At 60.6% G+C, this 57,671-nt stretch carries 46 protein-coding genes, 1 other RNA gene and 2 pseudogenes (1 of these 49 only partly in view); 29 read left to right on the top strand and 20 right to left on the bottom strand.

All coding sequences use genetic code 11. The features are described from left to right. Window positions 1-92: 92 nt before the first annotated feature. Window positions 93-293 (bottom strand): DUF7455 domain-containing protein, encoded by a 201-nt coding sequence (locus HMPREF3175_RS02285; protein ID WP_035754512.1) that lies wholly within the window; start codon window positions 291-293, stop codon window positions 93-95. A gap of 263 nt (window positions 294-556) precedes the next feature. Between HMPREF3175_RS02285 and HMPREF3175_RS02280 the strand changes: the two genes are divergently transcribed. Together HMPREF3175_RS02280 and HMPREF3175_RS02275 are read left to right on the top strand one after the other, a co-directional pair. Then, window positions 557-2,665 carry a DNA gyrase/topoisomerase IV subunit B gene (locus HMPREF3175_RS02280; protein ID WP_070490492.1) on the top strand — a complete coding sequence of 703 codons (2,109 nt, stop codon included), beginning with the start codon at window positions 557-559 and terminating at the stop codon, window positions 2,663-2,665. Beyond that, window positions 2,662-4,605 (top strand): glycosyltransferase, encoded by a 1,944-nt coding sequence (locus HMPREF3175_RS02275; RefSeq protein ID WP_070490490.1) that lies wholly within the window; start codon window positions 2,662-2,664, stop codon window positions 4,603-4,605. The genes HMPREF3175_RS02280 and HMPREF3175_RS02275 overlap by 4 nt, the downstream gene beginning before the upstream one ends. A 64-nt stretch (window positions 4,606-4,669) precedes the next feature. Here the strand turns inward: HMPREF3175_RS02275 and HMPREF3175_RS02270 are convergent, their stop codons facing one another. Continuing rightward, entirely contained in the window at window positions 4,670-5,860 is a 1,191-nt protein-coding gene (locus HMPREF3175_RS02270; protein WP_070490488.1) for a glycosyltransferase family 4 protein, read from the bottom strand. Between the two features lie 384 nt (window positions 5,861-6,244). Here HMPREF3175_RS02270 and HMPREF3175_RS02265 point away from each other — a divergent pair, with 384 nt between their 5' ends. Genes HMPREF3175_RS02265 through cydC form a run of 3 tightly spaced genes read left to right on the top strand, consistent with a single transcriptional unit; the run spans window position 6,245 to window position 12,632 of the window. Next, complete coding sequence (locus HMPREF3175_RS02265) at window positions 6,245-7,861, top strand: cytochrome ubiquinol oxidase subunit I (protein WP_070490486.1); 1,617 nt, start codon at window positions 6,245-6,247, stop codon at window positions 7,859-7,861. Between the two features lie 43 nt (window positions 7,862-7,904). Next, window positions 7,905-8,927: a cytochrome d ubiquinol oxidase subunit II gene (cydB, locus tag HMPREF3175_RS02260; RefSeq protein WP_070490484.1), complete on the top strand. Its 1,023-nt coding sequence runs from the start codon at window positions 7,905-7,907 to the stop codon at window positions 8,925-8,927. A 3-nt stretch (window positions 8,928-8,930) separates the two neighbouring features. After that, window positions 8,931-12,632: a thiol reductant ABC exporter subunit CydC gene (gene cydC / locus HMPREF3175_RS02255; protein ID WP_070490483.1), complete on the top strand. Its 3,702-nt coding sequence runs from the start codon at window positions 8,931-8,933 to the stop codon at window positions 12,630-12,632. A 16-nt stretch (window positions 12,633-12,648) separates the two neighbouring features. On the opposite strand, the gene HMPREF3175_RS02250 is transcribed toward cydC, so the two are convergent. Then, complete coding sequence (locus HMPREF3175_RS02250) at window positions 12,649-15,456, bottom strand: DNA gyrase/topoisomerase IV subunit A (protein WP_070490481.1); 2,808 nt, start codon at window positions 15,454-15,456, stop codon at window positions 12,649-12,651. A gap of 126 nt (window positions 15,457-15,582) precedes the next feature. Between HMPREF3175_RS02250 and HMPREF3175_RS02245 the strand changes: the two genes are divergently transcribed. From HMPREF3175_RS02245 to HMPREF3175_RS02235, 3 genes are read left to right on the top strand one after another with little or no spacing between them, the layout of a single operon-like run. Next, window positions 15,583-18,321, top strand: a complete 2,739-nt coding sequence (locus HMPREF3175_RS02245; protein ID WP_070490479.1) for a bifunctional acetate--CoA ligase family protein/GNAT family N-acetyltransferase — start codon at window positions 15,583-15,585, stop codon at window positions 18,319-18,321. Between the two features lie 41 nt (window positions 18,322-18,362). Beyond that, the gene (locus HMPREF3175_RS02240; RefSeq protein ID WP_070490477.1) at window positions 18,363-18,968 is read left to right on the top strand and encodes a DUF5998 family protein; all 606 of its coding nucleotides are present in this window, start codon (window positions 18,363-18,365) and stop codon (window positions 18,966-18,968) included. Window positions 18,969-18,973: 5 nt separating this feature from the next. Continuing rightward, a complete protein-coding gene (locus HMPREF3175_RS02235; protein WP_083285386.1) occupies window positions 18,974-20,263 on the top strand; it encodes an alkaline phosphatase family protein in 1,290 nt (429 codons plus the stop codon). 42 nt (window positions 20,264-20,305) lie between these two features. Here HMPREF3175_RS02235 and sepH read toward each other — a convergent pair whose 3' ends face one another. Next, complete coding sequence (gene sepH, locus HMPREF3175_RS02230) at window positions 20,306-21,871, bottom strand: septation protein SepH (RefSeq protein WP_070490475.1); 1,566 nt, start codon at window positions 21,869-21,871, stop codon at window positions 20,306-20,308. Between the two features lie 308 nt (window positions 21,872-22,179). Here sepH and HMPREF3175_RS02225 point away from each other — a divergent pair, with 308 nt between their 5' ends. Beyond that, complete coding sequence (locus HMPREF3175_RS02225) at window positions 22,180-22,479, top strand: DUF4193 domain-containing protein (RefSeq protein ID WP_035754525.1); 300 nt, start codon at window positions 22,180-22,182, stop codon at window positions 22,477-22,479. 129 nt (window positions 22,480-22,608) lie between these two features. Here HMPREF3175_RS02225 and HMPREF3175_RS02220 read toward each other — a convergent pair whose 3' ends face one another. After that, window positions 22,609-23,184: a DUF3093 domain-containing protein gene (locus HMPREF3175_RS02220; RefSeq protein ID WP_083285384.1), complete on the bottom strand. Its 576-nt coding sequence runs from the start codon at window positions 23,182-23,184 to the stop codon at window positions 22,609-22,611. Window positions 23,185-23,340: 156 nt separating this feature from the next. Here HMPREF3175_RS02220 and dut point away from each other — a divergent pair, with 156 nt between their 5' ends. From dut to HMPREF3175_RS02200, 4 genes are all read left to right on the top strand, one after another. Next, window positions 23,341-23,820, top strand: coding sequence for a dUTP diphosphatase (gene dut, locus HMPREF3175_RS02215; protein WP_052048229.1), 480 nt, complete (start codon window positions 23,341-23,343; stop codon window positions 23,818-23,820). A 289-nt stretch (window positions 23,821-24,109) separates the two neighbouring features. Next, window positions 24,110-24,847, top strand: a complete 738-nt coding sequence (locus HMPREF3175_RS02210) for a DUF3710 domain-containing protein (RefSeq protein ID WP_070490473.1) — start codon at window positions 24,110-24,112, stop codon at window positions 24,845-24,847. A 2-nt stretch (window positions 24,848-24,849) separates the two neighbouring features. Continuing rightward, window positions 24,850-25,206 (top strand): single stranded DNA-binding domain-containing protein, encoded by a 357-nt coding sequence (locus tag HMPREF3175_RS02205; RefSeq protein ID WP_070490471.1) that lies wholly within the window; start codon window positions 24,850-24,852, stop codon window positions 25,204-25,206. A gap of 140 nt (window positions 25,207-25,346) precedes the next feature. Beyond that, window positions 25,347-26,150, top strand: coding sequence for a DUF3159 domain-containing protein (locus tag HMPREF3175_RS02200; protein ID WP_083285404.1), 804 nt, complete (start codon window positions 25,347-25,349; stop codon window positions 26,148-26,150). Here the strand turns inward: HMPREF3175_RS02200 and HMPREF3175_RS02195 are convergent. Together HMPREF3175_RS02195 and HMPREF3175_RS02190 are read right to left on the bottom strand one after the other, a co-directional pair. Further along, a complete protein-coding gene (locus HMPREF3175_RS02195) occupies window positions 26,129-26,821 on the bottom strand; it encodes a potassium channel family protein (protein WP_035754532.1) in 693 nt (230 codons plus the stop codon). The genes HMPREF3175_RS02200 and HMPREF3175_RS02195 overlap by 22 nt on opposite strands. Next, window positions 26,818-27,537: a potassium channel family protein gene (locus tag HMPREF3175_RS02190; protein WP_052048230.1), complete on the bottom strand. Its 720-nt coding sequence runs from the start codon at window positions 27,535-27,537 to the stop codon at window positions 26,818-26,820. The genes HMPREF3175_RS02195 and HMPREF3175_RS02190 overlap by 4 nt, the downstream gene beginning before the upstream one ends. A gap of 62 nt (window positions 27,538-27,599) precedes the next feature. On the opposite strand from HMPREF3175_RS02190, the gene HMPREF3175_RS02185 reads away from it, so the two are divergent. The 11 genes from HMPREF3175_RS02185 to ssrA all read left to right on the top strand — a co-directional run bounded on the left by HMPREF3175_RS02185 (window position 27,600) and on the right by ssrA (window position 41,988). Next, on the top strand, window positions 27,600-29,627 hold the full coding sequence (locus tag HMPREF3175_RS02185; protein ID WP_070490467.1) for an APC family permease: 2,028 nt from the start codon (window positions 27,600-27,602) through the stop codon (window positions 29,625-29,627). Continuing rightward, window positions 29,624-31,120, top strand: a complete 1,497-nt coding sequence (locus HMPREF3175_RS02180) for a class I SAM-dependent RNA methyltransferase (protein WP_070490466.1) — start codon at window positions 29,624-29,626, stop codon at window positions 31,118-31,120. Before HMPREF3175_RS02185 ends, HMPREF3175_RS02180 begins: the two co-directional genes overlap by 4 nt. A gap of 155 nt (window positions 31,121-31,275) precedes the next feature. Next, window positions 31,276-33,981 carry an aconitate hydratase AcnA gene (gene acnA / locus HMPREF3175_RS02175; protein ID WP_070490464.1) on the top strand — a complete coding sequence of 902 codons (2,706 nt, stop codon included), beginning with the start codon at window positions 31,276-31,278 and terminating at the stop codon, window positions 33,979-33,981. A gap of 293 nt (window positions 33,982-34,274) precedes the next feature. Then, window positions 34,275-36,275 carry a 1-deoxy-D-xylulose-5-phosphate synthase gene (gene dxs, locus HMPREF3175_RS02170; protein ID WP_070490461.1) on the top strand — a complete coding sequence of 667 codons (2,001 nt, stop codon included), beginning with the start codon at window positions 34,275-34,277 and terminating at the stop codon, window positions 36,273-36,275. Continuing rightward, on the top strand, window positions 36,272-36,856 hold the full coding sequence (locus HMPREF3175_RS02165; RefSeq protein WP_083289352.1) for a DUF402 domain-containing protein: 585 nt from the start codon (window positions 36,272-36,274) through the stop codon (window positions 36,854-36,856). Before dxs ends, HMPREF3175_RS02165 begins: the two co-directional genes overlap by 4 nt. A 16-nt stretch (window positions 36,857-36,872) precedes the next feature. After that, window positions 36,873-37,409, top strand: coding sequence for a hypothetical protein (locus tag HMPREF3175_RS02160; RefSeq protein WP_070490459.1), 537 nt, complete (start codon window positions 36,873-36,875; stop codon window positions 37,407-37,409). 238 nt (window positions 37,410-37,647) lie between these two features. Further along, complete coding sequence (gene ftsE / locus HMPREF3175_RS02155; RefSeq protein ID WP_070490585.1) at window positions 37,648-38,409, top strand: cell division ATP-binding protein FtsE; 762 nt, start codon at window positions 37,648-37,650, stop codon at window positions 38,407-38,409. Beyond that, complete coding sequence (gene ftsX / locus HMPREF3175_RS02150; protein ID WP_035754542.1) at window positions 38,406-39,338, top strand: permease-like cell division protein FtsX; 933 nt, start codon at window positions 38,406-38,408, stop codon at window positions 39,336-39,338. The genes ftsE and ftsX overlap by 4 nt, the downstream gene beginning before the upstream one ends. Window positions 39,339-39,434: 96 nt before the next feature. Continuing rightward, window positions 39,435-40,880 (top strand): M23 family metallopeptidase, encoded by a 1,446-nt coding sequence (locus tag HMPREF3175_RS02145; RefSeq protein ID WP_070490457.1) that lies wholly within the window; start codon window positions 39,435-39,437, stop codon window positions 40,878-40,880. Window positions 40,881-40,976: 96 nt separating this feature from the next. Beyond that, window positions 40,977-41,474: an SsrA-binding protein SmpB gene (smpB, locus tag HMPREF3175_RS02140; RefSeq protein WP_035754546.1), complete on the top strand. Its 498-nt coding sequence runs from the start codon at window positions 40,977-40,979 to the stop codon at window positions 41,472-41,474. A gap of 126 nt (window positions 41,475-41,600) precedes the next feature. Further along, window positions 41,601-41,988, top strand: a transfer-messenger RNA (tmRNA) gene (gene ssrA, locus HMPREF3175_RS02135). A gap of 111 nt (window positions 41,989-42,099) precedes the next feature. Here ssrA and HMPREF3175_RS02130 read toward each other — a convergent pair. The 4 genes and pseudogenes from HMPREF3175_RS02130 to HMPREF3175_RS02115 form a co-directional block, all read right to left on the bottom strand. Beyond that, window positions 42,100-42,588, bottom strand: a complete 489-nt coding sequence (locus HMPREF3175_RS02130; protein WP_035754547.1) for a GNAT family N-acetyltransferase — start codon at window positions 42,586-42,588, stop codon at window positions 42,100-42,102. Then, window positions 42,569-42,760 (bottom strand): type II toxin-antitoxin system RelB family antitoxin, encoded by a 192-nt coding sequence (relB, locus tag HMPREF3175_RS10430; RefSeq protein WP_035754725.1) that lies wholly within the window; start codon window positions 42,758-42,760, stop codon window positions 42,569-42,571. The genes HMPREF3175_RS02130 and relB overlap by 20 nt, the downstream gene beginning before the upstream one ends. 180 nt (window positions 42,761-42,940) lie before the next feature. After that, window positions 42,941-43,294, bottom strand: a pseudogene (locus HMPREF3175_RS10425) (chromate transporter); the annotation flags it as partial. 140 nt (window positions 43,295-43,434) lie between these two features. Further along, window positions 43,435-44,433 (bottom strand): annotated as a pseudogene (locus HMPREF3175_RS02115) (IS256 family transposase); the annotation flags it as partial. Window positions 44,434-45,245: 812 nt separating this feature from the next. Here HMPREF3175_RS02115 and putP point away from each other — a divergent pair. Both putP and HMPREF3175_RS02105 read left to right on the top strand, forming a co-directional pair. Next, a complete protein-coding gene (gene putP, locus HMPREF3175_RS02110; RefSeq protein WP_070490454.1) occupies window positions 45,246-46,850 on the top strand; it encodes a sodium/proline symporter PutP in 1,605 nt (534 codons plus the stop codon). Window positions 46,851-46,855: 5 nt separating this feature from the next. After that, on the top strand, window positions 46,856-47,176 hold the full coding sequence (locus HMPREF3175_RS02105) for a putative quinol monooxygenase (RefSeq protein WP_035754549.1): 321 nt from the start codon (window positions 46,856-46,858) through the stop codon (window positions 47,174-47,176). Between the two features lie 104 nt (window positions 47,177-47,280). On the opposite strand, the gene HMPREF3175_RS02100 is transcribed toward HMPREF3175_RS02105, so the two are convergent. Then, a complete protein-coding gene (locus tag HMPREF3175_RS02100; RefSeq protein WP_070490452.1) occupies window positions 47,281-47,670 on the bottom strand; it encodes a CrcB family protein in 390 nt (129 codons plus the stop codon). After that, a complete protein-coding gene (locus HMPREF3175_RS02095) occupies window positions 47,667-48,125 on the bottom strand; it encodes a fluoride efflux transporter FluC (protein WP_141742440.1) in 459 nt (152 codons plus the stop codon). Before HMPREF3175_RS02095 ends, HMPREF3175_RS02100 begins: the two co-directional genes overlap by 4 nt. 18 nt (window positions 48,126-48,143) lie before the next feature. On the opposite strand from HMPREF3175_RS02095, the gene HMPREF3175_RS10245 reads away from it, so the two are divergent. Beyond that, entirely contained in the window at window positions 48,144-48,290 is a 147-nt protein-coding gene (locus tag HMPREF3175_RS10245; RefSeq protein ID WP_176745111.1) for a hypothetical protein, read from the top strand. On the opposite strand, the gene hisN is transcribed toward HMPREF3175_RS10245, so the two are convergent. The 4 genes from hisN to HMPREF3175_RS02075 form a co-directional block, all read right to left on the bottom strand. Continuing rightward, window positions 48,272-49,180 (bottom strand): histidinol-phosphatase, encoded by a 909-nt coding sequence (gene hisN / locus HMPREF3175_RS02090; RefSeq protein WP_083289350.1) that lies wholly within the window; start codon window positions 49,178-49,180, stop codon window positions 48,272-48,274. The two genes, HMPREF3175_RS10245 and hisN, sit on opposite strands and share 19 nt — an antisense overlap. 9 nt (window positions 49,181-49,189) lie before the next feature. Further along, on the bottom strand, window positions 49,190-50,344 hold the full coding sequence (gene rsgA / locus HMPREF3175_RS02085) for a ribosome small subunit-dependent GTPase A (protein WP_070490449.1): 1,155 nt from the start codon (window positions 50,342-50,344) through the stop codon (window positions 49,190-49,192). Beyond that, the gene (gene aroA / locus HMPREF3175_RS02080) at window positions 50,344-51,723 is read right to left on the bottom strand and encodes a 3-phosphoshikimate 1-carboxyvinyltransferase (protein WP_070490447.1); all 1,380 of its coding nucleotides are present in this window, start codon (window positions 51,721-51,723) and stop codon (window positions 50,344-50,346) included. The genes rsgA and aroA overlap by 1 nt, the downstream gene beginning before the upstream one ends. Before the next feature lie 75 nt (window positions 51,724-51,798). After that, window positions 51,799-52,293, bottom strand: coding sequence for a DoxX family protein (locus HMPREF3175_RS02075; RefSeq protein WP_035754556.1), 495 nt, complete (start codon window positions 52,291-52,293; stop codon window positions 51,799-51,801). A 357-nt stretch (window positions 52,294-52,650) separates the two neighbouring features. On the opposite strand from HMPREF3175_RS02075, the gene HMPREF3175_RS02070 reads away from it, so the two are divergent. After that, complete coding sequence (locus tag HMPREF3175_RS02070) at window positions 52,651-53,460, top strand: sigma-70 family RNA polymerase sigma factor (protein WP_083289358.1); 810 nt, start codon at window positions 52,651-52,653, stop codon at window positions 53,458-53,460. Continuing rightward, window positions 53,457-53,744, top strand: a complete 288-nt coding sequence (gene rsrA / locus HMPREF3175_RS02065) for a mycothiol system anti-sigma-R factor (RefSeq protein ID WP_035754558.1) — start codon at window positions 53,457-53,459, stop codon at window positions 53,742-53,744. Before HMPREF3175_RS02070 ends, rsrA begins: the two co-directional genes overlap by 4 nt. Window positions 53,745-53,868: 124 nt before the next feature. Here the strand turns inward: rsrA and HMPREF3175_RS10605 are convergent, their stop codons facing one another. The 3 genes from HMPREF3175_RS10605 to HMPREF3175_RS02055 form a co-directional block, all read right to left on the bottom strand. After that, window positions 53,869-53,946: a 50S ribosomal protein bL37 gene (locus HMPREF3175_RS10605; protein WP_370977432.1), complete on the bottom strand. Its 78-nt coding sequence runs from the start codon at window positions 53,944-53,946 to the stop codon at window positions 53,869-53,871. Window positions 53,947-54,098: 152 nt separating this feature from the next. Beyond that, complete coding sequence (locus HMPREF3175_RS02060) at window positions 54,099-54,701, bottom strand: GDSL-type esterase/lipase family protein (RefSeq protein WP_176744689.1); 603 nt, start codon at window positions 54,699-54,701, stop codon at window positions 54,099-54,101. Window positions 54,702-55,084: 383 nt separating this feature from the next. Next, window positions 55,085-57,671, bottom strand: the 3' portion of a protein-coding gene (locus HMPREF3175_RS02055) for a multifunctional oxoglutarate decarboxylase/oxoglutarate dehydrogenase thiamine pyrophosphate-binding subunit/dihydrolipoyllysine-residue succinyltransferase subunit (protein WP_070490446.1). 1,157 nt of this gene lie beyond the right edge of the window; 2,587 of the gene's 3,744 nt are visible here — the last part of the coding sequence; its start codon lies beyond the right edge, outside the window; the stop codon is at window positions 55,085-55,087.

The following is a 57,671-nucleotide window of genomic DNA, read 5'->3' as shown; positions in this document are numbered from 1 at the left end:
GGTTCACCTCAATGGGATAGGAGTCTTGCTGGGATAAGACTGGGTACGGAAGCTCGCCGCTGGCACTGCTTATGCCTGCGTTGAGGCATTAACTAGGCGTTGACGGTCAGCTGATCCGATTCATCCAGCCATTCGCTGGTTTGTGGGCGCAGGGATTCCTCAACCGCGCGGGCGTGGTGCGCGCAGAACAACAGCTGCCCGCCGGAAGCCAATGTGGCGCGGATGTAGGCTTGAGCGCCGCACTTATCGCAACGATCAGCGGTAGTGAGCTCTCGAGTTGCTGTCGCGTTCATAAGATCCTCCTATAGCTAACGCAGAATCTGTAGCTACTTACTGTAACCATGCGAGCCCGGAACACAGTCCCGCGGCGTGCCGAATTTCACCACTGGCGTATCCAGGCCTGTAGTGCGACTCGGCTATGCGACTTTAGTTGCACTTCCTTGACGCTACCGAACCTTATTCTTGAAGTGTAGGTTCCTTAGGGTAGAGGGCCTCACAAGAGGCTACATAGAAGTTCTCACCAGATTCAGTACAGTTCCCTGCGAAAGGCATTATCGTGTCCCAGCGATCCGAGTATTCGGCCCGCCATTTGTCAGTCCTTGAAGGGCTTGAGGCGGTTCGTAAACGCCCGGGCATGTATATCGGCTCAACCGATTCGCGCGGCCTCATGCATTGCCTGTGGGAGATTATCGATAACTCGGTCGATGAGGCTCTGGCTGACTTCGCCTCGACAATCACCATCACGATGCACGCGGACGGTTCAGTCGAAGTGTCCGATGATGGCCGCGGCATCCCTGTCGATGTCGAGCCTCGTACCGGGCTCTCTGGCCTGGAGGTGGTCTTCACCAAGTTGCACGCCGGCGGTAAGTTCGGTGGCGGTTCCTACACCGCATCAGGTGGTTTGCACGGTGTTGGTGCATCCGTTGTCAACGCGCTTTCATCGCGCCTGGACGTCGAGGTTGACCGGGGTGGTAAGACCTACCGGATGCAGTTCCGCCGCGGAGAACCGGGCGCCTACACCGATAAGGGGCAGCCGAAACCAGATGCCCCGTTCACCGCTTACAGTGAGCCACGGCAACCCGAGGTGGTTGGTAAAGCTAAGCGCGGGGTCACTGGGACTCGGGTCCGTTATTGGGCCGATCCGCAAATCTTCACCCCGGATGCCGCGTTCGATGTCGCCGCTCTTGAGCGTCGCGCCCGTCAGACCGCGTTCCTGGTTCCGGGCCTACGCATCGTGCTGCGTGATGAACGTCGTCTCCAGCAGGCTGACGGAACCAGGGCTGAGATCACCGAAGAGGTCATGCAGTATGACGGCGGACTTGTCGAGTTCGTTGATCACCTCGCCGTGGACGCTTCCGTAACTGATACGTGGAAGCTGCAGGGTAGCGGGACCTTCACGGAATCCGTGCCGGTCCTGGATGAGCAGGGACATGCGAGCATGCAAGACGTCGAGCGGACCTGCGATGTTGACATCGCGCTACGTTGGGGGATCGGTTACGACACGACAGTGCGCTCCTTCGTCAACATTATCGCGACACCGAAGGGCGGCACGCACCTTGCCGGTTTCGAAAACGGGTTGACGCGCGCTGTTCGTGACGCGATCAAAACGAATGCGCGCCGGCTGAAAGCAGGCGATGATAAGCCTGATAAGGAGGACGTGCTGGCTGGGCTGACCGCGGTCGTGACCGTGCGTTTGGCTGAGCCGCAGTTCGAAGGCCAAACCAAGGAGGTTCTGGGTACATCCGCGGTGCGCCAGATTGTCTCCCGTGTGGTGACGCAGGGCATCAAGGAGAAACTTTCAGCGCGGGGCCGCCAAGATAAGGCGCAAGCCACGGCCGTGATGGAGAAGGTCGTCAACGAGATGAAGTCCCGCATCTCGGCGCGCAAACATAAGGAAACTCAACGGCGCAAGACCGCCCTGGAGTCCTCATCGTTGCCGGCCAAGCTTCTGGACTGCCGCACTAAAGACGTTGAGCGTTCCGAGCTGTTCATTGTTGAGGGGGACTCCGCGCTCGGCACCGCGCGTTTGGCGCGTTCCTCGGAGTTCCAGGCCTTGTTGCCTATCCGAGGAAAGATCCTCAACGTTCAGAAAGCCTCGGTTGCGGACATGCTCTCTAACGCTGAGTGTGCAGCGATCATCCAGGTGGTTGGGGCGGGTTCTGGCCGCACGTTTGAACTCGATCAGGCGAGGTATCAGAAGGTCATCATCATGACGGATGCTGACGTCGATGGCGCTCACATCCGCACGCTGTTGTTGACGCTGTTCTACCGGTATATGCGCCCGATGGTCGAGGACGGCCGTGTCTACGCCGCTGTCCCTCCGTTGCACAGGATTGAGATTGTGCACCGCGGCTCAAAACCGAATGAGGTGCTCTACACCTATTCGGAAGCTGAACTGCACCAGGTTTTGAAGCGCATCGAAGAAGAGGGCCTGTCCTATAAAGAGCCAATCCAGCGTTATAAGGGCTTGGGCGAGATGGACGCAGAGCAGCTAGCGGAAACAACCATGGACCGGCATACCCGCACACTACGCCGAGTGCGACTTGAAGAAGCGTCATCAGCCGAGCGGATCTTCGACTTGTTGATGGGCTCAGATGTTGCACCGCGCAAGGAATTTTTGATCGAATCTGCCGACCGACTTGAGAAGGAACAGATTGACGCATGAGCCCCATAAAACCCCTTTTTAACAAGCTGTTCAACAAACGCGAGGAACGTCTACCGTTGACGCCCAACGGTGTGCTTCCCGAGGGCGAGTACTACACGCTCTTATGGGGCATCGCTGACTCGTACGGCGGTATGACGACCGTCTCACTTGAACGCACGAGCGCGTTCGCTCGCGAAGACAACCGCTACGTCACGATTCTGACGTTTGACCCCAAGCTGGATCCGGAAGAACGCGGCGAACGTTTGCGTTCCCAGGGGTTCCTGGATGAGCGTGTTCAGATCCGTAACGTGTGGCATGACCTGCGCGCCTGGCCAGATGCGATGCTGCAACGGATGGCCGGTAAGCAGAAACCGGACCAAGCAAGTGCATCGGACATTCTGGAAGCGCCTGCTAAAAAGCGTGACCGACGCAGTATTAAGTTGGAGCGCCGCAACGCTGAAGGGAAGCTGCTACAACGCGACTTCTATTCCGAGCAGGGCAATATTGTGCTCAGTGACCGCCTCGATATGAAAACCAAGGGCGAACCAGGTGGCAGGCGCCTCGCCCTGTTCAACAGCAACGGCGAGGTCATCGCTCAGTGGGCTTCCGCGACCAGCATGTATATGGCCTGGATGGACGTCGTACTTGATGGCAAACGCAGCTACATCAACGTGGATTCTGCATTCGCCGCTAACCTATTCCACCGCTACCGCCGCAAGAATGTGGTTGTGACGAGCGTTCTGCACAACAACCACTTGGCGCGTGATCCCAAAGTGGAAGGGGAGTTGTATAGGAGCAAGTTCCCGCTGTTCAAAAACATCGGCGCCTACGATGCTTTGATCACGCTGACACAGAATCAACGCCGCGATCTGATTGAGATCGGCTTTCCGGCCGGGAACTTACACCGCATCTCAAACCCCACCGAAGACCTCGACGGGGATACCGAAAAGCCTCGTGATCCGCGGTTCGGGGCGACGCTGGCGCGGCTGGTTTCGGTTAAACGCGTGGACCACAGCATCAAGGCGGTAGCACGTGCAGGCCACGACGTCCCGGGACTCAAGCTGGATATCTACGGTGAGGGCGATGAACACGATTCTCTGGCTGAGCTGATCGAAGAGTCAGATACGTCGGCAACGATCACGTTGAAGGGGCACGATCAGAAAGCCAAAAAGGTTTATCTGGACGCCTCGTTCAGTCTCTTGACGAGCGTTTTCGAAGGGCAAGGGCTCGTCGTGCTCGAAAGCATGTCTGCCGGGTGTATCCCGATCGTCTACGACATCAAATACGGGCCAGCCGAAATCATTACCGACGGTGTGGACGGTTTCCTCGTCCCGCCCGGCGATGTTGAGGCATTGGCTCAAACGGTGGCCAAGGTGGCAACCATGAGCCAGGAAGAACTCACCACGATGAGGAGGGCGGCCCGCAAGCGTGCCGCAGACTTCTTCGAGCCAAACATTGTGCGCGAATGGGGTCAGGTGCTCGCCGAGTTACCCTTCGGTGCGATCAGCCGGGCGGCCTTCACCGCCAACGCTGAATCGGTCGAGTTTACCGGCGCGACCGAAGCGGAGCCCGTGGGCATCGATCCAGAGGGTTCATTCGAGGTCAAGATCAAGGTTGAGGCCACTGAACGCGGGGAAGCCATCGATGTGCCTGAGCTTGAGGATCTTGCGCTCGCGTGGACTTTCCGTGGCACTAAGCTCTACCGCCGTGTGCCTGCGCGCATCGAAGGCGATACTGTAACCGCTACTATCCCGATGGAAACCTTCGCACGGTTGCCGAAAGGCGTTGTCGACTTCAGCCTCGTGTTCCGTACCGGACGGCGCCTATATCAACCGCGCGTGGCAGCCGGCAACGTGGAGCTACCGCTGGATTCCGGCAAGATGCGAGCCTATTCAACGGAACAGGATAATCTGAGCGTCCGGCTCCGTGCGGTTGAGTCAAGCGACGGCGCTGCAGCCTGATCAAGGGCCACCTTGTGGTGGCCTCACACGCCTGCTGAGCCTACACGCCTACTGGGGCGCAGGTTTACTGAGTCCAGGTCTTGAGTCGTTTGCCGGTTGAGGCGGCTGTGGACCAGTGCCCTAGAAGCTGGTCGTTGATCGCATCCCACGTGCGGTCCGCGACCGCTTCGGAGCCTGCCTGGGCGATCTTCGCGGCCCACTCTGGCCTGGCCAGAAGCTCTTCGACGTGGTGCCGTAGCCCTATCAGATTCCCGGGCTCATACAGCAGGCCGGTTATCCCATCTTTGATCAGGTCAAGCGGCCCTCCGGCTGCGACCGAGACGACCGGGACCCCAGCGGCCTGGCCCTCCTGGACCACCTGGCAATAGGTTTCGTACGGGCCAGTGTGTACCAAAACATCGAGCCCTGCCATGGCGGCCCCGACCGTGTGCGATTGCTGCAGGCCCATCATGTGCGCCCCAGGCAACGCGGCGGCAACCAGGCTGCGGGCTGGGCCGTCACCGATCACGGCGAGGTCCGCATCGAGCCGTGCCCGCGAGCCTGAACCGCTATGTGCTCCTGCGCCAAGTAAGACCGCGAGATCTTCGACCTGCTTCTCGGGAGCTAACCGGCCCACGAATCCAACGATCGGGCGGCCGCCTAGGCCGATCCCGTGGCTGTTCCACCAAACGCGGCCTTCCGCGCGGCGGGCAGGGGAGAAGTTCGCGTGGTCCACGCCGCGTCCCCACATGCGCAAACGGCCAACGCCTAATGCACTCAACTGTTGGGCTGAAGCCGAACTTGGCACCAGGTTCGTGTGGGCGCGGGAATGGACGCGACGCAGCTGAGATAGAGCAAGTGTGCGCAGCGCCTCGACACCGTAGCGGCTAACATATGCGGGAATATCGGTTTGATAAGCCGCGACGATAGGGATGCCCAGGCTCTTTGCGGCAGAGGTTCCAGCGTGCCCCAGCCACATGGGGGAGGCCGCGTGGACCACATCGGGGTTGAAGCGAGAGATGACCGGCCGCAACGCGATGTTGGTCACGGTTGAGGCCGTGAAGCTGTTGTAGCCGGGGACAGCGAGTGCGGGGACCTGGTACACGTCGATGCCTTCGATGCGCGTAAAGCGTGCAACCCAGGAGGGAGTGGGGGATGGTGCGATGACGAGTACGTCGTGGCCGGCATCACGGGCGTGATGGGCGGCTCGTCTGGCTGTATTCGATACGCCGTTGACGTGGGGTGGATAGGACTCGGTGATAATGCAAATCCTCACGCTTTGATTTTTGCTGAGCTAGGTTGCTTGAGGCTCAGTTCGATGTGAAAGATGCGTGAACTTTTGACCCGCGGCGACGGGCTGTAGACGGGGTGAGCGACGCCGCGCACACGGGTTTCCGCTGAATTGCATGGGGATCTATGCAGCAGTGGGCATAAACGTATATGTGAGGTATGTCATGGGCTCACTCGAGGGGAGCTACAAAGCGGAAACATAGGTAGAAAAACCCTATAATTAGCAGTTGATAGGGCATCCAGAGCTACCTGCTGACCATGGTTCTACAACTTGTAGAAATCAGCCGTGATTATTAGCGTGGAACGGTCTGGATGAACAGGTCTTCACGCCTGTTAAACCGCACCTTCATGCGAGAGGACGGGCTCCACTATGGACCCAGTATTAGATCCGGTCTTGATCGGCCGGTGGCAATTCGGCATCACCACCGTCTATCACTTCTTGATGGTCCCTCTAACCATTGGTCTGGGTGTTCTTGTAGCCACACTTCAGACGCTGTGGTACAAGACGGGCAAGGAGCAGTATCTGCGCTCCACGAAGTTCTGGGGAAAGCTATTCCTCATCAACTTCATCATGGGTGTTGTCACCGGTATCGTCCAGGAATTCCAGTTCGGTATGGCCTGGAGCGAATACTCCAAGTTCGTCGGTGACGTCTTCGGAGCCCCACTCGCTATGGAAGCGTTGCTGGCGTTCTTCGTCGAATCCACATTCCTTGGCTTGTGGATCTTCGGCTGGAAGCGCCTGCCGAAAGGTTTCCACCTCGCAACCATCTGGATCGCGGCACTGGCCACATGGCTGTCCGCCTACTTCATCCTCGTCGCAAACTCCTTCATGCAGCACCCGGTGGGCGTTGAGCTCATCGATGGACGCGCCGTGATGACTGACCCGATCGCGGTATTCACGAATAACACCGCGATCGTGACCCTGATCCACACGATCTTCGGTTCCCTCGCTGTAGCCGGTGGCTTCCTGCTCGGTATCTCCTGGTTCCACCTCTACCGTCGCCGCCGCGACGGCATCGACACCGTGGACGCCAAGGGCTACGTTGTGGTGGGTGAAGACCCAGCCAAGGGTGCCGGCCGCGATAAGACCGACTACAAGGTGTGGCGCAGTTCCTTCCGCCTTGGCGGGTGGGTTGCCCTCGTCGCTTTCTTAGGTGTCGCATTCTCGGGCCACTCTCAAGCTCAGCTGATGATCTATCAGCAGCCCATGAAGATGGCTTCCGCGGAAGCCGCATGCCACGACGGTACCGGCTTCTCCGTTTTGTCTTTCGGTGACCTCGGCTCCGACGGTAAGACGACCTGTGAGAACGTCACCACGACCATCGAAATCCCTGGACTGCTTTCCTTCCTGGCTCACGACAACTTCACGACCCCGGTCAAGGGCGTGAACACGTTGGTCCCTGAATACCAGGAGAAATACGGAACTCACCTGCCGGATAACCCGATGTATGGCAAGTACGCGGGTACCGAGATCGACTATCAGCCGATCATGGCTGTGACGTACTGGGGCTTCCGTCTCATGATCACCTTCGGTGGCCTCGCAGCAGTTGCTGCGGCCGTTGGCTTGTGGCTGGGACGTAAGGGCACGGTCCCGGATAATAAGTGGCTCTCGCGTTTGGCAGTACTTTCGATCGGTGCCCCGTTCGCCGCGAACAGCGCTGGCTGGATCTTCACCGAGATGGGCCGCCAGCCTTTCGTGGTAGCCCCAGCACCGGACGGTAACGACGGCGTGTTCATGTTCACCGCCGCAGCACTGTCCCCAGGGGTCAGCGCGGGCGAGCTGTTGACATCGACGATCCTGCTGACCGCCGTCTACGGCGTACTTGCGGTCGTTGAATGCGTGTTCCTCTTCCGCTACGCACGCGGCGGCACACCGTCCGCGATGCCGGAAAATGACCACAACTACGATCCGAATATCGACGAGCACAACGACGACGACGCACCGAAGCGTAACGCTGACGACGACGTCCTCGCGTTCGCGTACTGATCACCTGGACACTGAGGAATCTGGACACTGAGGAATAAACACCATGGAATTTTTACCAACTCTCTGGTTCATCCTGATTGCCGTCCTGTGGATCGGTTACCTCTTCCTGGAAGGGTTCGACCTCGGCGTCGGAATGCTGTTCAAATCGTTTGCGAAGAACGAGCGCGACCGCCGCGTTATGCTCAACACGATCGGTCCGGTGTGGGACGGTAACGAAGTGTGGCTGCTGACAGCTGGTGGCGCGACCTTCGCTGCGTTCCCGAACTGGTATGCGGCACTGTTCTCCGGCCTGTACCTGCCGCTGACGCTTGCGTTGCTCGCACTGATTCTGCGCGGTGTATCGATCGAGTACCGCGGTAAAACTAATTCGGCACGTGGCCGAGCTTTCTGGGACTGGTGCATGGCTGGAGGATCGTTCCTCGCAGCGTTCTGTGTGGGTGCGATGCTCGCACTGACCTCAACCGGTTTGCCACTGGATGCACACGGCAACCGTGTGGGCCACGCATTCGTATGGCTCAACGGCTACGCCGTGCTCGGCGGTCTCGCAGTGGTTCTGTTCTCATACGTCCACGGCCTCACCTTCGTTGCACTCAAGACCGATGGCGACATCCGCCAACGCGCAGAAGCTCGTTTGGCGCGCATGTTGCCGTGGGCGTTGATCCCGGTAGCCGCGTGGGCTGCCGTGGTTGTGGTCGGTACCGGAACCACATGGGCCTGGGCGCCACTCGTACTCGCCGTTGTGGGTGCATTGGCGGCAACCTTCTTTGCGCTCAAGCGGCGCGAAGGCTGGACGTTCATTTCACTCGGCGCCACCCTGGTTACTGGTGTCGCTGCGATCTTCGGTAGCCTGTTCCCGAACGTGCTGCCATCCACCGTTGACCCAGCGTTCAACCTCACCGTCTACAACGCGTCCTCGACCGAGAACACGTTGCTGATCATGTCCATCGTTGCGGCGATCGGTGTCCCGATCACTCTCGCATATCAGAGCTACACCTACTGGGTGTTCCGCAAGCGTATTTCGGCGCACCACATTCCGCCTCAGCACTTTATCACGAGCGTGGTGTGATTCTTGCGCCCTGAATTGCCTCAAGGTACCTCTCGTGGTGCTCTTCTGGCGCTCGGGGCCGTAGCGGCGGCTCGCGCCGTCGGGTTGATCGCGTTGATGTCCGCCCTCGCGGCGGGCATCGCGCATGTGGCGGCAGGCCACCAACTCGACGTCGCGAGCCTTCTGCTTTACGGCCTCGGCGGCGTTGTCCTGCGGGCCTCGGCTACGTGGGCCTCGCGCGTCATCGCGGTGCGGGCGGCAGTTGATGTCAAAGAGTCGCTGCGTGCCCGGCTCGTTGAGCACCAGCTCAGTAATGCAGGGGTAAGTAGCAACGCAGGAGCCATCAGCAATGCGGGGGCAGGCGGGTCCAGCGGGTTGGGCAAAGGTAGCGTCGCTAACCACAGTGAGGCCTCTGCGACGGTTGTCGCTTCCCGTGGGCTTGATGGCTTGGATTCCTTCTTCCGTGACTATCTGCCGGCGCTCGTTGCAACCGCGGTGATCCCGCTGGCCGTGTTGGCCCGTGTTGTGTGGGCGGATTGGGTTTCCGCGCTCATCATCGTGTTGACGATCCCGCTCGTGCCAGTGTTCATGGCGCTGATCGGGTGGCATACCGAAGAGCGCATCCAGCAGGCCCAAGACGGGTTGGACCGTCTATCGCATCACCTCAGTGAGCTCGCGCGCGGGCTGCCTGTTCTGGTGGGGCTGCGCCGCGCCGATGCTCAGCGGCGAGCCCTGTTCGATGTTTCAGAGAAGTACCGCCTCAGTACCGCTAAGACTTTGCGCGCGGCGTTCATGTCTTCTTTCGCGCTTGAGTTGATCGCGACCATCTCGGTTGCGTTGGTTGCGGTGTTCATCGGTGTGCGGCTTGTGTGGGGCCAGTTGAGCCTTGAAGACGGCCTGGTCGCTTTGATGCTCGCTCCGGAGGCCTACATGTCCTTACGGGCCGTGGGGGCCGGCTTCCACGCATCCGAAGACGGGGTCGCGGCCCTCAAGCGCGTCAACGCGATCCTTGAGCAGGAGCCCGTGAGCGATTCCACTGCAGATGGACCCGCCGGCCCGCACACGGCACATGGCTTGCACACAGCGCCTGCGGCCCCCGATGCTGGCGTCTCGGTGAGCGGGCTACGGGTGGTCCGTGGCGGCGGGCGTGAATCCGTGGGGCCGGTGACCTTCGACGCACTGCCGGGGACTGTCACGGCTCTGGCCGGGCCTTCAGGTTGCGGAAAATCCTCGGTGCTCGCTGTGCTCGCCGGGGTCGCTCACGCGCAACCTGCCACGGCTTGTGAGGGCCATGTCGCAGGCCTCGACGTGGTGAGCGGAACGGATGCCGAACCGCACGATGCCGCGCAGCCGCGGCCTAGAGGTGTCGCGTTCCAGGCGCCGAATTTTTCGCAAGAGACCCCGCGGGATGAACTAGCCTTAGCGTTGGGTGCACCAGGCCAGCTAGGAGCTACCTCTACGGAAGCGGGCATTGATGGTGTCGGCGAGGATGTGGCCGCGCTGTTACCAAGCCACGCGTGGGATCGGCCGATCTCGGAGCTCTCACCGGGGGAGAAGCGCCGGCTTGCGGTGATGCGGGCGGTCACGAATCTGCGCTCGGCACGTCAAGCCTCGAGCGCGGCGCGCGGCACGGCCGCCGGCGGAACACGCGACGGGCAAGTAGCTGGCCTGCTGATTTTGGATGAGCCGACAGCCCACCTTGACCCGGTCTCGGCCCAACGCGTACGGGAACTGATCCGGACAGAAGCAGACAGCGGCAACATCGTGGTGATCGCGACCCACGATCCAGAGGCGAGGGCGATCAGTGATGCCTTCCTCACATGGGAAAGCGCAGGCACGGCACCCATCTACACCGCAGGGGAACCAGCGGAAGCGCTTCCGGGGCGACCCGTCGGGCAGGGCGTTGCCCAGGCCAACGCTGTCCATGCCAACGGTGCCAAGGCTGCCAACGACGCCGGCGCCGCGACAGACTCCACGGGCACGTTCCCGAAGCAAACACGAACCACGGGCGCCCAACCGGCGAGTACGCCTCGCTGGGGCCTTCCGTGGCGGATCCTGCCGTGGGGTAAAGCCGCGCTATGGGGTGCGGCGGCACTTGGTGCGCTATCGGTCCTGTCCGGCGGGGCGCTCACGGCGGTGTCCGGTTGGCTCATCGTCTATGCCTCCCAGCAACCGCCCATCATGTACCTCATGGTTGCGATCGTGGGTGTGCGCTTCTTCGGTTTGCTTCGTTCCACGCTGCGCTATGCGGAACGAAACATGACACACAACGCGGTGCTCGCGTGGGCTTCACGGCTCCGCGTTGCGGTCTGGGACGCCCTAGGCTCCAATATTCTGGGTTGGCAGAGGCTCAACCGGCCAGGTGGGGCGGCGGGCACGCTCATCGCTGAGGTCGATGAGATTCGCGATACGGTCCCGCGCGTCATCGTCCCGATCCCGGCGGCGGTCGCCGCGGTGCTCGCAACCTGTTTGGCGTCCTGGCTCGTGATCCCGTCCCTGGGGTGGATGTTGCTCACGCTGCTGGTGTTAGGGCTTGCGGTTGCCCCACTCATCACGCTAGCGGTTGAGCGCAGGGCTACAGCCGTCATGGCTGAACACAGGGTCCGGGTCGCCGAGCAGACCGGCCGCATCATGGCGGCAGCCCCAGACATCGCGGCACACAACGCGGTGGCTCGTCACGTTGCGTGGTTCCGAAGCAGCGATGAGTTGGTCAGCCGCGCGGTCCGCCGCGAGGCGCTCGGCTCGGGTGTGGGGGAGGGACTCGCCTCCCTCCTGGGCGGATGCGCCGCGATGGCCGCGCTCGTACTGGGTGCCGCCGCAGGCGCTGATCCGCGACTGCTCGCGCTCGCGGTGTTGCTGTTGCTCGCGGTTGATGAGCCGCTCGGCCAGCTCGCTGAAGCGCTGCGACAGGTACCGGTGCTCAGCTCGATGCTCGCTTCAGTCGCCCCATACCTGGAGAACCGTTCGGTCTCCGCTATCGAGACTGAACCAGAGCCTCATGAAGAGGCGCCGGCCGGTGCTGATGCCGCGCATCGTGTGGATGGTGTGCGTGTGAGGGGCCTGAGTGCGGCTTACGCTCCAGAGGATCCGCCGGTGTTCGGGCCTGTCTCAGGTGGGGTCGAACAAGGCGAAATGTGGGCCGTCACGGGGCCTTCAGGTTCCGGTAAGTCCACGATGATCGCTGTGATGCTCGGTTTCCTCACGCCCCGCACGGGCACGGTCCAGGCCCGTACGGATGGCGCGTGGGTCACCCTTGCCCAGGCCCCCGATGCGGCAGCTGGCTCCCCAGGGAACGTATCCGAGGCGGCTTTGGCTGGCCTCGCGTGGTGTCCGCAGGACGGGTACGTGTTCGACTCCACGGTGCGCGGTAACCTCGCGCTTGGCCGCGATAAAAGTAATCCGGTCTCGGACGGGGAAATGTACGCGGCTCTAGAGCGGGTAGGCCTGGGGCCGTGGGCCGCTCACCTGCCCGACGGCTTGGATACCCTCACCGGTGCTGGCGGCAGATTCATGTCTGGCGGGCAACGGCAACGGCTCGCTGTGGCTCGAACACTGCTTGCTGGTGCGCGCGCGATCATCCTCGATGAACCGACCGCCCACCTTGGCGAGGACGAAGGCCAAGCCCTCATCGACGATGTCCGCTCAGGCGCCCACGACGTCGCCCTGGTGCTGGTGACCCACGATCAGGAGCTGGCAGCCCAGGCGGAGAGCATCACGCGGCTATAACGTCCACGCAGGTTTGCTACTTCTCTTTGTTCCCGCGTAGGTCCACCCGGTTGCCGGGTTCGATCGATACGCCATCGTCATCGAACGGCAGCGAATCCATCTCCGGCTGGACCGGGGCACGGCGTTGCGATGAGGCGGAACGCCGCGACGGCGCCGGTTGCTTCGTAGCTGGCTTGACCGACTCAGTCTCGGCAGTGTCAGCCGCCGCAGTGTTTGTCGCCGCAGTGTTTGCCGAAGCGGTGCCAGCTGCGGCTTCAGCGCCGGCCGCAACCGCATCGTCGGCCGGCTTGAGCGCAACCGAAGAACTAGCCGGGCCCATGATGTCGACGGCTTGTGTCAACGGGACACCGGAACCGTCGCGGCGGCCGTATTCCAGCGGCAACGCGCGGGCCATGCCGCCCTTGGAAGCGCCACGAGCAGGCCCAGCACCGACCCACGCGGCCACAAGGTGGTCTTCCCCCTTGAGGAACCGGTGCGCGCGAACACCCATCGTGCCGCGACCCTTCGCCGGGAACTCCGCCAGTGGCGTGACTTTAGCGGAACCGCCCTCGGCACCAGGGAGCGGTTCAGGGCCGTCCGCAATCGTGACCGCCACCGCATCGGCCTCGTTAAGAACAACACCGAAGAACAACGCGGTATCTTTAGCCCCCAGCTTGATGCCGGCAACACCGCCACCGGTACGGCCCTGCGGGCGGACCTTATCCGCGCTGAAACGCAACAGCTGAGCCTCACGCGAAACGAACACGAGCTCCGCGGTATCGGGGCACGTGGCGGCGCCGATCACCTCGTCGCCGGCCTTCAACGTGACCGCAGGCCATTCATCGGTTGTGACTGGGTAGTCTGGGTTCACACGTTTCACAACGCCGTGGGCGGTCCCCAGAGCGAAAACCTCATCCAGCGGGAGCGCGGCGATGATCTTTTCTCGGCGCTCAACAGCCATGAACTCGGTCGCGGCCACACCATCACCCAGCGGGACACCGTTAGAGCCAGGCAGAACCTGCGGGATCTCAACCACGCTGATGCGCGCCATCCGTCCCGTGTTCGTGAGCAAACCGATGTGGCCGCGCGCGGTTGTCGGCACAAGGGAAGCGATCACGTCATGGCGGGAACGCCGCTGACCCAAAACCTCGTCCCGGCCGTGTGTGCGCACCAGCTTGCCGGTGGCAGAGAGCACAACGAAACATTCGGTGTCAGCAACTTGCATCGACATCGGCTTCTTCGCCGAGCCCGCGCCCTCATCCGGCTCCGGCATCACCGTGCCAGCCAGTGGAACATCCTTCGGTTTAGCCATCAGAACCGTGCGGCGAGGGGAGTGGTGGCGCTCAGCAACCTCGGCGAGCTCACCGGAAACCAGCTCACGCAGTTTCGCATCAGAACCGAGGATCCCCTCGAGGTAAGCGATCTCCTCTTGAAGTTTCTTCTTCTCAGCCTCAAGCTCAACCTGAGAGAACTTGGTCAGCTGACGCAAACGCAACTCAAGGATGTGATCAGCCTGCGGCTCGGATAGCGAGAACCGCTCACGCAATGCGGCGCGGGCACTCGCGGTGTCCTCAGAGTCTCTGACAATCCGGATCACCTCATCGATATCGAGGATCGCAATCAGCAAACCCTCAACCAGATGCAACCGATCCTTGCGTTTAGTGTGGCGGAACTGGGTGCGGCGGCGCACCACATCCAGACGGTGATCCACATACACCTGCAGCATCTCAAGCAAACCGAGCTGCCGCGGCTGGCCATCCACCAACGCAACGTTGTTGATGCCAAAGGAATCTTCCATCGGCGTGTGCTTATACAAAGCCGCAAGTACGGCGTTGGGGTTGAAGCCGGTCTTCAGCTCAATCACCAGACGCAAACCGTGGTGCCGGTCCGTCAGGTCCACAACATCGGAGACACCGGTGAGTTTCTTCGCATCCGCGGCGTCCTTGATCTTCTCGATGACCTTCTCCGGGCCCACACCATAGGGCAGCTCGGTGACCACCAGCGCCTGCTTGCGGGCGGTGACCTTCTCCAACTCAACCTTGGCGCGGGTCCGGAACACGCCGCGGCCCGTCTCATAGGCCTTCTTCACCCCATCCAAGCCCACGATGGTCCCGCCAGAAGGCAGGTCCGGGCCCGGGATGAACTTCATGATGTCTTTCAGGCTCGCATCAGGGTTCTCGATCAGATGCCGTGCACCAGCGATCACCTCGCCCGGGTTGTGCGGGGCGATATTGGTGGCCATACCCACCGCGATACCGGAAGAACCGTTGACCAAAAGATTCGGGAAAGCTGCCGGAAGCACTTCCGGTTGCACAAGCCGGGAATCATAGTTCGGAACAAAATTGACCACGTCCTCATCGAGGTCATCGGTCATATCGATCGCGGAATCAGCCAGCCGTGCCTCCGTATAGCGGGCAGCGGCCGGACCGTCATCGAGCGAGCCGAAGTTACCGTGCCCATCAACCAGCGGCAAACGCAACGAGAACGATTGCGCCATGCGCACCATCGCATCGTAGATCGCGGCATCACCGTGCGGATGCAGCTTACCCATGACCTCGCCGGTCACACGCGCGCTCTTGACGTGGCCCTTGTTCGGCGCCAGGCCCATCTGCCGCATCATGTAGAGGATGCGGCGCTGAACCGGTTTGAGGCCATCGCGGGCATCCGGCAAGGCACGCGAATAGATCACCGAATACGCGTATTCGAGGAAGGACGCCTCCATCTCGCTGGTGACATCCACATCGATGATGTGTTCCTCAACCTCTTCCCACGCAGCCTTCGCTTGCGCGGCCGCTGTTCCCTTGGAACGCGTTGCGCCTTTGGAACTCTTCGACGAGGTCGCCATGCTGTCCTTCACTCACCGTTGATTTGTCTTGTTTCGCGTGCATGCTAACCATCGCAGCTGGCGGGCGGGTTCCCAAAAATGGGAAAAGTTCACCCAACGCTCAGATGATCACGCTATATTCACTTTATGGCCTCCGTAGCGCAGAACCCGGGATCTGACACTCCGTCGACGTATCCATCGCATTGGGAAGCCGATGTGGTGCTTCGCGACGGCTCGACCGCCCACGTGCGTCCTGTGACGCCCGCGGACGCTGATGGTTTGCAGCAAATGCATTCCCAGCAGTCTGAACGATCTATCTATTTGCGTTACTTCACGTATAAGTCCAAGCTCACCGATAAAGAGCTGCGGAACTTCACGGAGGTTGATCACTATAACCGTGTGTGCCTCGTGGTGGAGCGGCGCAACGAGATTGTAGGTGTTGGTCGTTTCGATCGGCTCGGGGCCAAGTTCGGCGGTAGCGAGTCAGAGGCTGAGGTCGCGTTCAACATCCGCGATGACTTCCACGGCCGTGGCCTGGGCTCGATTCTGCTTGAACACTTGGTGACGGCGGGCCGTGAGTTGGGTATCGAGCGTTTCACAGCGGAGGTTCTTCCGGAGAACCGTGCGATGCTCACGGTGTTCATGCAGGCCGGTTTCGATATTTCGCGGCGTTTTGAAGACGGCGTTGTGATGGTCGATTTCCCGATCGACCCTACGGATCGTTCGCGTGAGGTCATGGAGGCGCGCGAGCACCGTGCTGAGGCGTTGTCGCTGGCTGCTTTGATGCGTGCTGAATCGGTTGCTGTGGTGGGTGCGATCAACAAGCCGGGTTCGGTGGCAGGTGCTGTTGCGCAGAATATCCGTTCGGCAGGTTTCACGGGGACGCTGTACTGCGTTGACCCGTATCTTGACAAGCTCGAAGCCCTCGATTCGTCCGCTGGGGATGAGGCGGTGGCTTCTGGCTGTGTTGCCTCGCTGCGAGATATCGAGGCATCCGTCGATGTGGTGGTTGCCGTGCAGCGGCCTGCTGATGTGATGGAGGTTGTTGAGGATGCCGCTGCGGTGAATGCCCGCGGTCTTGTGGTGATCTCGTCTGGTTTCCACACTCCTGAAGCGTTTGAGATTCAGCGAAAGCTGGTGCATGCGGCACGTAACTACGGTATGCGCGTGATTGGCCCGGCATCGCTGGGTTATGGCAATAATGCTTCCGATGTGCGTCTGCACGCATCTGTTTCCACACCGGTATCGCCTGCTGGCGGGGTTGGGCTTTTCAGCCATTCGGCGGCTTCCGGGATCATGCTTGAAGCGGCCGCTCAGCGCCGTGGCATCGGTATTTCTTCTTGGGTCAATTCCGGTAACCGCGCGGATGTTTCAGGTAATGACCTGATGCAGTACTGGGAAGATGACGAAGCGACCAGCGTGGTCGCGATGTATCTGGAGAGCTTCGGTAATCCGCGTAAGTTCACCCGTTTGGCGAGCCGTCTTTCAGCGACGAAACCTGTGATTGTCGCGAAGTCGGAGACGATGGGCCTGGTCTTGCCTCCTGGGCATGCGGTGCGTCAGCTCGGCGCCCCAGTGGGTGTGGTGGACGCGATTTTGCGGCAGGCCGGCGTTGTACGTGTCGCTACGCAGGACGAGCTCATGGATACCGCGCTGTTGTTCTCTACCGCCGGTGTTCCGAAGGGTAATAAGGTCGCGCTGGTTTCTAATTCGGCGGCACTTGCGATGACGGCGGCGGATTTGGCTGGCCAGAACGGCCTAGAGGCTATCAGCACGGATTCTTCGCTGTTGCTGGCTGGTGTTCCGGACCCGGCCGCGCTCGTGACGGAAGCGATCCAGAAGGCACTTGAGAACGACGAGGCCGACGCTGTAGCTGTTGTGTTGCTTCCCGCTGTTGGCGTGAATCATGAGGCGCTCGCCGACCGGGTCGCTGAGAGCCTCGGCTCTACTGATAGGCCGGTTGTCGCGTGCCTGATCGGTGTTTCGGGTGCTGAGACTCCAGGTACTGACCGGGGCGGGCGCGTCACGGTGTTTGCGACCTTGTCCACGATGTTCAGAGCACTGGGGCACGGCGCTGAGTATTCGGCGTGGCAACAACGCGATTGGGGTGTTCCAGCCCCGCCGGAAGGCATCGATATCGCGGCGGCGCGTGCCTTGGTTGATAAAGCTGTCGAGGGTATCGAGGGTACCGGGATGGGGCGGCTTTCCGCTGATGAGACCGCGGAGCTTCTGGGCCACTACGGTTTGACGGTGGTTCCGGCCACGACCTTCGAAGACGTCGAAGAAGGTGTGGCTGCCGCTAACGAGTACGGATATCCGGTTGCGCTTAAGGTCGCCTCGGGGCACCTTCGGCACCGCATGGACATGGGTGGAGTCCGGCTGGGCATCACGTCTGAGGAGGAGTTGCGCCAAGCGGTTGAACAGATGCGTGAAGACATCGCGGTGACGCGTGAAACACGGCTTGAAGTCCAGCCGATGGTGGACCGCGGTCAGGCGTGCACGGTGATTTCGATCGAGGACCCGCTGATGGGCCCAGTGGTTTCGTTCGGTTTGAGCGGAGATGCCGTGGATCTGCTCGATGACTGGGCGCACGCGACACCTCCGCTTTCACCGGGAATCCTTGAGGACATGGTGTCTAGGCCTAAGACCGCGCAGAAGCTGACCGGCTATCACGGGTTGCCGCACTTCGATACCGAAGCGCTCAAAGACACTCTGCACCGCATCTCCGAGTTGAAGGAACAACACCCGGAGGTTGTGCGGATGGAGTTCGTCCCGCTCCAGGTCATGGAAGACGGCGTTGCGGTGCTCTCTGCGGCGATTTATGTGGGGAACCCGGATCAGCGCACCGATTCGGCACGCCGCTCGATGAGCATCCCGCAACGCTAGCGAGTCCACGCATGCTTAGCCCGGCACATAGACTGGGGTCTATGTCTGATACCTCGTCTTCACTGCCGGCTGATCAAGCGCTGCGTCTGGAACTAGAGCGGGCCGGGTTCTATCCGGACCTGACTTTGGACATCGTTAACGAGGAGCTTGAGGGGGCGGTGCCGCGTCGTCATTATCTGCATCTTGAGACGCACGTTGAGGCGGTTGAGGTTCACCGGCATGCGATCGTTTTGGTGCTCACTGACGCAGAGCTGATCATTCTGCATATCGATGACGCGCAGTACGCGGCTGATGGCCAGCCGATCGCGACGTTCTCGGTTGAGTCGGTTCCGTTGCAGCGTTTGCATACCGTGGTGCTTTCGGGTGTTGTTGCGCGGCCTGCCGAGTATAAGCCGGGGCAGTCGCCGCGGGAGCTCACGTTTTCGCTTTCATGGTCAGGCAGTGCCCGAGCCGAGCTCGCTCCGGCACAGTGTGGTGACCCTGAATGCATCGCTGATCACGGCCTCACGGGGCAGCTGAGTAAGGAAGACCTTGCGATGCGTGTTTCAGCGGATGCCGATGGCCAGAAAGCGCTCGATGCGGCCCGCCAGTTCGCTAGGGATGTTCGGCGTGCGTGCTCTGCCGCTGCCTACGGGCGGACGTGGTAAGCGCTATGACTGATTTTTCGATCCCACAGTTCGGTCGCGGTGCTGATGCTCACGGCGGCGTGGATGCGGACGCTCAAAGCATCCCCGCAGGTGATACTGAGCTGCCTGCGGCCCCAGATTATGGCCGCGGAACCCTGAACATGGTGGTCCCAACGATCGATGCGGCACTGTCGGCATGGCATGGCGTCGTGCCTGTGTGTTCGGCGTCTTTCAGCGAAGCGAACGCTGCCGGGCTGATCCCGGGGCTTGAACCCGCTCGCCGGGCGGTCATGGTCATGGTTGATGGCCTTGGTTCTGAGCTGATCGAACGTTACGGCGGGCACGCCCCGGTGATCCGCCAGGCGATGAAGCATGAAAGCTCGCGGACGCTATCCACGGTGTTCCCGACCACGACCGCCGCGGCCCTGACAGCGATGGGCACCGGGCTCGCCCCAGCTGAGCACGGCATCGTGGGTTATGACGCGGTGGCACCGGATCCTGCAGGGGGCCGGCGTTCAGTCAACCAGCTGGGTGGTTGGCCGGAAGATCTTGACCCGGGGCAGTGGCAACCGAATCCGACGTGTTTCGAGCGCATGGAGGCCGTGCGCCGCGTGGTGACCGTTTCGCGGGATAAGTTCGAGCACTCAGCGCTGACTCGTTCTAGCCTGCGCGGCGGAGAGTTCGTGGGCGTGACTACACCACATGCACGCGTTGCCGCTACGTTGGCTGAGCTGAAACACAAAGACGTGTTCGTGTACCTGTACTGGGACGACCTCGATAGAGCCGGCCACGCCTACGGTGTCGCATCAGAGAAGTGGCGGCATGAGCTTGAAGAGCTCGATGCGGCGATGGGCCGGCTGATCGCTAAACTGCCTGCGGATACGCTGGTGGTTTTGACCGCTGATCACGGGATGGTGGATATTCCGCGGGAGGGGCGAATCGATTATTCGCAGTTCCCTGAGCTGATCGATGGGGTCGAGCTGACGGCGGGGGAGCCTCGCGCGGTTCAGCTGCATTTTGAACAGCACACTCCGCAGGCTCAGCGCGATGCGGTGGTTGCGGCGTGGAAGGAACGCTTCGGGGCGGATGCGTGGATTCTCACGCGTGAGGAATACGTTGAGCTCGGCTGGTTCGGCGCTTCGTTCCGTGACGGGGTGTTAGAGCGTGCCGGTGACGTTGTGATTGCCGCGCACGGCCCGATCGCCCTCTATGACGGGCGGAGGGTTTCGCCACACGCGTTCCAGATGATCGGGCAGCACGGATCGCTCACTGAAGCGGAACGTCGGATCCCGTTCGCCGTGCTCGCGCAGCCCTAATGGGGGCGGGTCCAGCCTGAGGCCCGCCTAGCTGAGTCGGGGTTATTCTTCGTCGGGGTGGCGGGCGCCACGACCGAAGACGATCTCATCCCAGGACGGCATCTTGGAGCGGCGCTTCCGGTGGGGGGTTTCGGCATCCGTCTCGCCCTCGGCTTCAGAGGCGCGGCCGTGGCCGGAGTTGCGTGGATCGCCCCACAGTGGATGCGGTTCAAGATTGCTGCCGCTGTCCTCGTTCTTCGCCCGAGACCGTCCCGCGGCTGGGTCTGGGACGCGGCGTAGCGGCGGGAAGGAGACGTTCTTGATGTCTGGCAGGTGTTGGCCGTCAGTGCGGTCCGGGGCTTCGCCGTCAGCGCCGGAATGTTCGCGGTCCTGGTGGCTTTGGGCGATGAGGTGGGCTAGCGCATCGTCACCTTCGGCGTCCTCGCCTACACGGGTTCCGCGGCGGCGGGTCAAAACATCGAGCAGCTCTTGATCCGAATCGTCCTTGCCCGGCGCCGTATCCGGAGCCGAGGCGCCGGCGTCTTCAGAGCCCGCGTTGGAGCCTGTGGCGGCAACGGGGCGGGGGATTTCACGCAAGGGGCCGTCTTCGACGTTGAACGGTTGATCAGGCTCATCAGCGACGGGCACAAGCCGGCGCGGTGGGGCAGAGAAGTCCCACGGCTCCCATTCAGAGAGCACCTGGGCCCAACGGTTCCGGTTCTCCAGGTGGCGGCGGGTCGGGTGGAAGATCCATTCAGCCGGCGGTTCACCGCCCACGTTGGGGGCAGTCTCAGGGAGCACGAAGTCCGCGATGACGGTCCACGCTCCAGCATTGACCTTCCAAGAATCCCAGCGCAGCGTTTCAACGTCGATCCCGTTGGCACGTAAGCGTGCCCGCACCATGTCACCCAGGTTGGCTGGGTTGTCGCCGAAAGCGGCACGGTAGCCCTCATTGTTTTGAGGCGCGGAAACCTCGATGGCCTGGGCTTGCTGTGCCCGGTAACGGCGTTCGGCCAAGATAGGGCCTTCGTAGCTTTCGATCAGCTTGATGTCAGTCCCAGTCTCCTCGACGAGCTGCTGGGCTGTCGCTCCTTCGCGGATGCGGGCCTGGATTTCCCGTGGCCTGAGCGGGCGCGCCTCGGGTGCACGCCGTGTAGCCGCCGCGGAGCCAGCTACGCCGGAGCTTGGGCCTGCTGTGCCGGAGGCGGAGGCAGTGCCACCGGAAGTGCCAGTGGCGGATGCGGCTGAACCCGATGCGGTGGCCGCGGAAGAAGCATCGGAGGTTCGAGATGATCTCCGCGAACCGACGTTGTTCTGTGTGCTGGTTTTCTGCTTGTCAGCTGCCGGCAAGCGGTCACGCCCAAATGCGATACCTGCCTCCGTGACAGTCACATTCGGCCCGGTGGTGGGCGTTTCCGTGCTGTTGGATTCGGCGCTGTGCTTGCCTGTTTTAGCGGGCTTGCTTGTGGTGCCAGGCTTACTTGCGTTGGTGGAGGTCGGTGATGTGAGATCTATTACGACATCGAGAAGTTCGTCATCGATGGGGAGGCTGTATTCGTGACCGTCGGCATCGCTTAGGTACAGCGTCGCGTTTGCCGCGTCAACGCGAATCACGCGAAGATTACGCATGTTTCCTCCCGGTGGGTGGCTTTGGGCTATGCCTTGCCACCATGAGTTGATGTTGTTGGGTGCGGGTGCCGGGCACAGCCTATTCTTGGCCTAGTCTTTCATGTCTGAGCTACAATGCGGCCATATTGCGTTGCGGCGCGCCGCTTTGTAGTCTGCAGGGGTGTCGTGTTTGACGCAGGTCTGAACGCAGGTGTTGCAAAGAGGCCTCGTAATGGTGTTAGATACGTGCGACATAGGTAATGCACATATTCTCTGCATATCGGCTCATATGTCCCTGCCAGAGACCCCTCCGAGAATAAAGGTGAGAAGTGGCCACTGATTACGATGCTCCTCGTAAGAACGACGAGGGCAACCGCGAAGACTCGATTGAAGAACTCAAAGGTCGCCGTAATGACAGTCAGTCGGCGGTAGTTGACGAGGATGAGACCGAAGCGGCGGAAGGGTTCGAACTTCCGGGTGCTGACCTCTCGGAAGAAGAACTCAACGTGACGGTTCTTCCTGCACAGTCTGATGAGTTCACATGCAACTCGTGCTTCTTGGTTCGTCACCGTTCCCAGATCGCTGAGGAAGAAGACGGCCTGCTGTACTGCAAGGATTGCGCGGGCTAGAACACTCAAGGTTTAACGTTTGTGGGGTGCACACCAAAATGTTGGTGTGCACCCCACAAACGTTAAGAACGCTACCGCTGCTGGGGCGTCCTCATCCTTAGATCTCTGGGTTCTTAGATCGCTGGGTTCTTAAATCTCAGGGGCGTCTTCTGCGGCCATCGCGCCGCCGAGCGCTTCGACGAGTTCTTCTGGGCGTTTGGTGGAGAACAGCCAGTACGGGGTCTGGTCGCGTTCGTCCGTGATCTCAACTTTCACCACTGGGTCAACCCAGCCGCGGAAGCTCATATACGCGAGCCCGTTGAGGCCTGGGCCTCGCTGATAGCGCGCTTTATAGCCGCGGTAGCCGGTGACTTCGCCGAGGTAGCGGCGCTCGATTGCGGCCCGGCCAACGCGCAAAACATCCTCGGTGACCACGGTTTTGGGGGTTGTGCTGATCATGAGTACGGCAGCGATGATGAATACGATCGCGGCGATCAGTGCAAGGAGGCCCATGTTGGTTGGGGCCAAGGTCAAGCCGATGGCTACCGCGAATGCAGCGGAGACGACCCACATCCACCACGGATAAGGCAGCTTCTCTTCAAAGAGGGGCTTACCTGCTGCGGACGGCGCGGCGCTAGGCGCGGTAGTGCTCGCGGCATCGTCGCGTGGCTCGGATGGGTCAGGCTGGGCCGGAACAGACTCGGACGTTGGATCAGGCTGGGACATGGTGCCATTCTATCGAGAGCCTTCGCGCCCTGTGTTGAGGCTCCTACCCTGGGGTTGAAGCTCCGGCGCTGGGCTGTGTTGAGGCCCCTGCGCTGGGCTCGAACGTCTAGACTGTCACTGGTTTGAGTGTGTCTTCGTAAGTTGCGGGGTGTTTTCGTGGATCAGGAACAAGTGGCTTCTGCCGGGGTGGACCGTCCGGTGGTCAAGGTCAAGCGTTTGGTCCCGTCTGCGTCTTTGCCTGCGTATGCGCATCATGACGATGCGGGAGCTGACATCGCGGCCGCAGAAACCGTCACGTTGCAGCCAGGTGAACGGGCTCTGGTTGCTACTGGAATCGCGATTGAGCTACCGGTTGGGTATGCGTGTTTTGTGCACCCGCGCTCAGGCCTTGCGCATAAGCATGGTGTGAGTATTGTGAACGCCCCAGGAACGATCGATGCGGGCTATCGCGGCGAGATCAAGGTCAACCTCATCAACCTTGATCCGCTCAAAGCTGTGACGCTGAACCCGGGTGACAGGATCGGTCAGTTGGTGATCCAGCAGGTCAGCCACGCGCGTTTTCTCGAAGCCGATGAGCTGGGGGAGTCCGAGCGAGGTTTCGGCGGGCACGGTAGCACCGGCGGGTTCACCGCCTAACCCGTCCTGCGGCTAGCCCGCCCCTTGGCGAGCTGACCCCATTGTCTCGCTCACCCCATTGACCAACTCAGCCCTTGACTAACTCACCTAGCGACTAGCTCACCCACAGCTTCGGTCTAGGCGGAATCCACTGAGAGTGAAAGCACATGAGTTCAGGCGTGATATTCCCGTGTTTGGGCTCATGACAGGACTAGACTCGATAAAGAACCTGGCCAAGCCGATGATGCGGGCCTTGGCGTGGTGTTCGTGATCTCGTGATCGTGAGTGATCTGGAAGGACGTGTATTTCGATGGGTCTGTTTTCCCGCCGTAAGCGTAAGACGCAGGAAGCGGATGCCGCACCGGAGCAGACTATGGCTGCTGAACCGACTCCTAGCGTTCCTGAGGGTAAAACTGACCGGACTGACGGCCCTTTCGATATCTCCGAGCGCACTCCCACTGAAGCCTATATCGACCTCGGCTCGTTGAAGATCCCCGCGGTTGAGGGCATGAACCTCAACCTTGAGGTTGAAGAAACCTCGGGTGCTGTGGTCTCTGCTGCCGTTGAGTATGAAGACTCACGCGTACAGTTGCAGGCTTTCGCCGCATCGAAATCTGGGGGCCTGTGGGACGGTATTTCCTCTGAGATCGATGACGCGATCACCCAACAGGGCGGCCGTACGGACCGCCGCGACGGACGATTTGGCCCTGAACTTCTGGCACGCGTTGAAGCCACAGGACCGAACGGGGAGAGGGGCCACATGGTGGCTCGCTTTGTGGGCATCGACGGGCCGCGCTGGTTCTTGCGCGCCGTATTCGGCGGCCCTGCCGCGATCAACGATAAAGCAGCCCAAGAGCTCGAGGCGTTCCTGGCAGCAGTGATTGTGGATCGCGGCCAGGAACCGATGTCCCCAACCGAACTGTTGCCGTTGCGCGTCCCAGACGGATCAGAGAAGGCCGCTGAAGCCGCCCGATCCCGGCATGATGCGGAAACGAACAGGGATAACCACGACCCTCGTCGTGGTCCTGAGATCACACAGATCGGCTAAGCGTGCCCACAAGCCAGCGCCGGACGCCTCATCCGTGGCCTGAACGAGTCACTGGTGAGCAGATCCAGCTGACCGGATGGATCACGGCCACAACGCGCCCCGCGCCAGGCCACGCGGCGAGCTTCGAAGCGGTCGTGGTTCCTGAGCAACCTCGGCCGGGGCAGCGGCTCCCAGTAGCCAGCGCCGGCGAGTTCGTCGTTCTGATCTGGCTTGGCCAGCAGCATGTTGCTGGCATCCACCCGGGGGCGACACTGAGATTCTCCGGGCCCGTGAGTCGGCGCGAAGGCCGCAACGTCATCTTCAATCCCCGGTATGAAGTCCTCGAGGCGGCTCCAGACCGGACAGACAAGGAAACCTAGGCATGCCTATCCCGACATCCCACAGCCCTGACCCGAACCGTAACGGATCCACGAATCCTCGACCGACTCGCCGTGAACTCAGAAACGCTGGGTTGCTGAACGCAGGGGCGGTCAACTCTAAAACAGGGAACGGGGCCGGGATGTCTGAACAACCCAAACAGTCTCCACAACCTGAGCAGCCTGCCCAGTCCGCACCGCCAACAGAGGGGCGTGAACGCAATCAGGCGGCGGCCACCGTCGCGGGTTCGCTTGGAAGCTCGATCAAACGCAAAGAGGACGGGAACATCGACCCGTTGGCCTCGATCGGTGGTATCCGCGGTTTCACGGAGTCGACGGTTCCGGGTTTCTTGTTCATGATGATTTTTGCGTTCACGCAGCAACTCGATATCGCGCTGATCGCATCCCTGGCGGCGGGATTAGTGTTTATCGTGGCTCGTTTGGTGACCCGCACGCAGGTCACGCCTGCGATCACGGGTCTGCTTGGGATCGTGTTGTGCTCCTTCTTCGCTAAAGCGGGAGGCAATGCGCGGGACTACTATGTGCCCGGGTTCATCACGAACATCGTCTCGTCCCTCGTGCTCGGTATTTCAGCGTTAGTGCGCTGGCCGTTGGTGGGTGTGGTTTTCGGTTTCCTGCATGGTGAAGACCTCGAATGGCGCAAGAGCCGTGCCCGCATGCGGGTGTATCAGACGGCCAACCTTCTGGTCTTAGGCCTCTTTGTGTTCCGGCTCGCCGTCCAGGTGCCTCTGTATCTCACGGACCAGGTCAACGCGCTCGGCGCGGCACGGCTCGTGATGGGCGTGCCTCTCTATGTTGGTGTGCTCGTGTTGGCGTGGTTCATCACCCGCCCACGCATCGTCGAGACTGCCGGTAACGACCCCAGAAGCACGTGCGCCGACACCGGTAATGCGCTGATGCGGCATCAGGCGAGGGATTCGGCTTGATCCCAGCCTTCCCGTAGCAGTTTCCGCAGTTCCTTCTCCGCAGCGGGTGCGGCGAGGAAGATGACTTCATCGCCGGCCTCTAACGTGTCGTCGGCGGTGGGCGCCATTGGTGCGTCATCGCGTAGCAAAGCCACCGGGACCGTGCGCAACGGCCACGGGACTTCAGCGAAACGTAGCCCTACCATCGGCGAATCCGCGGGAACGGTGAACGCGACGATGTCCGCGGAATCCGAACGCAACGACATGAGCCGCACGAGGTCTCCCTCTTCAACGGCTTCCTCAACCAACGCTGTCAATAGCCGCGGGGTCGAGACCGCGACATCCACACCCCACGCCTGGGTGAACATCCATTCGTTGCGGGGGTTGTTCACGCGCCCCACGGTGCGTAGAACACCGAATTCGGATTTTGCGAGCAGTGACACCACGAGGTTCGCTTTGTCGTCGCCGGTTGCGGACACGACCACGTCGGCGTTTTCGGGGCGGGCGCGGCGCAGTGTGGAAAGCTCGCACGCGTCCCCGATGAGCCATTCAACCCCATCGAGGGCCCCAGATGTCACGGCTTCGCGGTTAGCGGGGTCCTCGTCGATGATGCACACCTGATGCTTACGGCCCAAAAGTTCTGAGGCGATCGACTGGCCCACCGAACCTCCGCCGGCGATGATGACTCTCATTGCTCCACCTCATCCGTGACGTCTTCAGTGAGTTCTTCTGCAAGTTTCGCAGCCCGCTGCGGTGTTTCTGACAAAATCCGGTCTACATCATCGGCTGCATCCACCCGCATCATCGCGTGTAGCGTGTCAGTTTCTTGGAACAGCATCCCCGTGTTCGGGATGATGCTTTCCCCGAAGCGGGTGATGTAGGCGATGCGCACACCGGTGAGTTCCTCGATGCGGGCTAGCGGCTGCCCACGCCACGCGGGTGCGACGTTGAGTTCGCGCAGCATCACGGTGCCGGTCGAATCGCGGTAGTCACCGTAGAGGGTGTGGGCGGGCAGGATGCGACGCAGCACTTGGTCGGCGCTCCACCGAACGCTTGCGACTGTGGGGATGCCGAGGCGTTGGAACACTTCAGCACGCCCCGGATCATAGATGCGGGCAACCACGTGGGGGACGTTGAACTCTTCGCGTGCCACACGCGTTGCGAGCATGTTCGAGTTATCCCCGGAGGAGACCGCCGCAAACGCGTACGCTTCAGCCACCCGGGCCTCTTTCAACACCTCCAGGTCAAACCCGACGCCTGTCACGCGTTGGCCGTTGAAACCGGCGGGAAGCCTGCGGAATGCGTTGGGGTCCTTGTCGATCACAGCCACGGAATGACCGCCGTCTTCAAGCGAGTGGGCCAGCAGGGCGCCCACGCGCCCGCACCCCATGATGACAAAGTGAGCCATGTTTGATGCGCCTCGTTTCTTGACTGATCTCAGTGTGCCACGTTCGGGGCTAGTCTGGATGGGTGACGTTTTTTGATGCGGTGAAACGCGCCTTTGTGGGTACGGCGGTCGCCACGGGTAAGAGCCCTGAGGCCCGCCTTGCCCCTAAGGATGCTGTGCCCGCGCTCTCCACGAATGCGATCTCGTCGTTGGCGTACGCCCCTGATGAGATTCTTTTCACATTGGCAGTCGGTGGCGTTGCGGCGGTCGCGTTCGCGCCGTGGGTGGGTGTTGCGGTCGCATTGGTGACGCTGATCCTGGTTGCCGCGTATCGGATGACGGTGCGGCGTGCCCCAGGCCAGGGCGACTACCAGATTGCGCGTTCCGAGCTCGGGATGCGTGCTGGTGCGTCAGTGGGTGCCGCGCTGCTCCTTGACTTGACGCTCACAGTCGCGGTTTCGATGGCTGTCGCCGCGAGCTATATCGTGATCGCTTTTCCCTCGCTTGAGCCGGCACAGCCGTGGATCGCGTTGGGTGGCGTCGTGCTGTTGACGCTTCTGAGCCTGCGCGGGCTGACGCGGGCGGTGCGCATCCGCATCGTGAGCGTGTATGTGTTCCTCACGATGCTCGTGCTGATTCTGGTGGCCGGCACCGTCATGGTCATGGTCACTGGGCAACTACAACCTTTCGAGAGCGCGTCCACGACGGGCGGGCAGGCCCGGGTGCCTGCCCCGGCTGAGGGCTGGGCCGCGGTGATCCTGGTGCTGCGGGCGTTCTCTACCGGCTCGGCCGCCGTGACCGGCCTGGAAACACCCGTGACGAATGCGTCATCGATCCGTTCCCCACGCGCTAAGACCGCCGGGCGCACGCTCATGTTCATCGGCATCGTCTCCGCCCTCGGGATGGTGGGGATTCTCCTGTTGGCTCACGCCTCGGGGCTCGCGCCTGCCGCAAGCGGGTTGTCTGGTTCCGGAACGCAGGCGCAAAGAGCCGTCGAGCCAGGCACGTGGCCCACACCTGTCACGGTCCTGTTAGCGCAGTCGATCGTGGGGGCCCACTGGCCTGCGATCCTGGTTGCGTTGGTGACAGTCGTGATCCTGCTCGGGGCGGGGATGTCCGCGTTCGCGTCCTTCCCACGTCTTGCATATCAACTCGCCCAAGACGATTTGCTTCCACGCCAGATGCGCACCCGCGGCGAGCGCCTTGTGTTCTCTAACGGGATTTTGTTGCTGGGTGGTTTCGCGGGCATTTTGGTGGTCGCGTTCGGTTCGCGTGTGACTGATCTGATTCAGCTGTATGTTGTGGGTATTTTCATGGCGTTCGGGTTGGGTCAGTTGGGGCTTGCGAGGCGTGCGAATAAGCATCGCAGGCACGCGGTGCGCGCTACGCGGCGTAGGGATATTCGGCACATGCTTCTGGCCGGGTTCACATCGGCGTTGTCGTGTGTGGTGCTTGTCACGATTGTGGCGACCCGCCTGGCCTATGGTGCGTTCCTTGCTTTCCTACTGATTGCTATGGGGGCGGGGTTGATGCTTGCGATGCGCAGGCATTATTTGCGTGTTGATCGCAGGTTGAAGGCGCCGGCACATCAGGCGGCCGCTCGGCCGGATGAGCTTGCGTGTTCTGATGATGTTTTGCCGAGCCGTGTGCATGCGCTGGTCTTGGCATCGAATACCAACCGGCCTGTGCGTCGGGCGATCGCGTATGCCCGGGGGATGCGGCCGGCGCGGCTGGAATGCATCCTCGTAGACACCGAGCCTGAGCGGACCGCCCGGTTCATCGACAGCTGGGAGGAGGCATACCTTCCGGTCCCGCTGACGGTTCTTGCTTCTCCGTACCGCGATGTCGCGGGCCCGCTCGTGGATCACATCCGGCGGATCAGGGCAGAGAAGCCGCGGGAAATCGTTGCGGTGTTTGTTCCGGAGTACGTGGTTGAGCATGCGTGGGAACGGCTGGTACACAACCAGGTTGTTGCACGGTTGCATTCACATCTGCGGCTTGAACCGGGGATTGTGATCGCTACAGTCCCGTGGCAGATCGGGCTGGAACAAGATATCTCTGATTCAACTGCCGGTCAGGTCGGTGCCGCACAGGAAGGTTCACAAGCATGACTCATAATGACAATGAGCTGTCACATGCTGAGCTGTCACCGGTTGAGCTTGACCTGGTGCTGACGGGTATCGCCCACGGCGGTGAGTCCGTAGGGCGCGCTGATGATGGCCGCGTGGTGTTCGCCCGTTACGGGATTCCGGGGGAGCGGGTCACCGTGCGGGTCAGTAACCCGGACCCCGAGGCTCGCATGTGGCGCGGCGACGTCGTTGCAGTCCACGAGGCCTCCTCGCACCGTGTCCCACACGTGTGGCCGGCAGCCGACCCGCTCGGCCGCGGGACTACAGAAGCGGGCAGGGTCCAGGTCCCGGGCGGTGCGGACTTCGGGCACATCGACTTAGCTCATCAACGCGAGCTCAAAACCCGCATCGTGGCAGAACAGCTAGCGCGCATCGGCGGGATCGACGTCAACGAAACCGAATACAGCGGCGTGCTACCGCCACTGACCGACACCGCTGACGGGCTCGGCTGGCGCACCCGCATGGCCTATGCGATCGATGAACAAGGCCGCATCGCAATGCGCCAAGCCCGCAGCCACGCACTCATCCCAACCCCCACCATGCCGCTAGAACACCCGAAACTTGCGGCGCTGAAACTCGGCGAGGTTGATCTGACGGGGCTAGAGAAGATAGAGCTCGCCGTCTCCAACACCGACGAGCCACCCCTCATCCTCGCAGTACCCACACTCACCGAGACCGGGGAAGAAACCCGCGCAGCACGCTCAGCGATCAAACGGCTCAGCAACCACATCGCTAGCAACACCACCGCCAACCAAGACCACGATGCGCCAGCCGCCTCGATCGCTCTGCTCAACCAGGTTAGGGGAGCAGCCAGCGACGGCCGCGGCCGCGTCGAACGCATCACCGGCCGCACGTGGCTCACCCAAACCGCCAACGCTTACAGCTACCGGGTCACAGGCGAAGGGTTCTGGCAAATCCACAGCTCCGCGCCCGAAACCCTCATGCATGACGTCATGACCTATGCCCAAGCCCAACCTGGGCAACGCTGGCTCGACCTCTATGCAGGAGCAGGACTGTTCACCGCCGCGCTCGCCGACGCGATAGGGGAGCGCGGCGAGGTTATCTCGATCGAAGGCGCCCCAGGAACCCACAGGGACGCCAAACGCAACCTCAAGGACGCCCCACAAGCCCGCATCGTGCAAGACCGAGTAGAACGCGCCCTCGCACAGCTGGGCCACAACGGTGGCGGCGGAAGAAGCCGAGGCAGCGGAAGAAACCGACGCCACCGCAAGGCCGCTATCGACGGCATCGTGCTTGACCCGCCGCGGGCCGGGGCAGGCAAGTCAGCGATCAACCGGATGCTCGCGCTTGAGCCGGGTCGCATCGTCTATGTTGCATGCGATCCCGCGGCATTCGCGCGCGATGCACGCCAGCTGGTCCGCGGAGGCTACCGGATCGAATCCCTCACCGGCCGCGACCTCTACCCGCACACCCACCACATCGAAACCATCGCGCTCTTCACCCCAACCCCATAGCCACCCGGAAATGTGCCTGCCCCCACGCGGCTAGTTTGTGTCACAGAAACCAAACAGCCCGAGCGAAACGGTAGGCTTAGACATAACTGCGTTGAGCCGAACGGCGCCAACACCAGCGCCGCCGCTCATGACAGATCACTTGCGAGAGGAGATCCATGACAACCGTGGACAGCTTCGGCGCCAAGGACGTACTCAACGTCAAGGGCACCGAATACGAAATTTTTCGCCTGGATGCCGTAAAGGGCTCTGAGCGTCTTCCATTCAGCCTCAAGGTCCTGCTTGAGAACCTGCTGCGTACCGAAGACGGCGCGAACATCACCAAGGAGCACATCGAGGCCCTTGGCAACTGGGATCCAAAGGCACAGCCAAACACGGAGATCCAGTTCACCCCAGCCCGCGTCATCATGCAGGACTTCACCGGTGTCCCGTGCATCGTGGACCTGGCAACCATGCGTGAAGCCATCCAGGACCTGGGTGGGGACGCCAAGCGAGTCAACCCTCTCGCACCGGCAGAGCTGGTTATCGACCACTCCGTGCAGATCGACAAGTTCGGTAACGAAGCCGCGCTCGAGCGCAACATGGAGATCGAATACGAACGCAACGGCGAGCGCTACCAGTTCCTGCGCTGGGGCCAGACCGCGTTCGATGATTTCAAGGTTGTCCCTCCAGGCACCGGTATTGTCCACCAGGTCAACATCGAATACTTGGCACGCACCGTCATGACCCGTGAGGTTGACGGCGTTGTCCGCGCATACCCAGACACGTGTGTTGGTACTGACTCCCACACCACCATGGTCAACGGCCTGGGTGTTCTGGGTTGGGGCGTTGGCGGTATTGAGGCTGAGGCCGCGATGCTCGGCCAGCCGGTCTCGATGCTCATCCCACGCGTTGTTGGTTTCAAACTCTCGGGCGAGATCCCAGCTGGCGCGACCGCTACCGACGTGGTGCTCACCATCACCGAGATGCTGCGTAAGCACGGTGTTGTGGGTAAGTTCGTTGAGTTCTACGGCAAGGGTGTTTCCGCTGTTCCGCTGGCTAACCGCGCGACCATCGGTAACATGTCGCCAGAGTTCGGTTCGACCGCGGCGATGTTCCCGATCGACGAAGTCACCCTGGACTACCTCCGCCTGACCGGCCGCCCACAGGAGAACATCGACCTGGTTGAGGCTTATGCCAAGGAGCAGGGTCTGTGGCATGACCCAGAGAACGAGGCGGAGTACTCCGAGTACCTCGAACTTGACCTCTCGACCGTTGTTCCGTCCATCGCTGGCCCGAAGCGCCCACAGGACCGCATCGAGCTGACGAACGCGAAGGAGCAGTTCCGCAAGGACATCGAGAACTACTCCGATGGCCACGATCAGGCTGGCAAGGGCCGCCCATCGGCAGCAGTGGATGTGAAGATGGACGACGGCCGCGAGTTCACCCTCGACCACGGTTTCGTCTCGATCGCCTCGATCACGTCCTGCACCAACACCTCCAACCCATCCGTGATGCTCGCGGCAGCGCTGCTGGCACGCAACGCGGTAGAGAAGGGCCTGACCTCCAAGCCATGGGTCAAGACGTCCGTGGCTCCAGGCTCCAAGGTTGTCACCAACTACTACGAGAAGTCCGGCCTGATCCCGTACCTCGAGAAGCTCGGCTTCTTCGTGGTCGGCTACGGTTGCACGACCTGCATCGGTAACTCCGGCCCGCTCGAGGCAGAGATCTCCAAGGCTGTTCAGGACAACGACCTCACCGCGGTTTCGGTTCTTTCCGGTAACCGTAACTTCGAAGGCCGTATCAACCCTGACGTGAAGATGAACTACCTGGCGTCCCCGCCGCTGGTGATCGCTTACGCGTTGGCAGGCACCATGGACTTCGACTTTGAGAACGAAGCCCTGGGCCAGGACAAAGACGGCAACGACGTCTTCCTGAAGGACATCTGGCCTAACCCAACCGAGGTTGAGAAGGTCATCTCTGAGTCGATCGACTCGGACATGTTCAAGAAGGACTATGCATCCGTCTTCGACGGCGACGAGCGCTGGAAGTCCCTGGACACCCCTGAAGGCAACACCTTCGAGTGGGACGCAGAGTCCACCTATGTACGTAAGCCTCCTTACTTCGAAGGCATGGGCGAGAAGCCAGAGCCAGTTGAAGATATCGAGGGCGCACGCGTTCTGCTCAAGCTCGGTGATTCGGTCACGACCGACCACATTTCGCCTGCAGGTTCCTTCAAGTCTGACACCCCAGCCGGTAAGTACCTGCTGGAGAACGGTGTTGAACGTAAGGACTTCAACTCCTACGGTTCCCGCCGCGGTAACCACGAGGTCATGATTCGCGGTACGTTTGCGAACATTCGCCTGCGTAACCAGCTGCTGGATAACGTCGAAGGTGGCTTCACCCGCGACTTCACCCAGGCTGACGGCCCACAGTCCACCGTGTACGACGCGGCTATGAACTACAAGGAGCAGGGCACCCCGCTCGTTGTTCTGGCTGGCGCCGAATACGGTTCCGGTTCGTCCCGTGACTGGGCTGCGAAGGGTACCGCCCTTCTGGGTGTCAAGGCAGTCATCGCCGTCTCCTACGAGCGCATCCACCGCTCCAACCTGATCGGTATGGGTGTTCTGCCGCTTCAGTTCCCTGAAGGCGAGTCCGCTGAATCGTTGGGCCTCACCGGCACCGAGACCTTCGCAATCGAGGGCATCAGTGAGCTCAACAACGGCTCCACACCTAAGACCGTCAAGGTCACCGCTACCGGTGAAGACGGTAAGGAAACCACCTTCGATGCAGTGGTGCGCATCGACACCCCAGGTGAAGCTGACTACTACCGTAACGGCGGTATCCTGCAGTACGTTCTGCGCAACATCGCCGCCAACAAGTAACTCACTTGAGGGCACAACTGGCTGGCGTGGTGGCGAGCTAAAGCAAGTGCGCCCGCCACCATAGAGCCGGTACCGCTCATAGGTAGCGACGCTCATAGGTAGCGACGCATAGCAGTGGGATGGCCCAAGCTACGTGCTTGGGCCATCCCCGCGTTTAAGCGCTGTGTTCATTTGGCAGTCATATTCAAGCTACCGGCGGGCTAAACTAGTACGGATGCCTCTCAGCCGCGCCGCTTGCCTTGCCGGTTTTCGGCTTGCGGCAATTTAGACAACAGAAGTGGAGGACGAGCCGGGTGCCACACCTCAGCAGCATCACCTCGCCTGAAGATCTGCGAGCCTTGGATCGGGAAGAGCTGATTGATGTCGCGGAACAGATTCGGCAGTTCCTCATCACGCACGTAGCAAAAACCGGTGGACATCTAGGCCCTAACCTTGGCGTTGTCGAATTGACGATGGCGCTACACCGCGTTTTCGAGTCCCCGAAAGACACCCTCGTGTTCGATACGGGGCATCAAAGCTATGTCCATAAGTTGCTCACGGGCCGCCAGGATTTTGATCAGCTACGCCAAAAAGGTGGTTTGTCTGGCTATCCTTCGCGTGAGGAATCTGAGCACGATGTGGTGGAATCCTCCCACGCCTCAAGCTCGCTTTCGTGGGTTGATGGAATCTCCCGTGCCAGAGTACTGGCGGGTCAAGATGACCGCTGGACTGTGGGTGTGATTGGTGACGGTGCGTTGACAGGCGGTATGGCGTGGGAAGCGCTCAACAACATCGCAGGCGATGAGCACCGGAAGGCGATCATCGTGGTCAACGATAACGGCCGCTCGTATGCACCGACGGTGGGTGGGCTCGCTAAGACTATGGATGGCGTGACCGCTCAGGTGCGTAAGAAGATCGACCAGGTGCGGGTCTCACGCAAGTATGTGCAGACCATGCGGTTCTTGAAGGAGAAACTCAAGCACGGCAACGCGTTCCAGCGAGGAACCTATAAGTCTCTGCACGCGATCAAGGAGTCTTTCAAGGACTATTGGGCAGCGCAGCCGATGTTCGCTGACCTCGGTTTGAAGTACATTGGCCCGGTCGATGGGCACTCGATTGAGGATCTTGAAGACGCGTTGAAAGCCGCTCGGGCGTTCAACGGACCGGTTCTGGTGCATGCGCTGACGCAGAAGGGCCGCGGTTATGCACCGGCTCGTGAGGATGAGGCGGATCAGTTCCACACTGTCGGGGTGATCGACCCAGAGACGGGTCTGCCGGTCAAGAAGTCTGACGCGCAGAGCTTCACGGATGTGTTCGGCTCTGAGATGCTCGCGCTTGCTCGAGAGCGTGAGGACATCGTGGCGATCACTGCGGCGATGCTTCAGCCGGTTGGTTTGACCGCTATGAAGCAAGAGTTCCCTGAGCGGGTCATTGACGTAGGCATCGCCGAGCAGCACGCGATCGCTAGTGCCGCTGGCCTTGCTTTCGGTGGGGCGCATCCGGTGGTCGCGTTGTATTCGACGTTCATGAACCGGGCGTATGACCAGTTGCTGATGGATGTCGCTTTGCATCAGGCGGGTGTCACGATCACGCTGGATCGTTCGGGTGTCACGGGTCCTGATGGGGCGAGCCACCACGGCGTGTGGGATATGGCGTTGGTTCAGTCGATCCCGGGGCTGCGGCTTGCCGCCCCGCGGGATGCTTCGAGTCTGCGTGAGCAGTTGCGGGAAGCGGTCGCGGTGCAGAACGCTCCGAGTGTGGTGCGTTTCGCTAAGGGTGCAGTGACTGAGGAGCTGACGCCGGTACGCCGCACCGAAGACGGCGTGGACGTTTTAGTTGAGCCGGCTGAGGGCCAGCGCGATGTGCTGTTGGTTGGTATCGGTGCGTTGGCTCCCATGGCGGTCGAGGTCGCGCAACGGTTGTGTGAGCACGGGGTTGGCGCGACGGTGGTGGACCCGCGCTGGGTGCTTCCGTTCGCCCGTAGCATCGCCGACTTGGCGGCTGAGCATCGCTTGGTGGTCACGCTTGAGGACGGTATCCGAGCCGGTGGCGTGGGTTCACGCTACCGGCAAGAGATGCGCGCTGTGGGCGTGGATACTGGCTTGAACGAGGTGGGTGTGCCGGATCAGTTCTTGGCGCACGGAACCCGGGAGCAGATACTCGCCGACGCGGGTATCACGGTCGATGGCGTGGTGAACCAGGTCCTGGAATCCATGCGTGGCGAGCGGGTGCCTCGAGCACGCGAAGCCGACGCTGCGGAAGCTAGCACGGCGGAGGCTGAGGCTACCGCCGTGGACCGCGGGCGGCGCGAGTGAAGGCGGGCATCCCGGAAGGTTTAGCCCGCAACCCGGAAGACGTTGTTGTGGGCGAACCTATTGTGACGCGTGCGTGGAAATTCGATGGTTCCCCGCATTGGGTCACGTATGGAATGTGCTTAGGCCAGGATGAGCATGGTGTGTGGGTGTATCAGCCCCACGGGATTTTTGTGTCCAGGCCCGGGGTCGCGTTCTTCGCACACGAGGATGCCGTGGTTTTGGTTCCAAGCTCCGGTGAGTGGGTCGCGACCTTCTACCCGGGCGGGCATCGTCGTGGCTTGAAGCTGTATATCGATGTGTCCACGGGGATCGGATGGCGTCGCTTGAGTGATGGCGGCTGGGAAGTCAACTCGATTGACATGGATTTGGATGTCATCGACCGCACTACGACTGGCGTGTATCTTGATGACGAAGACGAGTTCGCCGAGCACCAGGTGAGCATGGGCTATCCGCGGCACTTGATTGCGGCGATGTCACGTGAGGCTTCCGGGCTCCTGGAGCAAGTGGGACAGAAGCTGGCTCCGTTTGATGGACGTGTTGAGGAACGGTTCGCGCAAGGGCGGGCCATGGTCAAGGCTTAGGGCAACGAGGAGAATCATGCCGATCATTCGCGCTTATAACATTCCAGAGTCCGGACCGCAGCTGTTCCGTGAGGCCTGGTGGGATGAAGAAACAGGCCAGTTTGTGGTGAACGCAGGCAAGGTCGGTTTTGAATCGGACACCCCGATCGTTCAGGACAGTGTGGAGCCTGAAGAGGGAGAGCGGCTACTGGCGGCGTTCGCGCAGCAGTGCGCCGAAGACGGTTACCGGGAAATCCCGGAGTCTGAGCAGTTCTATATTGTGGTGCGCTTCCCGCTGAAAGCCGTGCAGCCGGGCGTGCGAGAGAAGACCCGTGGCGCACAGGTCGCTGACGCGTTGCGTGGGCATCTGGCATGGCGAGGCCTTGGCACGGTTGAAGAACCAGAATACGAAGGCCGGGAACAGTTGATTCGCGTGGTCACGACTGCGCCGAAGCCCGCGGTCAAGGCGATCGCGACGTGTGTGCGTGAGAATGCACGACCCGACTTCAACAAGATGACGATGACCCAGGCGCCAGCCGCTGAACCCGGCAAGCAACGCGCGGTGAAGTTCTAGAGGCACGCTGAAGTTTTGGAAATGCGGTGAAGCTCTAACAGTGCAGTGAAGTTCTGACGGGTCACATCAAAGCTGTATTTCTGGTATGAGTGAGCTAGGTTCTAGCTCAACACGCCTGAGTGGGTCACAAAATGGTTACAGTTTGGATCTATGATTGAAACTCGGCGTGAGCTTCCCCGACCCATCGCCGGACCATGAGGGCCGTGCGCCGACGGCCGGTTCCGGTTGCGAGCCTTTAATGATTCGTTTTGACCATGTGACTAAGGTCTATGACGCGCCTGATAACCCGGCGTTGCGTGATGTCGATCTGGAGATCGATCGTGGCGATTTCGCGTTTCTGGTGGGCGCATCGGGTTCCGGTAAATCGACGTTTATCCGTTTGGTGATGCGTGAAGAGCGCACAACCCGCGGGTCTGTTCACGTTGCTGGTGTCAATGTTGATCGCCTCCCACAGTGGAAGGTGCCTAAGCTACGCCGCAATATTGGCGTGGTGTTCCAGGACTTCAGGCTGTTGCCGAATAAGACGGTGTTTCAGAATGTCGCGTTCGCGATGCAGGTGATTGGCCGTTCCCGCGCCATGATCCGCCAGACGGTCCCTGAGGTCTTGAAGATGGTGGGCCTTGAAGGCAAGGGGAGCCGTCTGCCGCATGAGCTTTCGGGTGGTGAACAGCAGCGTGTAGCGATTGCACGCGCCGTGGTGAACCGCCCTGCGATCCTTCTGGCTGATGAGCCCACGGGTAACCTCGACCCGGAAACCAGCCGCGGCATCGTGGATATTTTGGACAAGATCAACCAGAACGGCACCACAGTGGTGATGGCTACCCACGATGACGAGATCGTCAACCGTATGCGTAAGCGCGTGATTGAGCTATCCAATGGGGAAGTGATCCGCGACGAGCACGGCGGCGTGTACCACGCGAAGGGCGATGACGTGCCTGCGATCCCGTCTCAAGCATCGCAGGCGTTCGCGCCGTTTGATTCTGAGGAGGACGAGCTGTGAGGTTGTCTTTCGTTCTCGGTGAGATTTTCTCTGGTCTTCGTCGCAACGTGACGATGATCGTCTCGGTTGTTCTGGTGACCTTGGTTTCGTTGACGTTTGTGGGGTCTGCGATTTTGTTGCAGTCCCAGGTCTCGAAGATGAAGGGCTACTGGTACGACAAAGTGCAGGTAGCGGTATACCTGTGTAACTCCTCTTCCGATTCGCGTAACTGCGTGGTGGATGGCGATGGCAATGTTGCCTCGGTGACGGATGCTCAGAAGGAAAGCATCGAAGAGATCCTGAAGTCGCCGGACATGAAGCCGTATGTTGATGAGTTCTATTTCGAGTCTCAAGACGAGGCTCTCAAGCACTTCAGGGAGCAATACGATGGCACCGCGCTGGCAGAGAACGTGACAGCGGATCAGCTACCGAGTTCGTACCGGATCAAATTGACGGACCCTGAGAAGTACGAGGTCATCAACGAGAGGTTCTCCACGGTTGCCGGCGTGGATTCGGTTGCTGATCAACGCCAGATCCTTGAACGCGTGTTCTCTTTGATGAATGGGGCATCGATCGTGGCGATCGTGATTGCGATCGTGATGATCGTGACTGCGGTGCTGCTGATCGCCACAACCATTCGTCTCTCGGCCTTCACGCGCCGCCGTGAGACCGGGATTATGCGCCTGGTGGGTGCCTCGAAGACGCTGATTCAGTTGCCGTTTGTGCTTGAAGGCATGATCGCGGCAGCGCTCGGTGGCCTCTTGGCGTCGGGTGTTCTGTGGGCGGTTGTCCAGTTTGTGATCCAGGACCGGTTGGCCGTGGCTAATCCGACGATCGCGTTCATTGACGCCTCCGTGATGCTCTGGCTTGCGCCACTGTTGATTCTGATTGGTGTTGTATTGGCCGGCTTGAGTTCGCTTATAACGCTGCGCCGTTATTTGAAGGTCTAGTTCGGGTGCACGCAGAAACCAGTTCTGTTGGCGCCGTTGCGTACAAGGTGAATGTCTTCTCCGAGTGGGGCATTTTATGGAAGGACGTTAGCTCTTATGAAACATGATGCTTCTCTGACTGGCCGCGGCAAGCTCGCCGCGGTGATTTCGGCTGGTGTGGTGGCCGGCCTGACAGTATCGCTGGGTATTGTGCCGGCTAACGCTGACAAGCTTGATGACCATAAGGACCGCATCGAGAAACAGATCGCAGGCACCGAGAAGGACCTCGAGAGTGTCAATGCGATGCTGCAGAAGAACGGGGAGAAGCTGCGGAAGTTCCAGGACAGGCTTCCTTCGGCTGAGCAGGCGGTGCAGGACGCTGAGGCGGCCGAATCCGCTGCCCGTTCGGAAGTCCAGCAGCTCCAGGGGCGTTTAGCGGCCGCGGAGAAATCCCGTGCGGAAATGGTTGAGGCCCAGGAGAAGACCAAGGCCATGACCGATGAACAGCGTAAGCTCACCGGCCAGCTAGCGGCGCGCGCGTATCAGTCCGGTGGGCTTGAAGGCTCCGATTTTGGGTTGTTGGTGCGCGGCAATGATTTGAATAAGTGGGCGAACTCGGTTGAGGTTTCCTCGCGTTTGGCTCGGGCCCAGAACCGTGAACTCAACGAACTTCTGGGCCGCGGCGCGGAGCAGCGTAACGCTACCGCCCGTTTGAGTGCTGTTGAAGATGAGATCGCTGGTTTGAAGAAGCAAGCTGATGCCGCACTCGTGCGTCAGACACAGGCGCGTGAAGCCGCCGATGCGGCGAAGGCTGATCTGGAGAAGTTGCTGGCTGATACGGAGAGCGCGCAGAGCGAACTTGAGGACGCGAAGTCCAAAGCGCATCAGCAGCTTGAAGATCAGAAGGCTGAACAGCAGAAGATCAACCAAGCGATCAAGGAACGCCAGGAACGTTTGAAGCGTGAAGCGGAGGAGCGGGCCCGGAAGGCGCGAGAGGCCGCTGAGAGGGCTAAGCGTGAGGCAGCTGCTGCAGAGCGGCGCCGGGCTAAGAACGCTGCCGCGTTGCGCGCTAAGGCTCAAGCCGCGCAAAAGAAGGCGACGGTTGCTACAACTAACACGAAGCCGTCCAAGACCGTTTCGAAGGGAACCTGGGGCCTCATAGTGCCTGCGAGTGGACCGATCACCTCAGGTTTCGGATGGCGGCCAACCCCTGCCGGGACCATTGATTATGGCGGCTTGGGAGGCTACCTGCACGCAGGTATCGACTGGGGTTCAGCGTGCGGCTCGCCAATTGTTGCTTCGGCTTCCGGCCGCGTCATGCAGGAAGGCTGGAACGGCAGCCACGGCATCACCGTGTCTGTTGACCACAACATCGTGCGCGGGCATGCGTTGACGACCAACTACAACCACATGACCCGCACAGCGGTTCGGGTGGGGCAGCAGGTCAAGCAGGGCCAGGTGATCGGCTACGTTGGAACCACGGGTAACTCGACGGGCTGCCACTTGCACTTTGAGACGGTGGTCGATGGCCAGCACCGCAACCCAGCCGGCTTGCTCTGGTAGCAGGCTAGCTACGCCCCGGCTTGTGGGGTGAGCGATTGGCCGGGGAGCACCGCCGTGTCAGCGGTGGGGTGCGGGATTCGCTAAGCTTGATCAATCATGGCGAATAAGAAGAAGACTAAAGATCAACGTAATCACGTGGTCGCGACCAACCGTAAGGCGCGGCATGATTACGAGATCCTGGATACCTATGAAGCCGGGATGGTTTTGACGGGTACTGAGGTGAAGTCTTTGCGTGAGGGGAAGGCGTCTCTCGCGGAGGGTTTCTGCACCTTTTACCGGGGTGAGTTGTGGGCTGAGTTGCTCTATATCCCGGAGTACTTGAATGGTTCCTGGACTAATCATGCTGCGAGGCGGCGCAGGAAGTTGTTGTTGCATCGTAAGGAGCTTGTCAAGCTCGAGCGCCGCGTGGATGAGGCGGGACTGACGATTGTGCCGCTGAGCCTGTATTTCAAGGAGGGCCGCGCCAAGTTAGAGATCGCTTTGGTGCGCGGTAAGAAGGAGTGGGATAAACGCCACGCCTTGAAGGAGAAGCAGGACAACCGTGAGGCGCTGCGCGCGTTGCGTGCACGGAACCGCCGCGCGGGTGTCGCGTAGCGAAGCATCGTGTAGTATAGATTCCTGCACTCATCGCGGTGAGTGCAATGTTCAGCCCACCGGAACCACCGGCATGTGCGTGATCATTTGCGTGTAGTTGGTTGTGTGGGTGGGGTAATTGAATATGGGGGCGACTTGGTTTCGACGATGTGAGTCGCGACAGGGGAAGCGGGCCGAGAATGTAGAGTCATCTCGTTAACGTTCTCTGCAAAACAATAAGTGCCGAATCTAAGCGCACTGACTTCGCTCTCGCTGCCTAATTGCAGTGACCGAGTCCGTCAGCCCGGGGCTGCTATCGCCCCGGTTTTCTGACGTCAGCTAGATAGCCACTGGTGAGCACGCTTGCCGTGAGCGTGCTCGCGACAACTTCTAGCGGCTGAGTCCACAGGGTAACCACAGACCACTTGCACTGGTGATGGTCTCTGGGACTGAGAAGCCCTGAATCAGTGCTGCGCCCGGAGAAGTCCTGGCAACACCACATCGGACGCGAGTTCGATTCTCGCCGCCTCCACTCTGATAAGTCTCGGGACATCGCTTATGCGGTGTCCCGAGACTTTTTATTTGGCGCTATTCAACAGCCGTCGGCCAGCGTTCCAGTACGCCTAAGCCCTGCAAGGGGTTGTGCTCAAAGCCGGTACAGGTGGCCTTGTTCATGGTCTGCAGTTTCCAAGTGTAGACCGAGCTTTTCAGCCAGCTTGGCAGACGGGGCGTTGCTTGGATCGATGATCGCCACAATTGGACGCTCGGGGTGCATCTGCCGTGCCCAGTCGCTGGCGGCGGCCGCGGCCTCGGCCGCGTATCCCTTTCCTTGGGATTCGGGCGCAAAACGGTAGTAGAGGTTGAGCACCTGTTCGCCCTGTTCTTCTGAGAAGCGCAGGCCGGTGAAGCCGATGATGTCGGCTGAATCGCGGGTGACGACAAAGTAGCCGATTCCGTCCTCTGACCAGTTGCGCTGCCATGCGGCCAGCAGCTCGGAGGCTTCTTCGCGATTCTTCATCGCCAGTTCAGGGCGATGCTGGTAGGTCCTTGGGTCCGAATGGATAGTGAAGACGGCGTCTTCATCTCCATCCTGGGGCGGGCGAAGTATCAGCCGCTCAGTCGTGAGTGCAGTCATTGTTCCCTTCCTCGGCAATTGCTTCGCGGAGTTCTTGTAGGTCGCAGGAGTCTTCGATTTTATCCAAGATCGCTGACCGGGCGAAGTCAGAAATCGTGACGCCTTCAAAGTCGGCATGCTTGCGAACAAGGGCTGCGTCTTCATCGGACAGTTCGACAGTTATCGTGTTCATGCCGTGCTCCTCTCGCTGTTCGAAGAAAGTGTATTCAGCAGCACTGACACAACCGTTCGAAAGCCGCCCACCTACGCCCCAATGAGGTGTGCTGCGAGCCCTGTCACTGCGCCGATCAGCAACAACAGCCCACGCCGGCCACTTAGCCAGCATGAGCAGTGCCAAACAAGCCAGTGCAATCAGCAGGGGAGCGAGCCCCGTAATAGCTGAAGTGACAACCGGGGTGATGGGAGCGCCTGCGAGGATCCCGACAACAGCGGCGTTCGCCCCCGCGACACTAGAGCGGGCCAGCGGGCTTGTCTGTACCGCAGCCCAGAACGGCAGCGCGGCGACCACCAGCAGCACTCCGGGGAGGAAAACAGCAATCAGCGCAAGTGCGGAGCTGAGCCACGCCTAGGCCCCGGCTTCCATGTTGAACCCCAAAAATGCCACGAATGTGAACAGCGGACCGGGAACTGCCTGCGCCGCCCCATAGCCAGCAAGGTACTGATCTTGGCTTACCGCCTCGGCAATTGCGGGCTCTCCCTGCAGCATCGGCAGCACCACATGCCCACCCCCGAAAACCAGCGCGCCAGACCTGTAGAACGCCTCGGCAGTTGCAACCCACGGGTTCGCAGCCATGCCGGCCAGCAGGGGAAGCCCCATCAGCAGGACCGTAAACAGACCAGCGCTGATCAGACCAGCGGTCTTCGAGACGAGCACACGCAGGGGGTGGTCAGCGCTGAGTTCGTGTGTGTGTATTCGTCGCTGACTTCGATCCTGGAATTATCTACGGCTTGGAAGCGGCTTCGGGTGAGGAAATCGAGGCTGAGGTAGCGTCGGCCTTCGGCCCATTCATCAGTCTGCTCTGCAAGGACTGCGCCGACAAGGCGAATGATCGCATCGCGGTTGGGGAAGATCCCCACCGAATCGGTACGACGCCGGATCTCACGGTTGAGGCGTTCGTTGGGGTTGTTGGACCAGATCTGGGCCCACACCGCGATTGGAAATCCAGTGAAGGCAAGGATAACTGGCACGTGCGGCATCCAGATGATCATGAGCAGCAGACAGCTTGTCGCTAACGTAGTCCAAGAGCCGGTCGAACTGGGCATGAACACTGGCCTCCTCGGGCTGCTCGTAGACCGAGTGCAGCATCGCTTTGACTGCCGGCCAGTAGCTCTTGGGGCACACACTCATGAGGTTCGCCGCGTAATGCGTGCGGCACCGCTGCCACGAAGCTCCAGGCGGGTTTGCCGCGACCGCCTCGACCAGGCCCGGGTGAGCATCAGAAGTCACTAAACGCACACCGGTCAGGCCGCGCGCGACGAGGTCGGCTAAGAAGCTGGTCCGCGCTGCCCCAGTCTTACTGGTTGGGCCCGTAGGCCGAGGACTTTCCTACGGCCGTCAGCATTAACACCGGTGGCGATGAGGGCGACCGCGTTGATCACCCGTCCGCCCTCACGGACCTTAATGGATAGCGCATCAGCAGCAACGAAGGTGAAGGGACCGGCCTCATCAAGGGGTTCGTGACGGAACTGGTCTACGTGCTCGTCGAGCTCGGTGGCCATGCGTGAAACCTGCGACTTCGACAGGGAGTCAATGCCGAGGGTTTTGACGAGTTTATCCAGCCATCTGGTGGAGACGCCTGCGAGGTAGCAGTCGGCCACGACGGTGATGTCGGCTGACGGCGATTTGATTACGTCTCCGACGTTGTGAGTTTCGACCCTGTTGTCGTCCTCTTGCAGTAGATCAGCAGAATCGTCTACAGAATCCGAACCGGAGTTCTCGAATGAATAGGTCGCAAAGGGGTCGTTAAAGTCAGAAGCTGGATTCTCCGAGGAATCACTATAGAAGGGGTCATCCTAAGCTGAAGTTTCAGTGGCCGAGTTTTCTGGAGATGGAGTGTCGGGGGAGTGCCCTTGTTTGCTCTCAGCGCTGCAAGCGGATAAGCCCAGTACAAGGGAGAATGCTACGCAAGCGGAAATGCTGCCACTGATCCAGTTTTCTTCATAAAGAAATCATGGGTATGAAGAGCGGAAACTCCTAAGCGTTGATGACACAATTCTGACTTGTACAAGTTTCCGAGGGTTAAGACATATCGCAACGCGGGGGCAACCCTCGAAAGTGCCCAGAATGGCAGTGGTATGACATATATCACGAAAAATATTCAGGAAGGTGAGACCTATCTAAAGCAGGGTTTGAAGATCCAATAAACAAGATCAGTTGATAGCAAGATGCATTAAAACTGAAGTGTATCTCTCAACGGTTGAGGAATGTCAGGATCAAATACTGCCGATGAGCGTGCATCATTAACGCAATGACTGTAAGGTGGCTCATTGGCCTCAGCACAAGTGCTTCCTCAAGTGCGGACGCTGAGAACTGAACATTGGAAATATTGTCAAAGGCTGTTGGACGGTTGTCAGGAAACGATGACGCGTCTGTCCAGTCACCAACGGAATAAAACCCGATGCATCAAGCATGACGAGAGGATAAACCGGAGGAACACATGGACTTATTCGGATTGGGTCCTGACGGCTCATACAAACTCATCGCCGTCATCATCTACTTCATAGCGATGCTCTTGATCGGCTACTACGCCTTCAAGAAAACCGACGACGGCGACGACTACATGCTCGGCGGCCGCCGCCTACACCCCTTCACCGCAGCACTGAGCGCCGGCGCATCAGACATGTCCGGCTGGCTCATGATGGGCTTGCCTGGTGCCCTCTACATGATGGGTATGTTCCAGGCGTGGATGGCGATCGGCCTCACCATTGGTGCGGCACTCAACTGGATCTTCGTCGCGCCACGCCTGCGCCGTTTCACCGAAGTCACCAACGACTCCATCACCATCCCGAGCTACTTCGAAAACCGCCTCGGCGATAAGTCCCGCATCCTGCGCATCGTCTCCGGCATCGTGATCCTAGTGTTCTTCACCTTCTACGTATCCTCCGGTATGACCGCTGGCGGTAAGTTCTTCCAGTCCGCGTTCAACGGCAGCTACCTGACCGGTATGTTGCTCGTCGCAGGCATCACGCTCGCCTACACGATGTTCGGCGGCTTCCTCGGCGCAACCTACACCGACACGGTTCAGGGCCTCATCATGCTCGCGGCCCTCTTCGTCGTCCCAGTGCTTGCCGTGATCTCCGTTGGCGGCCCACAGCAGGTCATCGACGGCGTGCTGAGCGTCAACCCAGACTTCGGCTCCCTCATGAAGGGCGGGACTATCGTCGGTGCAGTCTCCGCCGCCGCGTGGGGGCTTGGCTACTTCGGCCAGCCGCACATCATCATCCGCTTCATGGCGCTACGCTCCTCCCGCGACGCCCGCTGGGGTGCCGCGATCGGTGTCGGCTGGATGGTGCTCTCCGTGATCGGCGTCATCGTGACCTCGATGGCCGGTATCGCCTACTTCAACCTCAACCAAGACAAGCAGCTCACCGACACCAAGAGCGCTGAGACCGTGGTCCTCGACCTCGCGCACAACCTCATGCCGTCACTTTTGGCAGGTTTCGTACTCGCAGCTGTTCTCGCAGCGATCATGTCGACCATTTCCTCCCAGCTGGTCGTGACCTCCTCTGCACTCGTTGAGGACCTCGCGCTGGTGTTCAAGCCAGGCATGTCCAAGACCACGAAGCTGTGGCTGGGTCGCCTCGCAGTCCTGATCGTCGCGATCATCGCGGCAGTGCTTGCGCTGGAAGAAAACGCGACCGTGCTCGGCCTCGTCGCATTCGCGTGGGCAGGCTTCGGCTCCGCATTCGGCCCAGTCGTGGTGCTCAGCCTCTACTGGAAGCGCCTCACCAACTGGGGTGCGATGGCCGGCATTGTTGGCGGCGCGACCGTCGCGTTCGTCTGGAGCAAGAGCGAAACCCTCTCCACCTTCGGCGGAGCACTCTCCGAGCCGCTCTACGAGATCGTCCCAGGCTTCCTGACCTGCCTCGTGCTCGCGGTAGTGGTTTCCCTGCTCACGCCAGCACCAGGTGAGAAGGAACTCGCCGGCTTCCGCCACATGGAAGCCCCAACCCAGGCAGTGCCGATCGTGCAGGCCGCCGGCGCCAATGCGGCCGGTGACACTGCGAACCCTGGCCAAGCCGAGCCTGGCATGAAAGCATAGGGACCATGATCCTGATCAACGTGAAATACAAAGTGAAGCCCGAGAAAGCCGAAGACTTCCTCGACGCCGTCGCGGAGTTCACCCAGGCAACCCGCAGCGAGCCAGGCAATCTCTGGTTCGAGTGGTACCGGGCCCCGCAGGACCCAACCGTGTTCCTGCTCGTTGAAGCGTTCAAGGACGATGCAGGCGAGGCCCACGTGAACTCCGAACACTTCGCGAAAGGCCTGGAATCCATGAAGCCATTCCTGGTTGAAACCCCAGACATCGTCTCCCGGCAAGTCGAAGGCGAAGGCTGGGACAAGATGGGCGAACTGCGCATCGACTAGGCTCTACGCCTGCTAGCCACGGCTCAATACGCGAGGGCGGGAACGTGTTCCAGACACGTTCCCGCCCTCGCGCTATATGCATCAAGCAAACACGTACGGTGCGCTTACAGGAAGGCAGCCTTACCGATCACTAGGCCGAGATACGCCGCCGGAACAGCCAGACAAAGGATCGCGGCAAGAATCGCAAAACTCCTCAGCCATGCTCTCTCACGTGCCGAGGAAATAGCGGTGGTCGCAACGGATGCGATCGTGGAGAACCCGCCGCAGAACCCCGCCAAAACAGGCACAGCCCACGCTTGATCCGCGAACCCACCCGTGAACACGCCAAAAATGAAACACGACAGCGTGTTGGCAATTGACATCCCCCATGGGAACTTCGAAGTGATCCTCCCGTCTGCCCGCGCCTGCTCTTCCTGGCGAATAAACCACACCCTAGCCACAGAACCCAGCCCGCCAGCCACGCTCACGGTCAGAATGGTCAACCACGCACTCACCGGTCATCACCACCAGAAGTCCACAGTTCTGGCCGCATATAAGAGCCGCGAGGCTTCCAGAACCTGGCAAGCCAGAAACCGATACCAGCGCACACGAGGGCCGCGCCGACGTGAAGCGAGAGCACACCGAGATCGCCCACGATATCCGAGGCGAGCAGCGTCACCGCGGACACCGAACCGAAACCGCCCACAAAACCCGGGCTAATGAAGGAACGCCACCTCAAGGCCGCCGAGTTCCCGCCGATGCCGCGGCCGCGATCCCACATGCCGGTAGCCCACCCCAGAAACAGTGAGGCCACGCAATTCACTACAAGAATCATCAGGTTCTCAGGCCACTGCGCTGCCTCGCCAAACAAAACTAGGGACTCACGCACAGCCGCACCCAACGCGCCACCGAAGAACACGGCCATATAGATCGGCCATGCAGCAGTAGTAACGCGACGGGGAGAGCTCATGTAACTAGGAACGCTTACGTGGGAACGCTTATCTGGGAAGATGGGGTCTGGAAGAAAGTCAGAGACGGAACCGGGGCACAAGGCACGGTGGGGCAAGAACTGCGTGGCACAAGGGACGGCAGGTCAGAAGAGAACTCGGAGAACCGTTATTCAGCGCTGTGCTGATGGTTCGGCAGGGGAGTAGGGGTGCGCTCCACCCCGCGGGTTCCCAACACGTCCAACGCCGCATCATGCAACAATCCATTCGAGGCGATCGCGTTACCACCCCACGGGCCATCCTCGCCCTGTAAGGAAGTGAAGACACCACCAGCCTCACGCACAATCGGCACGAGCGCGGCCATGTCATATAGATTCAGCTCTGGCTCGGCCGCGAAGTCCACGGCCCCCTCAGCGACCAAGCAATACGAGAAGAAATCACCGTAAGCACGCGTACGCCACACGGTATCGCTGATAGCCAGCACGCCATCAAGCCACCCGCGGGCCTTCCAACCCGTGAGCGAAGAATACGAAAACGAAGAATCCTCAAGCTTCGTAACACCTGAAACCCCGATGCGGCGAGCCTCATCCAGCGAAGCACCCGTGAACGCGCCGCCGCCTACAGAAGCCCACCAGCGGCGGCCCAACGCCGGGGCCGAAACAAGGCCCACCACAACCTCGCCGTCCTCAACCAACGCGATCAGCGTGGCCCACACCGGAACACCGCGCATAAAGTTCTTGGTGCCATCGATCGGGTCAATAATCCACACCCGGTTCGAATCCCCCGTGGAACCGAACTCCTCACCGAACACCGCGTCCCCCGGACGCGCCTGGGAGAGCCGCTCGCGGATCAGCTGCTCAGCCTGTCGATCTGCCTCCGTGACAGGCGTCGCGTCAGGCTTGGTCTCAACATACAGATCAGCGGCGCCGAAACGTTCCATCGTCAAAGCATCCACGGCATCGGCAAGCTCATGCGCCAACGCAAGATCATCAGCTAGGGTAGCGGCGTCAGGCAAGGCAGCTGTGTTATGCGAGGCAGAACCACCAGATAGGGAGGGGTTATCGGTTGTGTGGGTCATATTCATACCCTAGCCACCCAACGTCTTGAGGTCCTCATCGTTGACATCCCCTTGACGAGACGCGAGTAAGCGACGCAACGAAGCCAAACGGGCGTGGCCGCTCGGACCGGCCTTCCCCTCGGCAACCCACGCATCCAGCGCGCACTCCGGCTCATCAGCCGCATGCGTGCACCCGCGCGGGCAGTCTGCCGTCGCGGGCACAAGGTCAGTGAACGCGTTGAGGATGTTCTCATCATCCACATGCCCCATCCCGAAAGATCGGATCCCAGGCGTGTCCACGATCCATGAGCCCGGATCACCGCCACTCAAATGAGCCGCAACAGCGGACGAAGATGTGTGACGGCCGCGGCCCGTCACAGCGTTCGTAGCCCCCGTCTCACGCTCAGCATCGGTCAGGGCGTTGATGAGCGTGGACTTGCCCACACCCGAATGCCCAATCAAGGCAGACAGCCGACCATCCAACAACTCACGCAGCCGCTGCTGTGCCGCCGCATCCAGGGGCCGCGAGGCGACGTCGTCTGGGTGTTCGGCCGAACCCGACGTCACAACCTGAACGCCCAGCCCCTCATACGTTTCAACCAGCAGCGACGGGTCAGCAAGATCCGTCTTGGTGATCACCAACGCGGCATCGATCCCCGCATCCGAGGCCGCGACCAACGCTCGATCAATGAAACCCGTCCGCGGTTCCGGATTCGCCGCCGCCACCACGATCACCAGCTGATCAGCGTTGGCGACAATCACGCGCTCAACCTGATCAGAATCATCCGCGCTACGCCGCAGCAACGAGGACCGTTCCTCAACACGGACTAAACGCGCCAACGAACCTTCACGGCCAGAGACATCCCCTACGAGCCGCACACGATCGCCCACCACGATCGCCTGCCTACGCAACTCACGAGCACGCATCGCCGTCACGACGATGCGGCGCCCACCCTCAGCCTGAACTTGCTTCTGGCGCGCACGCTGGGCCTTCTTCGACCCGGACCCACTAGCACCTGCGCCGGGCTCATCTAAGAGCACGCAACGGTAGCGGCCGCGATCAACGCCCACGACCATCGCCAACACCGCATCAGCATGTGCCGGCCGGTCCTTGGTCCGCGGCCTGGTTCCACGCTTATTCGGACGGATGCGGACGTCCTCCTCAGACCATTCGCGCCGCGCCATCACTGCCCACCGCCCTGGGTGTCAACTGACGCTTGGCCGGCTGAGGGGTCCTCGGTGCCGGGGAAGTCGATAGCCTTCTGTGAGAGCATGTCAGACCACATTCCAGGGAAGTCGGGCATCGTCTTCGAAGTGGTCTCGATGTTTTCGACCTTGAGGCCATCAACGGCCAAGCCGATGATCGCGCCCGCGGTAGCCATCCGGTGGTCCTCATACGAGCCAAACACGGTGGGCCGCAGCTCGCCTGTAGGGCTGATCACCAACCCATCCTCGGTCTCCACAGTCGGCGAACCCACCTTCGAAAGCTCCGTCGCTAACGCAGCCAAACGGTCCGTCTCATGCCCACGCAAATGAGCAATACCACCCAACCTGCTCGGCCCATCAGCCAGCGCACACAAAGCCGCAGCCGTCGGCGCCAACTCAGCTAGGCCATCGGCCTCAACCCCAGAAATCCTCTCCCCGCCAGTCACCACCAACTGTTCAGTCCCAAACGCATCCGGCTCCCGGTGCACGCGTGCCCCAAAACGCGGTAAAAGCCTCTCCCACTCAGCGCCAATCTGTGTAGTCGACGCAGGCCAGCGCGGAATCGCAACCCGGCCACCACACACCAACGCCGCCGCCAAAAACGGGCCAGCATTCGATAAATCAGGCTCCACCACAACATCACCCGGCGTGATCGAGCCAGCAGCCACCGACCACGAAACACCGTCAGCACCCACCGAAGCATCCACGCCGGCAGCACGCAGAGTCTCAACCGTCATCTCAACATGCTGCGGCGAGGGCACCGCGCCACCGGCATGCCGCACCACCAAACCACGCGGCAAACGCGCACCCACCAACAACGGGCCCGATACAAACTGGCTCGAACCCGATGCGTCCAAGGAAATCTCGCCACCGGCAACCCGGTCAGAGCCGGTCACCGTGAACGGAAGGAAATCATCCTCACCACCCGCGACATCCGCGCCAAGGGCACGCAAACCCGCGATCACAGCATCCATCGGGCGTACACGAGCAGCCGCATCCCCATCAAACGTCACTGGCCTACGCAACAACGCCGCCACATACGGCACAAAACGCATCACCGTACCTGCAAGCCCACAATCAATCGAAACCGGGGACCGCTCCTGCAACGCCTCCTCACCCAGAGGCGTGACCAACAACGTTGAAGAATCCACCCACTCAAAACCGACACCCAACGCTGAGAGCGCCTCAACCATCAAATCGGTGTCACGTGAGCGCAAAGCCCCCACCACACGCGTTGGCGCATCAGCCAACGCCGCCAGAACCAGGTGACGGTTCGTTAGAGACTTAGAACCCGGGATCTCAACAACAGCATCCAGCGGGCCATCCTTAGCGGGAGCCAGCCACAACGTCGAGTGCATGGAAGCCAAATAAAACCCTTCAAATAAAAAGCGTCCCCTCAACCAGCAACCGCCAGCCGAGGGGACACCCCATGATTAGGACGACAAACCAGCCGCGTCAGCAGCCTTCTTAGCCTGCTTCCGCGCCTTCTTCGAAGCCTTCTTCGATGCCTTCTGTGTGCGGTAGGCGAGTGACGGCTTGCCATCAGTATCAACCACAGCCAATAGCGCGCCACCTGTCAGGCCCAGTTGCGTGGTCACAGCCAGGGCACGCGAACCATCCTTATGCTGTGGAACACCGTCAGCCAACAACGTGGCTGACTGAGCCGCAACGATCAAAGCCGAAGCCAAACGCGGCATACGGCCCATCGCCAACAACGCGCCAGCACCCACCTGAATACCACCCAAAACCCGGGCAGCCAGCTCAGGCTTCTCAGCTACAGACTGAGCCTGCGGCACAACATCTGACACCTTGTCCAAAAGCGGACGCAAGCCGTTACCGGTGCGCTCCGGTGCACGAAGATGCGCCACACCAGCAGTAATGAACGGAGCCGCCAACAACGGGCGGGCCACACGGCGTACAAGGCTCATATTTCCTCCAATACGCAGGTGCCGGCGCACGCATGCAACGTGCACTCACCACCCGCAGGGTAGATATGTGCTCCATCTTTTCATGAGCACACCCCGCAAAGCACATAATCCACGCACAAACCCAGCAACAATAAGGCCGCCACACAGCGTTAGGGAATACTTTGCACCATGTTTCCGTTATGTGCATTGACAACTAAGGCGGTGTTCGTGCCAGCGACGGCATAAGGAAGGGGAGTGCACATGGTTTCAACTATGGAAACACCAGAAACATCCCCTCCGGCGTTGCCAGTACAGGCAGTGACGACAACGGCGCCAGCTCACGCTGGAACTCCGGCAAACCAAGTAGCATTAGCCGGGATGGCACGCACACACAACCACGAAGCGCTCGAAAGCTACGAAGCCGAAGACATCCAACCAGGCGATGTCCCACAAGCCGGCGCCTCGGAACACCACTCCACGCACGCTGAAGAAACACAGCAAACCGAGCCAACGGCGCAGCCTGAGCCAATACAGTCGGCTTCGGGCCCGGTGGATCCTGACCAGGAGACTACTGAAGAGCGTCGTGAACGTTTTGAACGCGACGCCTTCAAATATGTTGATCAGCTGTATTCGGCTGCTTTGCGTATGGCCCGGCACCCGGCTGATGCTGAAGACCTCGTGCAGGAGGCGTTCGCTAAAGCGTATGCCTCCTTCCACCAGTACAAGCCCGGAACTAATTTGCGTGCCTGGCTATATAGGATCCTCACCAACACCTACATCAACCTGTACCGGAAGCGGCAACGCGAACCGATCCGCTCCGGAACTGACCAGGTGGAGGACTGGCAGCTAGGTGCGCAGATCGAACGCGGCGATCAAGCGTTGCGTTCTGCAGAAGCCCAAGCACTCGACTCGTTACCGGATTCAGAAGTCAAGAGGGCTCTGCAGGAGATCCCGGAAGAGTTCCGGCTCGCCGTGTACTTCGTGGACGTAGAAGGTTTCCCCTATAAGGAAGCAGCTGACATCCTCGGTGTGCCCATCGGCACCATCATGTCCCGGCTGCATCGGGGCCGCAGACAGCTGCGAGAGATGCTCAGCGACTATGCGGTGGGCAGAACCGAATCAACTACAGGGGCTAAAAAGAACGGAAAGAAGTCGACCAAGAAGGTCTCGGATAAGGAGCAATCATGACTCAGGGCTGCAACGAACTCGGTGGTTGCACTGAAGCCCGGCTTGAACGCATCTACGAATACCTCGATGGTGTGCTGGAAGCCGACGGCGTTGACGCAGTGCGCGCCCACCTCGAAGGCTGTGAAGAATGCCGTAGCGTCTATGACCTGGAATGCATCATACGCAACGTCGTGCGCCGCAGCTGCCACGACGCCGCCCCAGAGCAACTCAAGACGCGCATCTTGGACCGGCTAGAAGAAATCAAGGACCCGGTGCAAGAAGGTTCGATGCAAGAAAGCGCCTAGCGAATAGGTGTAGCAGACGGCAGTAGCGCCGTTCACAGCTAGCGCCAACAATAAACGCGTGTGGGTCTGCATTATCCACGAAAAGTGGAACGCAGACCCACACGCGTTTAATGATCAATCACGATCAGGTGTTAGGGCGCTTACCGTGATTCGCCTTGTTCCGGCGGCGATCCTTGCGCTTACGTGCACGCTTGCTGCTCATCGCGTCCTCCTTACAACCTCATACATCTGTGAACACTTCGTGACGCTCATGTACCGCGCACATAGTGCTTGCATCTGCGACACAGAGCGTTTGCGTCTGCGATACAGGGCGATTCCGTCCATTATCGCATGATTCGGGGGCGAGTATGAAAGTTAGCGGGTCGGCTCGGGAACACCAAGCCACGTGAACCAGCCGCGGTGCATCACAAGCCACGCCATCAAACCGTGGCCCTGCTGGCCCACCTCGCCGTTATTAGACGTCAAATCCGCGCGGTACTGTTCATGCTTCTCCAGCGGACGGAACGTGTCCACATAGAAGTGGTTGCGGCGCGTCGTAACGTCAGCGAACGCAGCAGACAACCGGGCGATCTCCTTGTTGTGGTCAGGGTCAAGCCGCGGGGGAGGGCCCACCACAAACGTGCTCAATCCCAGTTGGGTTGATGCATCCAAGATGTTCGCCAAGTTCAGTCGAGACCGTGCCGTGGTCACCCCGTAGGTTGCATCCGCATCGGAGAGTGCCAGCACCAAACGGTTTTCGCCATCATCATCGAAGCGGCGCTGCGCTTCACCCAGCCAGCGCTCGGCAAGCTGCTCGGTGGTCTCGGCAGGCGCAGGTAGAGCAAAAGGGGTCACCTGCGCTGACTCAGACGGCGTGCTGGCAAGCACACGCCCAAACCACCCCAAAGCACGGGGGTCGCCGTGGCCGGCCAGCAACTCATCGCCAACAGCGACTAAACGGATGGCTCGGGAATCCACGCCAACATCCTTTCGACTGGGTCTCATGTTCCGTCTACTTCAACGGAAAGAGCGAAACTATGTGCTCCGCCGTGTTCACTCTACCGGCGTGCTCGGCTGCAAACGTGCAACGGCGCGGAGAAGAGCATCACAAAACCCTCAGGAGCCGCAGTAAAGCGGCCCAGACGGTGATGCTTTCTCTAAAGCAGTCACGATAGAGCGCTAACGCAGTCACGATACAGGACCAAGGTATAACGGCGCTGTGAAAACAGTGAGCCTCAACCGGAGGTGTTAGACCACTGGCGTTAAAGCGCTGGTGTTAGAGCGGTGAGCCCGCCACATCCTGTCAAGGTAAGTGACGGGCCCGCCAAGCCGGTTACATGCGCAGTATCTCCGGTGTTGCTCTAGCTGAACGCGCGGTCCAGAAGGTCCGAGTTCTCCTGGGCGTGAACCTTGGAAGAACCAGTCGATGGTGCTGCCGCAGCTGGGCGGGACACCACGGTGACCTCGCGATCCAGGCCCGGCACCAGGTTGATAGCCATGAACGGCCATGGTCCCTGGTTCTCTGGCTCGTCCTGAACCCAGCGGACATCCGCGTTCGGGTACTTCGCGAGTTCAGCTGCGATCTGCTCTTGCGGCAACGGGTAGAGCTGCTCAACGCGGACGATCGCGGTGGTCTCGTCCTTGTCCTTCTTACGGCGTGCCAACAGGTCATAGTAGAGGCGACCAGAGACCAACATGACGCGCTTGACCTTCGATGCTTCGACATCGTTGTCTGGGATCACTGGCTGGAACGTCTGTTCGGTGAACGCCTCGACCGGCTGAGCTGCAGCCTTCAAACGCAACAGCTGCTTAGGCGTGAACACGACCATCGGCTTGCGTGGGCGCAGGTATGCCTGTCGACGCAGAGCGTGGAAGTAGTTCGCACCCGTGGTCGGGTTGATCACACGCATATTGTCTTCGGCGCACAACTGCAAGAAACGCTCGATGCGTGCCGAGGAGTGGTCTGGGCCCTGGCCTTCGTAGCCGTGAGGCAACAGCATCACGACGGAGGAGCGCTGGCCCCACTTCTGTTCACCGGAGGAGACGAACTCGTCGATGATGGTTTGGGCGCCGTTGACGAAGTCACCGAACTGAGCTTCCCACAAAACGAGTGCTTCAGTGCGTTCAACCGAGTAGCCGTATTCGAAGCCGAGAACCGCGTACTCCGAAAGCGAGGAGTCATGGATCATGAACTTCGCGGCGTTCTCGCTCACCTGGTGCAGAGGCGTCCACTCGTCATCGTTGGTGCGGTCGTGGAAGACTGCGTGACGCTGAACGAAGGTGCCGCGGCGGGAATCCTGACCGGTGAGGCGCACAGGGATGCCTTCGGCGGTCAGGGAAGCGAACGCGGTGAGTTCTGCGAAGCCCCAGTCGATGCCGCCATTGACAGACATGTCCGCGCGGCGCTCGAGCAAGGTCTTGAGCTTCGGGTGAACGTGGAAAGCCTCTGGGATCTCCGTGTGGGCATCCCCGACAGCCTTGACGAACTCCTTGGTGATCGCCGTGTTATCGGCACGTGGATCGGAGACGTCAGCGTCTTCAGCCTGAGCCTTCGGCATACCGAGGGCACCGTTCGCGTCGATTGCTGGCATCGGAGTTGTCTGAGCCTTGTGGGTCTCAGAGAACGCAGCCTCCAGAAGGGACTGGTACTCCTTGAGTGCCCCGTCTGCTTCTTCCTGGGTCAGGTCGCCACGGCCCACGAGAGCTTCGGTGTAGAGCTTGCGGGTCGAACGCTTACCGTCAATCAGGTTGTACATCAGCGGCTGGGTCATCGACGGGTCATCGCCCTCGTTGTGGCCACGGCGGCGGTAGCAGACCAGGTCGATCACGACGTCGCGGTTGAACTTCTCACGGTATTCGAAAGCTAAGCGGCCAGCGTGCACAACCGCTTCTGGGTCGTCGCCGTTGACGTGGAATACAGGAGCCTGGATGGCTTTCGCGAAGTCGGTCGGGTAGATCGAGCTGCGGGACGAGCTTGGTGGGGTAGTGAAACCAACCTGGTTGTTGACAACCACGTGGATCGTGCCACCGGTACGGTAGCCGCGTAGCTGTGAGAGGTTGAGTGTCTCAGACACTACGCCCTGACCGATCATTGCCGCATCGCCGTGGACGAGGATCGGCAGGACCGTGAAGCCGTCTGGGCCGCGATCGATGATGTCCTGCTTAGCGCGGACGATGCCTTCCAGGACCGGGTCGACTGCTTCAAGGTGGGACGGGTTTGCGGCCAAGTAGATCTTGGTTGTGTTACCGGATTCGGAGGTGAAGGAACCCTCGGTGCCGAGGTGGTACTTCACGTCACCCGACCCCTGGACGGTCGAGGCATCAACGGTGCCTTCGAACTCGCGGAAGACCTGACCGTAGGTCTTGCCCGCGATGTTGGTGAGTACGTTGAGGCGGCCACGGTGAGCCATGCCGATCGCGGCTTCGTCGAGGCCGGCGTCTGCGGCGTCGGAGATGATCGCATCAAGCAGTGGGATCAGCGATTCGCCACCCTCAAGCGAGAAGCGCTTCTGACCGATGTACTTGGTCTGCAGGAAGGTTTCGAACGCTTCGGCCTGGTTGAGTTTGCCGAGGATACGAACCTGCTCTTCGCGGGTCGGCTTCTCGTAGGGGCGCTCAAGCTTGGACTGGAACCATTCGCGCTCTTCCGGGTTCTGGATGTGCATGTACTCGATGCCGGTGGTGCGGCAGTACGCGTCACGCAGAATACCGAGGATGTCGCGTAGCGGGAGGCGGTTGTGTCCACCGAGGCCTCCGGTGACCCATTCGCGGTCCAGGTCCCACAGAGTCAGGCCGTAGGTCTGGACATCGAGGTCGGGGTGGAAGCGCGTCTGGTAGGTCAGCGGGTTGGTGTCCGCGATGAGGTGACCAGAGGAGCGGTAGGACTCGATGAGCTGCTGGATGCGAGCCACCTTGTTGATTTGGAAGTCAATATCAACCTGGTGGTCA

This window comes from Arthrobacter sp. HMSC08H08 (genome assembly GCF_001807575.1).
Taxonomy (GTDB): Bacteria; Actinomycetota; Actinomycetes; order Actinomycetales; family Micrococcaceae; genus Pseudoglutamicibacter; species Pseudoglutamicibacter albus.
Note: the sequence above shows the minus strand (reverse complement) of the source record. Positions and strands in the feature narration are given on the sequence as shown.

Coding starts and splice junctions, on each gene's coding strand:
- hisN (WP_083289350.1), bottom strand. CDS start 49,180: ATGACCCACACAACCGATAACCCCTCCCTATCTGGTGGTTCTGCCTCG.
- rsgA (WP_070490449.1), bottom strand. CDS start 50,344: ATGGCGCGGCGCGAATGGTCTGAGGAGGACGTCCGCATCCGTCCGAAT.
- HMPREF3175_RS02190 (WP_052048230.1), bottom strand. CDS start 27,537: ATGGCTCACTTTGTCATCATGGGGTGCGGGCGCGTGGGCGCCCTGCTG.
- ftsE (WP_070490585.1), top strand. CDS start 37,648: ATGATTCGTTTTGACCATGTGACTAAGGTCTATGACGCGCCTGATAAC.
- relB (WP_035754725.1), bottom strand. CDS start 42,760: ATGAACACGATAACTGTCGAACTGTCCGATGAAGACGCAGCCCTTGTT.
- HMPREF3175_RS02095 (WP_141742440.1), bottom strand. CDS start 48,125: ATGAGCTCTCCCCGTCGCGTTACTACTGCTGCATGGCCGATCTATATG.
- HMPREF3175_RS02075 (WP_035754556.1), bottom strand. CDS start 52,293: ATGAGCCTTGTACGCCGTGTGGCCCGCCCGTTGTTGGCGGCTCCGTTC.
- HMPREF3175_RS02070 (WP_083289358.1), top strand. CDS start 52,651: ATGGCACGCACACACAACCACGAAGCGCTCGAAAGCTACGAAGCCGAA.
- HMPREF3175_RS02200 (WP_083285404.1), top strand. CDS start 25,347: ATGTCTGAACAACCCAAACAGTCTCCACAACCTGAGCAGCCTGCCCAG.
- cydB (WP_070490484.1), top strand. CDS start 7,905: ATGGAATTTTTACCAACTCTCTGGTTCATCCTGATTGCCGTCCTGTGG.
- HMPREF3175_RS02210 (WP_070490473.1), top strand. CDS start 24,110: ATGGGTCTGTTTTCCCGCCGTAAGCGTAAGACGCAGGAAGCGGATGCC.
- HMPREF3175_RS02145 (WP_070490457.1), top strand. CDS start 39,435: ATGAAACATGATGCTTCTCTGACTGGCCGCGGCAAGCTCGCCGCGGTG.
- HMPREF3175_RS02220 (WP_083285384.1), bottom strand. CDS start 23,184: ATGTCCCAGCCTGATCCAACGTCCGAGTCTGTTCCGGCCCAGCCTGAC.
- HMPREF3175_RS02180 (WP_070490466.1), top strand. CDS start 29,624: ATGACTCATAATGACAATGAGCTGTCACATGCTGAGCTGTCACCGGTT.
- HMPREF3175_RS02105 (WP_035754549.1), top strand. CDS start 46,856: ATGATCCTGATCAACGTGAAATACAAAGTGAAGCCCGAGAAAGCCGAA.
- HMPREF3175_RS02240 (WP_070490477.1), top strand. CDS start 18,363: ATGTCTGATACCTCGTCTTCACTGCCGGCTGATCAAGCGCTGCGTCTG.
- HMPREF3175_RS02130 (WP_035754547.1), bottom strand. CDS start 42,588: ATGACTGCACTCACGACTGAGCGGCTGATACTTCGCCCGCCCCAGGAT.
- HMPREF3175_RS02265 (WP_070490486.1), top strand. CDS start 6,245: ATGGACCCAGTATTAGATCCGGTCTTGATCGGCCGGTGGCAATTCGGC.
- HMPREF3175_RS02245 (WP_070490479.1), top strand. CDS start 15,583: ATGGCCTCCGTAGCGCAGAACCCGGGATCTGACACTCCGTCGACGTAT.
- rsrA (WP_035754558.1), top strand. CDS start 53,457: ATGACTCAGGGCTGCAACGAACTCGGTGGTTGCACTGAAGCCCGGCTT.
- sepH (WP_070490475.1), bottom strand. CDS start 21,871: ATGCGTAATCTTCGCGTGATTCGCGTTGACGCGGCAAACGCGACGCTG.
- HMPREF3175_RS02275 (WP_070490490.1), top strand. CDS start 2,662: ATGAGCCCCATAAAACCCCTTTTTAACAAGCTGTTCAACAAACGCGAG.
- HMPREF3175_RS02250 (WP_070490481.1), bottom strand. CDS start 15,456: ATGGCGACCTCGTCGAAGAGTTCCAAAGGCGCAACGCGTTCCAAGGGA.
- HMPREF3175_RS02195 (WP_035754532.1), bottom strand. CDS start 26,821: ATGAGAGTCATCATCGCCGGCGGAGGTTCGGTGGGCCAGTCGATCGCC.
- HMPREF3175_RS10605 (WP_370977432.1), bottom strand. CDS start 53,946: ATGAGCAGCAAGCGTGCACGTAAGCGCAAGGATCGCCGCCGGAACAAG.
- aroA (WP_070490447.1), bottom strand. CDS start 51,723: ATGCACTCGACGTTGTGGCTGGCTCCCGCTAAGGATGGCCCGCTGGAT.
- HMPREF3175_RS02285 (WP_035754512.1), bottom strand. CDS start 293: ATGAACGCGACAGCAACTCGAGAGCTCACTACCGCTGATCGTTGCGAT.
- HMPREF3175_RS02160 (WP_070490459.1), top strand. CDS start 36,873: ATGCCGATCATTCGCGCTTATAACATTCCAGAGTCCGGACCGCAGCTG.
- HMPREF3175_RS02235 (WP_083285386.1), top strand. CDS start 18,974: ATGACTGATTTTTCGATCCCACAGTTCGGTCGCGGTGCTGATGCTCAC.
- putP (WP_070490454.1), top strand. CDS start 45,246: ATGGACTTATTCGGATTGGGTCCTGACGGCTCATACAAACTCATCGCC.
- smpB (WP_035754546.1), top strand. CDS start 40,977: ATGGCGAATAAGAAGAAGACTAAAGATCAACGTAATCACGTGGTCGCG.
- acnA (WP_070490464.1), top strand. CDS start 31,276: ATGACAACCGTGGACAGCTTCGGCGCCAAGGACGTACTCAACGTCAAG.